The sequence below is a fragment of the Burkholderia sp. EMB26 genome (genome assembly GCF_024730645.1).
Classification (GTDB): Bacteria; Pseudomonadota; Gammaproteobacteria; order Burkholderiales; family Burkholderiaceae; genus Burkholderia; species Burkholderia cenocepacia.
This window is the reverse complement of the sequence record NZ_CP078071.1, coordinates 1,647,686-1,704,661: the sequence shown is the minus strand read 5'-3', so window position 1 is coordinate 1,704,661 and position 56,976 is coordinate 1,647,686. Positions and strand designations below refer to the sequence as shown.

45 protein-coding genes, 2 tRNA genes, 3 rRNA genes and 1 riboswitch (1 of these 51 running past the window's edge) are annotated in these 56,976 nt (G+C 65.8%); of the genes, 33 read left to right on the top strand and 17 right to left on the bottom strand.

Going from position 1 to position 56,976, the window contains the following annotated elements; translation table 11 throughout:
• Positions 1-168: 168 nt before the first annotated feature.
• Positions 169-1,122 (top strand): DUF2167 domain-containing protein, encoded by a 954-nt coding sequence (locus KU887_RS24390; RefSeq protein ID WP_006491337.1) that lies wholly within the window; start codon positions 169-171, stop codon positions 1,120-1,122.
• Positions 1,119-1,844, top strand: coding sequence for a site-2 protease family protein (locus tag KU887_RS24385; protein ID WP_006494258.1), 726 nt, complete (start codon positions 1,119-1,121; stop codon positions 1,842-1,844). Before KU887_RS24390 ends, KU887_RS24385 begins: the two co-directional genes overlap by 4 nt.
• A 66-nt stretch (positions 1,845-1,910) precedes the next feature.
• On the opposite strand, the gene KU887_RS24380 is transcribed toward KU887_RS24385, so the two are convergent.
• Entirely contained in the window at positions 1,911-3,287 is a 1,377-nt protein-coding gene (locus KU887_RS24380; RefSeq protein WP_124550464.1) for an MFS transporter, read from the bottom strand.
• A gap of 245 nt (positions 3,288-3,532) precedes the next feature.
• Here KU887_RS24380 and KU887_RS24375 point away from each other — a divergent pair, with 245 nt between their 5' ends.
• A complete protein-coding gene (locus KU887_RS24375; protein ID WP_060264034.1) occupies positions 3,533-5,110 on the top strand; it encodes an aldehyde dehydrogenase (NADP(+)) in 1,578 nt (525 codons plus the stop codon).
• 192 nt (positions 5,111-5,302) lie between these two features.
• Positions 5,303-5,857, top strand: coding sequence for a hypothetical protein (locus KU887_RS24370; protein ID WP_034203261.1), 555 nt, complete (start codon positions 5,303-5,305; stop codon positions 5,855-5,857).
• Positions 5,858-5,944: 87 nt separating this feature from the next.
• Here KU887_RS24370 and kdgD read toward each other — a convergent pair whose 3' ends face one another.
• Positions 5,945-6,859, bottom strand: coding sequence for a 5-dehydro-4-deoxyglucarate dehydratase (gene kdgD / locus KU887_RS24365; protein WP_006494262.1), 915 nt, complete (start codon positions 6,857-6,859; stop codon positions 5,945-5,947).
• Positions 6,860-7,088: 229 nt separating this feature from the next.
• Here kdgD and garD point away from each other — a divergent pair, with 229 nt between their 5' ends.
• The 4 genes from garD (at position 7,089) to KU887_RS24345 (ending at position 10,354) form a co-directional block, all read left to right on the top strand.
• A complete protein-coding gene (gene garD / locus KU887_RS24360) occupies positions 7,089-8,642 on the top strand; it encodes a galactarate dehydratase (RefSeq protein ID WP_200064253.1) in 1,554 nt (517 codons plus the stop codon).
• Positions 8,643-8,825: 183 nt separating this feature from the next.
• The gene (locus KU887_RS24355; RefSeq protein WP_258255673.1) at positions 8,826-9,218 is read left to right on the top strand and encodes a nuclear transport factor 2 family protein; all 393 of its coding nucleotides are present in this window, start codon (positions 8,826-8,828) and stop codon (positions 9,216-9,218) included.
• 79 nt (positions 9,219-9,297) lie between these two features.
• A complete protein-coding gene (locus KU887_RS24350) occupies positions 9,298-9,753 on the top strand; it encodes an RbsD/FucU family protein (RefSeq protein ID WP_006491332.1) in 456 nt (151 codons plus the stop codon).
• 163 nt (positions 9,754-9,916) lie between these two features.
• Positions 9,917-10,354, top strand: coding sequence for a DoxX family protein (locus KU887_RS24345; RefSeq protein WP_006491342.1), 438 nt, complete (start codon positions 9,917-9,919; stop codon positions 10,352-10,354).
• A 113-nt stretch (positions 10,355-10,467) separates the two neighbouring features.
• Here KU887_RS24345 and KU887_RS24340 read toward each other — a convergent pair whose 3' ends face one another.
• Positions 10,468-11,778, bottom strand: a complete 1,311-nt coding sequence (locus KU887_RS24340) for an MFS transporter (protein ID WP_006494264.1) — start codon at positions 11,776-11,778, stop codon at positions 10,468-10,470.
• Positions 11,779-12,090: 312 nt separating this feature from the next.
• Positions 12,091-13,269 carry a branched-chain amino acid ABC transporter substrate-binding protein gene (locus tag KU887_RS24335; RefSeq protein ID WP_006489492.1) on the bottom strand — a complete coding sequence of 393 codons (1,179 nt, stop codon included), beginning with the start codon at positions 13,267-13,269 and terminating at the stop codon, positions 12,091-12,093.
• Between the two features lie 585 nt (positions 13,270-13,854).
• Between KU887_RS24335 and KU887_RS24330 the strand changes: the two genes are divergently transcribed.
• Complete coding sequence (locus KU887_RS24330; protein ID WP_006489480.1) at positions 13,855-14,649, top strand: AraC family transcriptional regulator; 795 nt, start codon at positions 13,855-13,857, stop codon at positions 14,647-14,649.
• Between the two features lie 84 nt (positions 14,650-14,733).
• On the opposite strand, the gene KU887_RS24325 is transcribed toward KU887_RS24330, so the two are convergent.
• Both KU887_RS24325 and KU887_RS24320 read right to left on the bottom strand, forming a co-directional pair.
• Entirely contained in the window at positions 14,734-14,997 is a 264-nt protein-coding gene (locus KU887_RS24325) for a hypothetical protein (protein ID WP_006489463.1), read from the bottom strand.
• 287 nt (positions 14,998-15,284) lie between these two features.
• The gene (locus KU887_RS24320) at positions 15,285-17,177 is read right to left on the bottom strand and encodes a bifunctional sugar phosphate isomerase/epimerase/4-hydroxyphenylpyruvate dioxygenase family protein (protein WP_077021346.1); all 1,893 of its coding nucleotides are present in this window, start codon (positions 17,175-17,177) and stop codon (positions 15,285-15,287) included.
• 257 nt (positions 17,178-17,434) lie between these two features.
• Between KU887_RS24320 and aroQ the strand changes: the two genes are divergently transcribed.
• Genes aroQ through KU887_RS24305 form a run of 3 tightly spaced genes read left to right on the top strand, consistent with a single transcriptional unit; the run spans position 17,435 to position 20,123 of the window.
• Positions 17,435-17,890 carry a type II 3-dehydroquinate dehydratase gene (gene aroQ / locus KU887_RS24315; protein ID WP_006489476.1) on the top strand — a complete coding sequence of 152 codons (456 nt, stop codon included), beginning with the start codon at positions 17,435-17,437 and terminating at the stop codon, positions 17,888-17,890.
• On the top strand, positions 17,887-18,741 hold the full coding sequence (locus tag KU887_RS24310) for a shikimate dehydrogenase (protein ID WP_258255665.1): 855 nt from the start codon (positions 17,887-17,889) through the stop codon (positions 18,739-18,741). Before aroQ ends, KU887_RS24310 begins: the two co-directional genes overlap by 4 nt.
• A 38-nt stretch (positions 18,742-18,779) precedes the next feature.
• Complete coding sequence (locus tag KU887_RS24305; protein WP_006489486.1) at positions 18,780-20,123, top strand: MFS transporter; 1,344 nt, start codon at positions 18,780-18,782, stop codon at positions 20,121-20,123.
• A gap of 97 nt (positions 20,124-20,220) precedes the next feature.
• On the opposite strand, the gene KU887_RS24300 is transcribed toward KU887_RS24305, so the two are convergent.
• Positions 20,221-21,330 carry a 2-aminoethylphosphonate--pyruvate transaminase gene (locus tag KU887_RS24300; RefSeq protein ID WP_048985297.1) on the bottom strand — a complete coding sequence of 370 codons (1,110 nt, stop codon included), beginning with the start codon at positions 21,328-21,330 and terminating at the stop codon, positions 20,221-20,223.
• A 261-nt stretch (positions 21,331-21,591) separates the two neighbouring features.
• Here KU887_RS24300 and phnS point away from each other — a divergent pair, with 261 nt between their 5' ends.
• From phnS to KU887_RS24235, 13 genes are all read left to right on the top strand, one after another.
• Positions 21,592-22,683, top strand: a complete 1,092-nt coding sequence (gene phnS / locus KU887_RS24295; RefSeq protein WP_006489475.1) for a 2-aminoethylphosphonate ABC transporter substrate-binding protein — start codon at positions 21,592-21,594, stop codon at positions 22,681-22,683.
• Positions 22,684-22,717: 34 nt separating this feature from the next.
• Complete coding sequence (gene phnT / locus KU887_RS24290; RefSeq protein WP_006494272.1) at positions 22,718-23,821, top strand: 2-aminoethylphosphonate ABC transport system ATP-binding subunit PhnT; 1,104 nt, start codon at positions 22,718-22,720, stop codon at positions 23,819-23,821.
• Positions 23,799-24,719 carry a 2-aminoethylphosphonate ABC transporter permease subunit gene (phnU, locus tag KU887_RS24285; protein WP_006494273.1) on the top strand — a complete coding sequence of 307 codons (921 nt, stop codon included), beginning with the start codon at positions 23,799-23,801 and terminating at the stop codon, positions 24,717-24,719. Before phnT ends, phnU begins: the two co-directional genes overlap by 23 nt.
• A complete protein-coding gene (gene phnV, locus KU887_RS24280) occupies positions 24,709-25,569 on the top strand; it encodes a 2-aminoethylphosphonate ABC transport system, membrane component PhnV (RefSeq protein WP_006494274.1) in 861 nt (286 codons plus the stop codon). Before phnU ends, phnV begins: the two co-directional genes overlap by 11 nt.
• Positions 25,566-26,876, top strand: coding sequence for a phosphonoacetate hydrolase (gene phnA / locus KU887_RS24275; protein WP_048985294.1), 1,311 nt, complete (start codon positions 25,566-25,568; stop codon positions 26,874-26,876). The genes phnV and phnA overlap by 4 nt, the downstream gene beginning before the upstream one ends.
• Complete coding sequence (gene phnY / locus KU887_RS24270; protein ID WP_258255663.1) at positions 26,873-28,327, top strand: phosphonoacetaldehyde dehydrogenase; 1,455 nt, start codon at positions 26,873-26,875, stop codon at positions 28,325-28,327. The genes phnA and phnY overlap by 4 nt, the downstream gene beginning before the upstream one ends.
• A gap of 4 nt (positions 28,328-28,331) precedes the next feature.
• Complete coding sequence (locus KU887_RS24265) at positions 28,332-28,886, top strand: phosphonate degradation HD-domain oxygenase (protein WP_006489482.1); 555 nt, start codon at positions 28,332-28,334, stop codon at positions 28,884-28,886.
• A gap of 504 nt (positions 28,887-29,390) precedes the next feature.
• Positions 29,391-30,923 (top strand): 16S ribosomal RNA (locus KU887_RS24260).
• A gap of 64 nt (positions 30,924-30,987) precedes the next feature.
• Positions 30,988-31,064: transfer RNA gene (locus KU887_RS24255), tRNA-Ile, on the top strand.
• A 39-nt stretch (positions 31,065-31,103) separates the two neighbouring features.
• Positions 31,104-31,179: transfer RNA gene (locus KU887_RS24250), tRNA-Ala, on the top strand.
• Positions 31,180-31,468: 289 nt separating this feature from the next.
• A 23S ribosomal RNA gene (locus KU887_RS24245) occupies positions 31,469-34,350 on the top strand.
• A 154-nt stretch (positions 34,351-34,504) separates the two neighbouring features.
• A 5S ribosomal RNA gene (gene rrf, locus KU887_RS24240) occupies positions 34,505-34,617 on the top strand.
• Together the 16S, 23S and 5S rRNA genes with 2 tRNA genes alongside form the textbook arrangement of a ribosomal RNA operon.
• A 549-nt stretch (positions 34,618-35,166) precedes the next feature.
• Positions 35,167-36,591 carry a DHA2 family efflux MFS transporter permease subunit gene (locus KU887_RS24235; protein WP_012493569.1) on the top strand — a complete coding sequence of 475 codons (1,425 nt, stop codon included), beginning with the start codon at positions 35,167-35,169 and terminating at the stop codon, positions 36,589-36,591.
• 257 nt (positions 36,592-36,848) lie between these two features.
• Here KU887_RS24235 and KU887_RS24230 read toward each other — a convergent pair whose 3' ends face one another.
• The 3 genes from KU887_RS24230 to KU887_RS24220 all read right to left on the bottom strand — a co-directional run bounded on the left by KU887_RS24230 (position 36,849) and on the right by KU887_RS24220 (position 40,233).
• On the bottom strand, positions 36,849-37,610 hold the full coding sequence (locus tag KU887_RS24230) for a 2OG-Fe(II) oxygenase (protein WP_012493568.1): 762 nt from the start codon (positions 37,608-37,610) through the stop codon (positions 36,849-36,851).
• A 275-nt stretch (positions 37,611-37,885) separates the two neighbouring features.
• Entirely contained in the window at positions 37,886-39,478 is a 1,593-nt protein-coding gene (locus KU887_RS24225) for an inorganic phosphate transporter (RefSeq protein WP_258255659.1), read from the bottom strand.
• Between the two features lie 164 nt (positions 39,479-39,642).
• Positions 39,643-40,233 (bottom strand): histidine phosphatase family protein, encoded by a 591-nt coding sequence (locus tag KU887_RS24220; RefSeq protein ID WP_012493567.1) that lies wholly within the window; start codon positions 40,231-40,233, stop codon positions 39,643-39,645.
• A gap of 46 nt (positions 40,234-40,279) precedes the next feature.
• Positions 40,280-40,423: riboswitch (cobalamin riboswitch) on the top strand.
• Between the two features lie 32 nt (positions 40,424-40,455).
• On the opposite strand from KU887_RS24220, the gene KU887_RS24215 reads away from it, so the two are divergent.
• A complete protein-coding gene (locus tag KU887_RS24215) occupies positions 40,456-40,665 on the top strand; it encodes a CbtB-domain containing protein (RefSeq protein WP_006488502.1) in 210 nt (69 codons plus the stop codon).
• A gap of 13 nt (positions 40,666-40,678) precedes the next feature.
• The gene (locus KU887_RS24210) at positions 40,679-41,407 is read left to right on the top strand and encodes a CbtA family protein (RefSeq protein WP_043204817.1); all 729 of its coding nucleotides are present in this window, start codon (positions 40,679-40,681) and stop codon (positions 41,405-41,407) included.
• A gap of 22 nt (positions 41,408-41,429) precedes the next feature.
• Here KU887_RS24210 and KU887_RS24205 read toward each other — a convergent pair whose 3' ends face one another.
• Positions 41,430-42,338 (bottom strand): LysR family transcriptional regulator, encoded by a 909-nt coding sequence (locus KU887_RS24205; RefSeq protein ID WP_043204819.1) that lies wholly within the window; start codon positions 42,336-42,338, stop codon positions 41,430-41,432.
• A 127-nt stretch (positions 42,339-42,465) separates the two neighbouring features.
• Between KU887_RS24205 and metE the strand changes: the two genes are divergently transcribed.
• The gene (metE, locus tag KU887_RS24200; protein WP_034203271.1) at positions 42,466-44,760 is read left to right on the top strand and encodes a 5-methyltetrahydropteroyltriglutamate--homocysteine S-methyltransferase; all 2,295 of its coding nucleotides are present in this window, start codon (positions 42,466-42,468) and stop codon (positions 44,758-44,760) included.
• A gap of 121 nt (positions 44,761-44,881) precedes the next feature.
• A protein-coding gene (locus KU887_RS24195; protein ID WP_085964348.1) for an IS3-like element ISBcen10 family transposase occupies positions 44,882-46,245 on the top strand; the annotation gives its coding sequence in 2 pieces (ribosomal slippage) (positions 44,882-45,344 and positions 45,344-46,245; 1,365 coding nt in all).
• Positions 46,246-46,325: 80 nt separating this feature from the next.
• On the opposite strand, the gene KU887_RS24190 is transcribed toward KU887_RS24195, so the two are convergent.
• Both KU887_RS24190 and speB read right to left on the bottom strand, forming a co-directional pair.
• Positions 46,326-47,651: an MFS transporter gene (locus KU887_RS24190; RefSeq protein ID WP_006495119.1), complete on the bottom strand. Its 1,326-nt coding sequence runs from the start codon at positions 47,649-47,651 to the stop codon at positions 46,326-46,328.
• Between the two features lie 55 nt (positions 47,652-47,706).
• Positions 47,707-48,663 (bottom strand): agmatinase, encoded by a 957-nt coding sequence (speB, locus tag KU887_RS24185; protein ID WP_006495120.1) that lies wholly within the window; start codon positions 48,661-48,663, stop codon positions 47,707-47,709.
• 140 nt (positions 48,664-48,803) lie between these two features.
• On the opposite strand from speB, the gene KU887_RS24180 reads away from it, so the two are divergent.
• Complete coding sequence (locus tag KU887_RS24180; RefSeq protein ID WP_034203465.1) at positions 48,804-49,715, top strand: LysR family transcriptional regulator; 912 nt, start codon at positions 48,804-48,806, stop codon at positions 49,713-49,715.
• A gap of 64 nt (positions 49,716-49,779) precedes the next feature.
• Here KU887_RS24180 and KU887_RS24175 read toward each other — a convergent pair whose 3' ends face one another.
• The gene (locus tag KU887_RS24175; RefSeq protein WP_006488501.1) at positions 49,780-50,244 is read right to left on the bottom strand and encodes an Lrp/AsnC family transcriptional regulator; all 465 of its coding nucleotides are present in this window, start codon (positions 50,242-50,244) and stop codon (positions 49,780-49,782) included.
• 134 nt (positions 50,245-50,378) lie between these two features.
• Here KU887_RS24175 and KU887_RS24170 point away from each other — a divergent pair, with 134 nt between their 5' ends.
• The 3 genes from KU887_RS24170 to KU887_RS24160 all read left to right on the top strand — a co-directional run bounded on the left by KU887_RS24170 (position 50,379) and on the right by KU887_RS24160 (position 54,613).
• Complete coding sequence (locus tag KU887_RS24170; RefSeq protein WP_006488495.1) at positions 50,379-50,999, top strand: LysE family translocator; 621 nt, start codon at positions 50,379-50,381, stop codon at positions 50,997-50,999.
• A gap of 274 nt (positions 51,000-51,273) precedes the next feature.
• Positions 51,274-52,863 carry a protease pro-enzyme activation domain-containing protein gene (locus KU887_RS24165; RefSeq protein WP_048987877.1) on the top strand — a complete coding sequence of 530 codons (1,590 nt, stop codon included), beginning with the start codon at positions 51,274-51,276 and terminating at the stop codon, positions 52,861-52,863.
• A gap of 73 nt (positions 52,864-52,936) precedes the next feature.
• Positions 52,937-54,613 carry a S10 family peptidase gene (locus KU887_RS24160; RefSeq protein ID WP_006483848.1) on the top strand — a complete coding sequence of 559 codons (1,677 nt, stop codon included), beginning with the start codon at positions 52,937-52,939 and terminating at the stop codon, positions 54,611-54,613.
• 74 nt (positions 54,614-54,687) lie between these two features.
• On the opposite strand, the gene nadE is transcribed toward KU887_RS24160, so the two are convergent.
• The 3 genes from nadE to KU887_RS24145 all read right to left on the bottom strand — a co-directional run.
• Positions 54,688-55,536 carry an ammonia-dependent NAD(+) synthetase gene (gene nadE, locus KU887_RS24155; protein ID WP_006483847.1) on the bottom strand — a complete coding sequence of 283 codons (849 nt, stop codon included), beginning with the start codon at positions 55,534-55,536 and terminating at the stop codon, positions 54,688-54,690.
• Between the two features lie 191 nt (positions 55,537-55,727).
• Complete coding sequence (locus tag KU887_RS24150; protein ID WP_006491114.1) at positions 55,728-56,597, bottom strand: DMT family transporter; 870 nt, start codon at positions 56,595-56,597, stop codon at positions 55,728-55,730.
• A 200-nt stretch (positions 56,598-56,797) separates the two neighbouring features.
• A protein-coding gene (locus tag KU887_RS24145) for a hypothetical protein (protein ID WP_006480515.1) crosses the window boundary here: on the bottom strand, positions 56,798-56,976 show its 3' portion. It continues 7 nt past the right edge of the window; only the last 179 of its 186 coding nucleotides appear in the window; the start codon falls outside the window, past its right edge — the gene reads right to left on this strand; the stop codon is at positions 56,798-56,800.

The following is a 56,976-nucleotide window of genomic DNA, read 5'->3' as shown; positions in this document are numbered from 1 at the left end:
CTTCGGCATTACCTGCGAGGTAAGCGCCGCGTGCCGCCGCGGTCGCGCGCAGTCGCTGCGTTACCATAGCCCCCGTGCCACCTGAGAGGCGGCGCCGGACCCGCGACCACAACGCATGGGCCGGACGCCGCGCATATCGACAACAAGGCATTCCAGGGGAATCCAACAATGAAAAAACTTGCCGTCCGGCTCGCCTGCGTGGCGACGCTCGCACTCGCCGCGACCAGCGGCCACGCGCAGACCGAAGCCGCGCAGGTGGAAATGAGGGCCGCCGCCGCGGCCGCCAACGAAGCGGTCGTGAAAGGCCCGACCGACATCGACGTGAAACACGAAGCCGTGCTGAAGCTGAAGGCCGGCGAATCGTTCGTGCCGGCCGCCGAAGCCGGCCGCTACCTGCGCTCGATGGGCAACGCGATCGACGAAGCGAAACTGGTCGGCCTCGTGCTGCCCGACGATCCGGACGCCGACTGGATCTCGGTCGTGTCGTTCGAGCCGAGCGGCTACATCCGCGACGACGACGCGAAGGACTGGAAGCCCGACGAACTGCTGAAAAGCCTGCAGGCCGGCACCGAGGAAAACAACCCGGCGCGCAAGGCGCGCGGCCTGCCCGAAACCGAGGTGGTCGGCTGGGCGAAGGCGCCCGCGTACGACGCGGCCACGCACCGGCTCGTGTGGTCGGCGATCATCCGCGACAAGGGCGCGGCGCCGAATGCCGCGAACGACGGCGTGAACTACCGGACGCTCGTGCTCGGCCGCGACGGCTACCTGTCGCTGACGATGGCGTCGACGCTCGCCGACCTGCCGAAGTACAAGGCGTCGGCCGACGAACTGCTGTCGAACATCCGTTTCAACGACGGCAAGCGCTATGCCGACTTCAACCAGTCGACCGACCACGTCGCCGAGTACGGGCTCGCGGCGCTGATCGTCGGCGTCGGCGCGAAGAAGCTCGGCCTGCTCGCGCTGATCGGCGCATTCGCGGTGAAGTTCTTCAAGATCGGCGCGGTCGCGCTGCTGGCCGGCGGCGCGGCGCTCAAGCGTTTCTTCGGGCGCAAGCCGAAGGCGGCCGCGGCCCCGGCCATCGCGGATGCATCCGACGCCGCCGCCACGGAGCGCAACGAATGACGAAGCTGTTGCTGCTGATCTTCGGCGGCCTGAAGCTCGGCAAGGTGCTCGTATCGGCGGGCACGATGCTCGCGTCGATCGCGGTCTACGCGCTGTTCTACGGCTGGCGCTTCGCGGCCGGTTTCGTCGCGTTGCTGCTGGTGCACGAAGCCGGCCACTACGTCGCCGCGCAGCGGCGCGGGCTCGACGTCGGGCTGCCGACCTTCATCCCGTTCGTCGGCGCGTGGATCCAGTTGAAGGACATGCCGCACGACGCGGAAACGGAGGCCTACGTCGGCCTCGCCGGGCCGTTCGTCGGCACCCTCGGCGCGCTGGCCTGCTACGCGGCCGCGCGCCACACCGACAGCAACCTGCTGCTCGCGCTGTCGTACACGGGTTTCTTCCTCAATCTGTTCAACATGATTCCGCTGTCGCCGTTCGACGGCGGGCGGATCACCGCGGTGCTGTCGCCGCGCATCTGGTTCGCCGGCGTGCCGGTGCTGATCGCGCTGTTCGTGTATCGGCCGAGCCCGCTGCTGATCGTGATGGCGATCCTCGCGCTGCCGCAACTGAAGCGCGCGTGGCGCTACGATCCCGACGCGCCGGAGAACCGCATGTACTACGCGACGTCGATCGAGACGAAGACGACCTACGCGCTTTGCTACGTCGGTCTGCTCGCGTTCCTCGCGTTGATGACGTCCGGCGTGCACGACATGCTGCGCGCCGTGCACGCGTCGACCTGACGTCGCTCCGATGTAAAAAAACGGCGGCCGCGCATGAAGCGGCCGCCGTTTTTCAAAGGTCGAACCTCACGCGTCGCGATGACGCAGTTCGACGCGCTTGATCTCCTTCACGATCACGAGATAGCTGAACACGGTGACGAGCGCGTTCAGTCCGACGAACACGAGCGCGCCGTTGAACGAGCCGCTCGCGCCGACGAGGTAGCCGATCGCGATCGGCGCGACGATGCCCGCCGTGTTGCCGAACATGTTGAACAGGCTGCCCGACAGGCCGATCGCTTCCTTCGGCGCGGTATCCGCGACGACGGCCCAGCCGAGCGAGCCGATCCCCTTGCCGAAGAACGACACGGCCATCAGCATGATGACCAGCGCTTCGCTGTCGACGTAGTTGCAGCCGATGATGACCATCGACAGCAGCATCCCGCCGACGATCGGGATCTTGCGCGCGAGCGTCAGCGAAACGCCGCGGCGGATCAGCGCGTCCGACAGCATCCCGCCGAGCACGCCGCCGAGGAACCCGCAGATCGCCGGCAGCGACGTCATGAAGCCGGCCTTCAGCAGCGACATCCCGCGCGCCTGCACGAGGTAGATCGGAAACCACGTGAGGAAGAAGTACGTGAGCACGTTCACGCAGTACTGGCCGACGTACACGCCGATCAGCATCCGGTTCGACAGCAGCTGGCGCACGTAGTACCAGCCCGCCACGCGGCTGCCTTCGGACGCGCCGCCGCTACCGCGCGTGGTGGACCGCACGAGGCCGCCGCCCTGCTCGATATGGTCGAGCTCCGCCCGGTTCACGGCCGGATGGTCGGCCGGGTCCTTCACGACGCGCAGCCACAGGAATGCGAGCGCGATGCCGGCCAGGCCGAGCCACAGGTACACCTGGTGCCAGCCGTACGCATGCGTGAGCCAGGCCATCAGCGGCGAGAACACCACGGCCGCGAAGTACTGCGCGGCGTTGAAGATCGCCGATGCGGTGCCGCGCTCGGCCGTCGGGAACCAGCTCGCGACGACCTTCGCGTTCGCCGGAAACGCCGGCGCCTCCGCGATGCCGACCGCGAAGCGCATCGCGAACAGCGCGGCGACCGCGAACGCGGCGCTGCCGCCGAGGCCGATCGTGCTCTGCAGCAGCGTGAACGCCGACCACAGGAAGATGCTCGCCGCATACACGCGCCGCGCGCCGAAGCGGTCGAGCAGCCAGCCGCTCGGCAGTTGCGCGAGCACGTACGCCCAGCTGAACGCCGAGAAGATGTAGCCCATCGTCACCGGATCGATGCCGAACGCCTTGCGGATCGGCGTGCCGGTAATCGACAGCGTCGCGCGGTCCGCATAGTTGAGCGTCGTGACGACGAACAGCATCGCCAGGATCCAGTAGCGCACGGCGGTCCGGCGCGCGGTGCGCGCGAGGTCGAGCGGAAGATCGTGCGGGGAGGGTTGATTGCTCACTTTTAATGTACGTCGTCGTATGACATGAGCGAAAGTTTATTGAGAATGCTCGCATCCAGAAACCTCGGGTTTTCCCTTTAAGGAGCGGTTACAGTGTGGGAAAGTCGTGAGAAGCTGGCCGGGAAAGGCTTCCGCGTGTATCGTCGGCGCCTTTGCCTGCGGACAGGATACTGCGCGGATGTCGGCAGACATCGTATCTGTTGAGCTACAATAGGCAATCCATTCCCGAACCACGGAGCACACCCATGCAACTGACAGGAGAGATGCTGATCGGCGCCGAAGCGGTGGCCGGCTCGGCCGGAACCTTGCGCGCGTTCGACCCGACGAAGGGCGCGCCGATCGACGTCCCGGCGTTCGGCGTCGCGACGCAGGCCGACGTCGACCGCGCGTGCGAACTCGCACGCGACGCGTTCGATGCGTACCGCACGCAGCCGCTCGCGGCTCGTGCGGCGTTTCTCGAAGCGATCGCCGATGAAATCGTCGCGCTCGGCGACGTGCTGATCGAGCGCGCGCACGCCGAAACGGGCCTGCCCGTCGCGCGGCTGCAGGGCGAGCGCGGCCGTACCGTCGGCCAGCTCCGGCTGTTCGCGCGTGTCGTGCGCGACGGACGTTTCCTCGCCGCGTCGATCGATCCCGCGCAGCCGGCGCGCACGCCGCTGCCGCGTTCGGACCTGCGGCTGCAGAAAGTCGCGCTCGGGCCCGTCGTCGTGTTCGGCGCGAGCAATTTCCCGCTCGCGTTCTCGGTGGCGGGCGGCGATACCGCGTCGGCGCTCGCGGCCGGCTGCCCGGTGATCGTGAAGGCGCATGAAGCGCATCTCGGCACGTCCGAGCTGGTCGGCCGCGCGATCCGCGCCGCCGTCGCGAAAACCGGCATGCCGGCCGGCGTGTTCTCGCTGCTGGTCGGCCCCGGCCGCGTGATCGGGGCGGCGCTGGTCAGTCATCCGGCGATCCAGGCCGTCGGCTTCACCGGCTCGCGGCAGGGCGGGATGGCGCTCGTGCAGCTCGCGAACGCGCGTCCGCAGCCGATTCCCGTCTATGCGGAAATGAGCAGCATCAACCCGGTCGTGCTGTTCCCGGCTGCGCTGGCCGCGCGCGGCGACGCGATCGCCGCGGGCTTCGTCGATTCGCTGACGCTCGGCGTCGGCCAGTTCTGTACCAATCCGGGCCTCGTGCTCGCGATCGACGGCCCCGATCTCGACCGCTTCGAGACGGTCGCCGCGCAGGCGCTCGCGAAGAAGCCGGCCGGCGTGATGCTCACGCGCGGCATCGCCGATGCGTACCGTCACGGTCGCGGCAAGCTGGCCGAACTGTCGGGCGTGCGCGAAATCGGCGCGGGCGAGGCGGCGCAGACCGACTGCCAGGCGGGCGGCGCGCTGTACGAAGTGGGCGCGCAGGCGTTCCTGGCCGAGCCGGCGTTCAGCCACGAAGTGTTCGGGCCGGCGTCGCTGATCGTGCGCTGTCGCGATCTCGACGAAGTCGCACGCGTGCTCGACGCGCTCGAAGGCCAGTTGACGGCCACGCTGCAGATGGATGCCGACGACAAGCCGCTCGCGCGCCGGCTGCTGCCGATCCTCGAGCGCAAGGCCGGGCGCCTGCTGGTCAACGGCTACCCGACCGGCGTCGAGGTGTGTGACGCGATGGTGCACGGCGGGCCGTTCCCCGCGACGTCGAACCCGGCCGTCACGTCGGTCGGTGCGACGGCGATCGAGCGTTTCCTGCGGCCGGTGTGCTATCAGGACTTCCCGGACGACCTGCTGCCCGAAGGGTTGCAGGAAGGCAACCCGCTCGCGATTCCGCGGCTGCGGGACGGCAAGGCGGAGTGACGGGCGGCGGCCCGGCGGCGAACGCCGGGCCGCTCGCCGGATGGGTAAAAACGGAGGCGGCCGGTGGCCGTCTCCGTTTTTTTTCAGCGCGGCTTTCCTGTTGGCACCGTTTCTCCTACAGTAGCGAAGCCTCGGACCGTCAGGTCCGCGGGCGAGCCTGAGAGACGCACAAGACCAACAAGGAACCATCCAATGAATATCAGCAAGCGTGGCGACCACCTGTTCGCGGCCGGATTGTGGAAAGCGATCGGCGACGTCGCGAAATCGGTCCGTACCCAGATCGGCGAAACCAGCGAAGGGCGCGTGCTGGCCGACGCGCTGTTCGCGCTGCAGCGCGAGCTGGGCGGCAGCGAATTCGACGTGACGATCAACCAGGGGCGGCCCGTCGTGGGCCCCGATCCGCATTCGGTGATCTTCGGCAGGGCCGTCGAGCGCTTCAAGCAAGACATGGAGGCGGTGGTGTTCGCGCTGAAGCACCGCCGCAGCATCGACGGGCCGAACGGCGCGCAGCGCGCCGACGCGCTCACGCAGGCCAACACGCATCTCGCGACGGCGAAGCAGTACGCGATGTTTACCGTCGGGCGCTTCTTCGATGCAGTCGTCGATCGCGACGTGCTGGAACAGATCGTGGGCGCCGAGTCGCCGGCGCGCGGCCGGCCGCTCGCGGCGCGCAAGGGGATCGACGAGACGCAGCGCACGCTCACCGGTGTGCGTCAGCGGATCATCGGCGCGATCGCGCAGATGTAATGCAATGGCCGCGCCGGCTCGTCGAGCCGCGCGGCCATTGCGTGAGACGGAGGCGGAGCGGGACGCCCGCGCCGCCGGCGAACCCGCTTACTGCGGGCCCATCTTCCTGATCAGCACGTCGAGTTCGGCCGCTTCGGCTTCGGTGAGATCGACGAGCGGTGCGCGCACCGGGCCCGCATCGTGGCCGACGAGCTTCGCGCCCGCCTTCACGATGCTGACCGCGTAGCCCGCGCGGCGATTGCGGATCTTCAGGTACGGCAGGAAGAACTCGTCGATCAGGCGGCCGACCGTCGCGTGGTCGTCCTTCGCGATCGCTTCGTAGAACGCCATCGCCGTCTTCGGGATGAAGTTGAACACGGCCGACGAATACACCGGCACGCCGAGCGCCTTGTACGCGGCGGCATAGACTTCGGCCGTCGGCAGGCCGCCGAGGTACGCAAAGCGATCGCCGAGGCGGCGGCGGATCGTGACCATGCTCTCGATTTCACCGACGCCGTCCTTGAAGCCGATCAGGTTCGGGCAACGGTCGGCGAGGCGCTCGAGCATGTCCGCATTCAGCTTCGAATTCGCGCGGTTGTACACCACGACGCCGATCTTCAGCGCGCGGCACACCTGCTCGACGTGGTCGGCGATCCCTTCCTGGCTCGCTTCGGTCAGGTAGTGCGGCATCAGCAGCACGCCGCTCGCGCCGAGGCGCTCGGCCTCCTGCGCATATTCGATTGCGACGCGCGTCGCGCCGCCCGCGCCGGCGAGGATCGGCACCTTGCCCTTGCAGGTTTCCGTCGCGACGCGGATCACGTCCGAATACTCGCGCTGCGTGAGCGAGAAGAATTCGCCGGTGCCGCCGGCCGCGAACAGCGCGCTCGCGCCGTACGGCGCCAGCCATTCCAGGCGCTCGGCATAGGTGCTCGGACGGAAGCTGCCGTCGACGTCGAAATCCGTCAGCGGAAACGACAGCAGGCCGTGGGAGATGATCTGTTTGAGTTCTTGCGGTGAAGTCATGGTTGGGGTCGTCCGTCTAGCGCGAGTGCTGGTTCGTCGGGAACGGCATACGAGCCGAATTGGCGATGTCGTTGTATGTCATCGTACAACGCAAGAAAGAGCGACGCAAGCGGTTTGCTGGCGGGTCAAGGGTAGGGTCTTTCCGGATAAGGGTTTACGCAGCATCGTCGAGTGAGGTTGAATGTCGTATGATGACTAACGATATCGCAGAATGCTTCCAGGAATTCCGATGACTGCTTCCCCGCTCTACATCCGCGTGCATCCGGACGACAACGTCGCGATCGTCGTCAACGACGGCGGTTTGCCCGAAGGCGCGACGTTCGCCGACGGGCTGACGCTGTGCGAAGGCGTGCCGCAAGGACACAAGGTCGCGCTCGTCGACCTCGCGGCCGGCGCCCCGGTCGTGCGCTACAACGTGGTGATCGGCTATGCGCTGACCGACCTGCGCCGCGGCAGCTGGGTCAACGAGCGCACGATGCGCATGCCTGAGCCGCCGGGCCTCGACGACCTGCCGCTCGCGACGCGTGCCGCGCCGCCGCTCGAGCCGCTCGAAGGCTATACGTTCGAGGGTTTCCGCAACGCCGACGGTTCGGTCGGCACGCGCAACATCCTCGCGATCACGACGACCGTGCAATGCGTGTCGGGCGTCGTCGAACATGCGGTGAAGCGGATCAAGGACGAACTGCTGCCGCGCTACCCGAACGTCGACGACGTGGTCGGGCTCGAACATACGTATGGCTGCGGCGTCGCGATCGATGCGCCGGACGCCGACATCCCGATCCGCACGCTGCGCAACATCAGCCTGAATCCGAATTTCGGCGGCGAAGTGATGACCGTGAGCCTCGGCTGCGAGAAGCTGCAGCCCGAGCGTCTGCTGCCGCCGGGCGCGATCCCGGTGACCGCCGACGGCGCGACCGGCAACGGCGGCGTCGTGTGCCTGCAGGATGCCGCGCACGTCGGCTTCAATTCGATGATCGACTCGATCATGAAGATGGCCGAATCGCATCTCGAGCGGCTCAACCGCCGCCGTCGCGAGACGTGTCCCGCGTCGGATCTCGTCGTCGGCGTGCAGTGCGGCGGCAGCGACGCGTTCTCGGGGCTCACCGCGAACCCGGCGGTCGGCTTCGCGGCCGACCTGCTGGTGCGTGCGGGTGCAACGATCATGTTCTCGGAAGTGACCGAAGTGCGCGACGGCGTCGCGCAGCTCACGTCGCGCGCGGCGAACGAGGACGTCGCCCGCGAGATCATTCGCGAGATGGACTGGTACGACCGCTACCTGCAGCGCGGCCGCGTCGACCGCAGCGCAAACACGACGCCGGGCAACAAGAAGGGCGGGCTGTCGAACATCGTCGAGAAAGCGATGGGGTCGATCGTGAAGTCGGGCAGCGCGCCGATCGCCGGCGTCGTGCGTCCCGGCGATCGGGCGCGGCAGAAGGGGCTGCTGTACGCGGCGACGCCCGCGAGCGATTTCATCTGCGGCACGCTGCAGCTCGCGGCGGGGATGAACCTGCACATTTTCACGACCGGCCGCGGCACGCCGTACGGCCTCGCGCAGGTGCCGGTGATCAAGGTCGCGACGCGCAGCGATCTCGCGCGCCGCTGGCACGACCTGATGGATCTCGACGCCGGGCAGATCGCGACCGGCGCGGCGACGATCGAGGACACGGGCTGGGAATTGTTCCGGCTGATGCTCGACGTCGCCAGCGGCAAGCGCCGCACGTGGGCCGAGCAATGGAAGCTCGCGAATGCGCTGACGCTGTTCAATCCGGCGCCGGTGACCTGATACGTGCGGGTGGTAGCGGCAAGACGATGCGGGCGCCTTCGGGCGCCCGTTTTCTTTTGGGGCGGCGCACGCGCGATTTCCTTACCTCGCACGTAATCGACCGTCCGCGCGCGCCCGGCGACGATAGCGGCACGCGGACCCGAAACGTCCGCGACATCGTCCACCGACACAAGGAGCCTCGCCATGAACACCGCTCAATCCGCTTCGTCCGTCCACGCCGACCTGGTCGACCGCTACTTCGACGCGTGGAACGAACCCGACGTCGCGCGCCGCCGCGCGCTGATCGACGCGACCTACGCGAGCGACGCGGCCTATCGCGATCCGCTGATGGCCGGCGACGGCCACGCGGGCATCGATACGATGATCGCCGCCGTGCAGCAACGTTTCCCCGCGCATCGCTTCCGCCGCACGACCGACGTCGACGCGTTCGGCCAGCATCTGCGGTTCTCGTGGGCGCTCGTGTCGCCCGACGGCGCGGCGATCGTGAAGGGCTCGGACTTCGGCACCGTCGACGCATCGGGCCGCCTCGCATCGGTCACGGGTTTCATCGACGAAATGCCGGCCGCGGCGTCGTGACGCGAACGGCACATGCGCAGCGGCCGCCGGGATCGGGTAACGTTATGCGATTCGTTCCTGATCCCGGAGACTAGCCGACATGCTGAAGAATCTCGACCCGCTGCTGCACGCCGACATCCTGCACACGCTGCGCGCGATGGGCCACGGTGACGAAATCGCGATCTGCGATGCGAATTTCCCGGCGGAATCCGTCGCGGAGCACACGGTGGTCGGCCGCGCGCTGCGGATCGACGGCGCCGATTCGGCGCGCGTCGTGCGCGCGGTGCTGTCCGTGCTGCCGCTCGATACGTTCGTCGACACGCCCGCATGGCGGATGGAAGTCGTCGGCGACGCGGCCGCGGTGCCGCCCGTGCAGCGAGAAGTGCAGGCCGAGATCGACCGCGCGGAAGGGCGCGCGGTGCCGCTCGCCGGCATCGACCGTTTCGCGTTCTACGAGCGCGCGCAGCAGGCGTATGCGGTGATCGTCACCGGCGAAACGCGCGGCTACGGCTGCTTCATCTTCAAGAAGGGCGTGCTGTTGAGCGACGCGGGCTAAACGCGTTTTTTCCACGCGTCGGGCCGCGGGCGTCGCCGCCGCAGTGTAAAGATTTGCTACAACCTTTTTCTTGGACACCGCGGAAAGACCCTCTATGCTGGCCCATTTGCCGCGCGCCCTGCCGGGCCGCGCGGCCGGCCGAATTGCATACGAGGAGAGAGGCATGACGCGTACCGTCGATTCCGGCGTCATTTTTTTCGCACGCCTGGCGCTGGCGGCGTTGTTCTTGTGGGGCGGCATCATGAAGCTGCTCGGCTACAGCGACTTCGTCGCGTATCTGCACGGGATGAACGTGCCCTATCAGCAGGTCGTCGCGCCGATCGTCGTCGCGATCGAGGGGCTCGGCGGCCTGCTGCTGATCGTCGGCTACAAGGTACGGCCGCTCGCGTTGCTGATGGCGGTCTACACGATCGCGACCGCGATGGTCGGGCACAATTTCTGGGACGCGACGAACGCGGCCGTCCAGCACGACATGGTGATTCACTTCTGGAAGAACGTCGCGATCGCCGGCGGGTTCCTGCTGCTGTTCGTCACGGGCGCAGGCGGCGCGAGCATCGACGCGCTGCGCCGGCCGAGTTCGTCGTACGGCGTGCTGCGCTGAACCGGGCAGATTCACGCAGCCGCCGCCAGGCCGACGCAAGACAAAAGGGCCGAATCCCGCACGCCGCGGGATTCGGCCCTTCGTTCATCCGGCCCGCGCGTGCGCGCCGACGTTCAGCGTGCGTCCTTCACATCCTTCGCATCCTTCGAGAACTGCACGGCGATCGCGCCCAGCACGCAGATTGCCGCGACGTACACGACCGGCGCGAGCGGATTCGACTTCATCATCAGCGACACGATCACCGGCGTGAGGCCGCCGAAGATCGCATACGCGACGTTGTACGAGAACGAGATGCCCGAGAAGCGCACGACGGCCGGGAAGCTCTTGACCATCACGAACGGCACCGCGCCGATCGTGCCGACCATGAAGCCCGCGATCCCGTAGTAGAGCGGCAGCGTCGACGCATCGGCCGCGACCTGCGCGAACAGCAGGTAGTAGCACGCGGCCAGCCCGAGCCCGCCGATGCCGAGCACGCGCTTCGCGCCGATCCAGCCCGCGAGCGAACCCGCGGTGATGCAGCCGGCCGTCAGGCACAGCGTCGCGACGCTGTTCGCGAACAGCGTCGTCGCCGGCGTCAGGTGGAACTGCTTTTGCAGCAGCGCGGGCGTCATCAGGATCACGACGACGATCGCGGCCGACAGCATCCACGTGAGCAGCATCGACACGATCACCGCGCGGCCGTGGTCGCGCAGCACCGCCTTCAGCGGAATCTCGGCCGCGAGCGCCTTCTTCGCCTTCATCTCGGCGAACACCGGCGTTTCATGCAGCCAGCGGCGCAGGTACACGGAGAACAGCCCGAACACGCCGCCGAGCAGGAACGGGATGCGCCATGCGAACGCGCCGACTTCGGCCGTCGAGTAGCGGCTGTTGATGCCGGCCGCGACGAGCGAGCCGAGCAGGATGCCGGCCGTGAGACCCGCGGTCAGCGTGCCGCATGCGTAGCCGATATGGCGCGACGGCACGTGCTCGGACACGAACACCCACGCGCCCGGCACTTCGCCGCCGACCGCCGCGCCCTGCAGCACGCGGAACAGCAGCAGCAACACCGGCGCGAGGATGCCGATCGTGTCGTAGGTCGGCAGCAGGCCCATCAGCAGCGTCGGCACCGACATCATCAGCACGCTCAGCGTGAACATCCGCTTGCGGCCGAACAGGTCGCCGAAGTGCGCCATGATCACGCCGCCGAGCGGGCGCGCGAGGTAGCCGGCCGCGAAGATGCCGAACGTCTGCAACTGGCGCAGCCAGTCGGGAATGTCGTGCGGGAAGAACAGCTGCCCTATCGCCGGCGCGAAGAACACGAAGATGATGAAGTCGTAGAACTCGAGGGCGCCGCCGAGTGCGGCAAGGCCAAGGGTCTTGTAGTCGCTGCGCGTGAGCGCGCGTTCGGCGGCGCGAGGCACGCCGCTCAATTCGGAAGCTTGCATGGTCAGGACGATCGGTATTCGAATGTTGTTGTCGGTGCTGCGTCTCCAGGGCCCGCTTTTCGGCATGGACTGACAAGGCGCGGCTTGCGTCGTCGAAGCGTGCGGCGTGCCGGGTGGGGCGCGCAACACGCGCCGCCGCACCGGGATGGGGCACGGCGGAGACGAAGCGTCAAAGCGGGTGGGGGGATTCTACAGGAGCGCGAAATGCCTGCGCGCGGGCGCGCGCCGAGGACGGCTTCGGACCAGGCGGCCGAAGCGCGCGGCGCGGGCGGCCGGTGAGCCGCTGGCGCGCCGCGCGGGAAGGGGTGCGTATCAGTTGCCGGCGATCGTATCGACCGGCTTGAACGCGCCGCGCTCGACCTTGTAGATCGTCACCGGCGCATCCTTCAGGTCGCCCTTCGCGTCGTACGCGATGCTCGGGGCCGACACACCCTTGATCGACACCTTGCCGAGATACGGCGTGTACACCTTCGGGTCGGTCGAGTTCGCGTCCTTCATCGCGGTGAGCAGCGCGATCGTGCCGTCGTACGAATACGGCGAGTAGGTGATCACGTCTTCGTTGAAGCGCGCCTTGTAGCGGGCCGCGTAGCCGGAGAAGCCCGGCATCTTTTCCTTCGGCAGGCCGCCCATGTAGACGATCGCGCCTTCGGCCGCGTCGCCGCCGACCTTCAGGAACGTCGGCGAGCGCGACATTTCGCCCGTCACGAAGGCCGACTTCATCCCGAGCTGGCGCATCTTGCGGATCATCGGTGACGATTGCGCATCGCCGCCGCCGTAGAAGATCGCGTCCGGATTCATGCCCTTCAGGTTGGTCAGGATCGCGGAGAAATCGAGCGCCTTGTCGTTCGTGAAGTCGCGCTTGACGATCGTGCCGCCGGCCGCTTCCACGGCCTTCGCGAATTCGTCCGCGATGCCCTGGCCGTAGGCCGTGCGGTCGTCGATGATCGCGATGCGCTTGAAGCGCAGCGTCTTCACCGCGTACGTGCCGACGATGCGGCCCGCCTGCGCGTCGCTCGTCAGCAGCCGGTAGGTCGTCTTGTAGCCGCGCGCCGTGTATTGCGGCGACGTCGCCATCGAGATCTGCGGCAGCCCCGCGCGATCGTACAGGTCGGACGCCGGAATGCTGGTGCCCGAGTTGAAGTGTCCGATGATCCCGCGGACGTTGTCGTCGATCAGCCGCTGCGCGACGGTGGTGCCGGTGCGCGGGTCGGCCTGGTCGTCCTGCGAGTCGAGCTGGAACGTGACGGGCTTGCCGCCGATCGTCGGATGCGTCGCGTTGAAATCGGCGATCGCGAGCTGCACGCCCTTCTGCATGTCCGTGCCGTAATTCGACTGCGGGCCGGTCAGCGGTGCGGCGAAACCGATCTTGACGACGTCGGCGGCGATGGCGTGCGCGCCCGACAGTGCGCAGGCGGCGGCCAGCGCGACGTGCGATACCTTCAGCTTCACTTTCACTTCCCCTTGATGGCGTGGTTGGGCCGCCGCCGGCATGCGGGCCGGCGCCGGTAAACCGGGCGAGACGTATCGATCCGCAGGCCGGTGCGCAGCGGCGATGCGTGCTCGCCGCGTGCTGCGTGTGCTATGCCGGAATCGGCGTGCGCGACGGCGGATGCGACGGGTCGTGCGTGCCGATTGCGGCAGCGGCGGGATGTCGTCTCGTGACCGTGAAGCGAAGTCTAGATAGCGAAAATGCGTGCGTCTTGCGCGTTCGATGCGTGGCCGGCGACGATATCGGCATATCGTCGATTACCCTGATATATGCTGAAATCGTCATGGCGGATGCGCAAACCCGCCAAGACGCGGGTCGCCGGCATTTTTAGGATGGCGGATTCGGGGATGTGCTGGCAGTGTGTCGACGTGCTGCGCCGGCCGCGGCGAAAGCGGAACCTTCGCCGGCGCCGCATGCGTTTCGCAGTAGTTGTGTGCGCAACCTGTGCGGCTGACCGATGCGGCCGATCGCGACGCACGATGCAACCGGCCGCCGCCTTGCCCGCCCCGCCCCGCGCCCGGCGCGACGCGAACGAAGGGGCGCTCCTATAATCGACGCCATCTGCCACTCGCTTCGCGGTTGCCGGGATGACGACCTTGCTTGCCGTACCGCCCATGAGCCTGTCCGACACGTTGCGCTACCAGCCCGACAACGCCGATCTCGGCGCGATGCTCGTGCATTTCCGCCTGCTCGAACCGGTGTTCGATGCGCTGCCGGACGTCGCGTTCTTCGTGAAGGATGCGAGCGGCCGCTACGCGATCGTCAATCGCACGCTGGCGATGCGCTGCGGCTACAAGGACAAGCGCGACCTGCTCGGCAAGACGGCCGACGAGGTGTTTCCGCGTCGCTTCGGCCGCAGCTATTTCGAGCAGGACATGGCGACGATCAACGCCGGCCAGCAATTGATGGACCAGCTCGAGCTGCACCTGTATCCGGGCCGCCAGCCGGGCTGGTGCCTGACCTGCAAGGAGCCGCTGCGCGACGCCGCGGGCCGGGTGGTCGGCCTCGCGGGCATCTCGCGCGACCTGAAGGCGCACGAGGGATCGCACCCGGCCTACAGCCGGCTCGCCGACGTGGTCCAGCACATCCAGGATCATTACGTGCAGCCGCTGAACCTGAAGCAACTCGCGCAGATGGCCGGGATGTCGGTCGCGCAGCTCGAACGCTACTTCCACAAGGTGTTCCACCTGACACCGCGGCAGGTGCTGCTGAAGACGCGGCTCGACGCGGCCACCGCGCTGCTCGTCACGCACGACAAGGTGACCGACGTCGCCGCGCTGTGCGGCTACACGGATCACAGCGCGTTCACGCGTCAGTTCAAGGCGACGGTCGGCGTGACGCCGACGGAATACCGGTTGATGCTGCAGGAGCGGGCGGGGTGACGCAACTCGCCGGCGTGGCCGGCGCGTCGCGGGGATCGGGGTAAGGCGGGGAAGCGGGAAGGGTGAAGCGGTGAAAGCGGCGGCTCAGCGGTAGCCGAGCCCTTTCAGGACGGCCGTGCCGTCTTCGGTCAGCCGGAAGCTCGGGGCCGTATCGGGGTCGAGCTTGACCATTTCGACGAGGCCGGCTTCCTGCAGCGCGGGCAATTCGGGTTTGGCGTTCGCGCCGATCGGTGCATGCAGCAGCACGAGCAGCGTCGCGATTTCGTGATGACTGAGCAGGCGGCGCAGCATCGTCTTCTTTGCAGGGGGCGCGGCCGGGCGGCCCGCGGGTGCTTCTACGGCGCTCATCGCTTTCCTCCTTTTCGAGATGACCATCGGGTACTGGTTGCGGATGGTGCCGTCGAAGACTTAAGCGATTCTTAAAACCGTGGCGGACGGCGCAATGCTGCGCTGCGGTACGGGTTACGGGATGTAACGCCAGACGCCGCGTAGCTTCCCCGCTGATCGAGGCCGGCCGTGCGGGCGGGCCTTCGGCGGTGCGATTCACCACGATGGTGCGGGTGAAAGGTGGGCCGCCCGAATGGTCGCCGAATCGCTTGCGTGGTCCGGCCCCAACTCCGCTTCGCGTCCTTTCCTTATTTCCTGCGCTGCGCCTGCGCGGCGAGCCGCACGGCCGCATTCGCCGCGCCATAGCCGTCGTATCCGCCGCGCCGCTCGACGATCTCCAGCGAGAAGCGGTTGTCGACCAGCTCCGTGTACGCATGCAGGAATTCGCCGCCGTGCTCGTCGCGGTCGTACAGCAGGTGATGCGCGCTCAGCGTGTCGATCAGTTCGTCCGGCAGCGCGTAGCGCGCGGCGAGATCGTCGTAGTAGTTGGCCGGAATCCGCAGGAACGGCACGCCGTCGGCCGCGAACGCGGCGACCGTCTTCACGATGTCGTCGGTGCGGAACGCGACGTGGTTCAGCCCGGTGCCGTGGTAGCGGTCGAGCGATTCGGCGACGGCCGTATGGCGGTCGACCGACGCGTTCAGCGCGATCCGCACCGAGCCGTCGGCGCTGCGCACCGCGCGGCTGCGCATCAGCCCGTACGGGTCGGGCACGAGCCAGCTGCGCTCGGCCTCGAAGCCGAACGCCGTCTTGAAGAACAGGATCCAGGTGTCGAGCGCGTCGGCCGGCAGCGCGAGGCACACGTGATCGATGCCCGTCAGCGGGCCGACTTCGCTCGGGCCGTCGATGTCGGTCAGCACGAAGTCCGATTCATATAGCGTGGGCGTATCCGGCGCCTCGTCGACGAAATATTCGAGGCTGCCGTCCGGCGCCTTCACGCTCGGCAGCACACGCTCGTTCGGCCCGACCCGGCCGGAGAACGGCGCGTAGCCGAAGCCGGCCGCGCGTTCGAACGCCACTTTGGCATCGTCGACGCGGAATGCCGACGCGCACAGCGACAGCCCGTGCTGCTGGAAGAACGCATCGGCGAACGAGTCGCGCTCGGCGTTCAGCACGATCGACGCGGCGCCGTGCTGGAACAGCGTCACGTCCTTCGAGCGATGCCGGCCGGCGAGCCGGAAGCGCATCCGGCCCAGCCATTCGCCGACGGTCGCCGCCGCCGGTGCGTCGACCGCGAATTCGATGAACTGGAACCCGACGTGCGCGGGCGGGGCCGGCGGCGCGAACAGCGGTTGGCTGGCGGCCGGCGTGCGACCGTCCTGCGCGAGCCGCGCGCGCGTCAGGTCTTCCAGATAGAGCAGCGAGCGATGGCCGTCGGCGGCCGTGAGCGCGGTCGGCGCCGCGCGGAAGCCGTCGTTGAAGATCTCGAGCGACAGCGGCCCCGTATAGCCCGACTCGATCACGCGCGCGGTGAAGCGCGCCAGGTCGAAGTCGCCCTGGCCCGGGAACGAGCGGTAGTGGCGGCTCCATTCGAGCACGTCCATCACGAGCTTCGGCGCGTCGGCGATCTGCACGAACGCGATCCGGTCGCCGGGGATGTCGGCGATCGCGTCCGGCGAATCGTCGAGCGACAGCGTGTGGAAACTGTCGAGCGCCAGGCCGAGGTGCGGGCTGTTCACCGCGTTCACGAGCTTCCACGCGTGGCCGTACCGCTTCACGACGCGGCCCCACGCGAGCGCTTCGTACGCGGCCACCACGCCGGCCTGCCGCGCGGCTTCGGCGAGCACGCCGAGCTGGTCGACGAGCAGCCCGTCGTCCGCGATCGTGTCGGCCGCCACACTGCTGCAGACGAGGATGCGGTCGGTGCCGAGCGCATGCATCACGTCGAACTTGCGCTTGATCCGGTCGAGATTGCGCGCAAGCTGGGCCGCGCTCACGCCCTCGAAGTCGCGAAACGGCTGGAACAGCACGATGTCGAGGCCGAGGTCGGCGGCCATGCGCCGGACGTCGGCCGGCGATCCGTCGAAGTAGACGAGATCGTTTTCGAAGATTTCGACGCCGTCGAAGCCCGCGGCCTGGACGGCGGCGAGCTTCTCGGCGAGCGTGCCGGACAGTGACACGGTGGCGATCGAGCGCTGCATGGGCGTTTCCTGCGGATGAACAGGGCATGGCGCCGGTCGAACCGGCCCTGAATGAACCAGTCGTTGAGTTCCGTACGCGCGCCATATCCCGAATTTACTGGGTTAGTGATGCGTATTGTACAAACTAACTAGGTGGTACAAATTAGCGAAAACCCGAAAAGACAGCCCGCGTGCACGGGCGCACACTAGCGCCAAATTCCGATGTCTTCGGGGCGGCGCCGATCCTGGTCTGCCCCTGTTTCAGGAGCAGAAACACGATGAGCAAGCACAAGGTGCTGGTGCTGAACGGCCCGAACCTCAATCTGCTGGGCACCCGCGAGCCCCATATCTACGGCGCGGAAACGCTCGCCGATCTCGAGCAGCGCTGCCGCACGGCGGCGGAAGGGCTCGGGCTGGAAATCGAGTTTCGCCAGTCGAACGCCGAGCACCAGCTGATCGACTGGCTGCATGCCGCGCGTCACGACACGCACGGCATCGTGATCAACCCGGCCGCCTATACGCACACGTCGGTCGCGCTGGCCGACGCGCTTTCCGCGATCGCGAAGCCGGTGATCGAGGTGCATATCTCGAACGTCCATCGCCGCGAGGCGTTTCGCCACCATTCGTATATCTCGGCGATCGCCGAAGCCGTGATCTGCGGCTGCGGCACCGAAGGCTACGTGTTCGCGCTGCAGCGCCTGGCGACGCTGTTCGCGCAGGGGGCTGCCCGATGAGCCGCCCGTCGTTTCTGATCGGCCTGATCGGCCAGGGCATCGGCGGTTCGCTGTCGCCCGCGATGCACGAGGAAGAGGGCTTCCGCCAGGGCTTCGGCTACGTGTACCGGCGCATCGATCTCGATGCGCTCGGCGTGACCGTCGACGCACTGCCGCAACTGCTCGAGGCCGCGCAGCGGATGGGCTACAACGGACTGAACATCACGCATCCGTGCAAGCAGCGCGTGATCGAGCACCTCGACGCGCTGTCGGACGACGCGCGTGCGCTCGGCGCGGTGAACACCGTGCTGTTCAAGGACGGCAAGCGGATCGGCCACAACACCGACTGGTCGGGCTTTGCGAAATCGTTCCGCCGCGGGCTGCCGGACGCGAAGCTCGACCGCGTCGTCCAGCTCGGCGCGGGCGGCGCGGGCGCGGCCGTCGCGCACGCCGCGCTGCAGATGGGCGCGGCCGAACTGACGATTTTCGACGTCGACGGCACGCGCGTCACCGCGCTGGCGGGCGAATTGCAGCAGCGCTTCCCCGCCGCCCGGGTCACGCCGGGCAGCGATCTCGCGGCCGCGATGCGCGCAGCGACCGGCCTGATCCACTGCACGCCGACCGGCATGGCCAAGCATCCGGGCCTGCCGCTGCCGGCCGAGCTGCTCCACGCAGGCATGTGGGTGGCCGACATCGTGTATTTCCCGCTCGAAACCGAACTGATCCACGCCGCGCGCGCGGCCGGCTGCGCGACGCTGCCGGGCGGCGGGATGGCCGTGTACCAGGCCGTCGACGCGTTCGAGCTCTTCACCGGGCGCACGCCCGACGCCGAGCGGATGTTCGATCACTTTCAGTCGCTCGTCGCGCGCTGACCCCCTTGCAGACACAGAAAGAGAGACAGGAGACGACCATGCAACACACCACCCACACGAGCGCCGCGCCGGCGCAGGCGGCCGGCACGGTCCGGCGCACGTCGGCGCGCTACAAGATCCTCGCGCTGCTCGCGATCGGCACGATGATCAACTATCTCGACCGCACTGTGCTGGGCGTGGCGGCGCCGCAGCTCACCAAGGAGCTCGGCATCAACGCGGCCGTGATGGGCGTCATGTTCTCCGCGTTTTCGTGGACGTACGTGGCGATGCAGGTGCCCGGCGGCTTGTTCCTCGACCGCTTCGGCAGCAAGATCACCTACTACTGGTCGATGACGCTGTGGTCGCTGTGCACGTTCCTGCAAGGCTTCGTGCCGGGCGTCGCGACGTTGCTCGCGTGCCGGCTCGGTCTCGGCGTGACGGAAGCGCCGTGCTTCCCGACCAACAGCCGCGTCGTCGCGACGTGGTTCCCGCAGAACGAACGCGCGATGGCGACCGGCACCTACACCGTCGGCGAGTACATCGGCCTCGCGTTCTTCAGCCCGGTGCTGTTCGCGTTGATGGGCGCGTTCGGCTGGCGCTCGCTGTTCTGGGTGGTCGGTGCGGTCGGCATCGTGTTCGGCCTGGTCTGGTGGAAGTTCTACCACGAGCCGCGCAACCACCCGGGCGCGAATTCGGCGGAACTGGCCTATATCGAAGCGGGCGGCGGTCTCGTGCACGGTGCGCGCAAGGACGGCGACAAGAGCGGCAAGCCGGCGCAGGCCAAGTTCAGCTGGTCGATGGTCGGCCAACTGGTGAAGAAGCGCCAGCTCGCGGGCATCTGCCTCGGCCAGTTCGCCGGCAACTCGACGCTCGTATTCTTCCTGACCTGGTTCCCGACCTATCTGGCAACCGAGCGCCACATGGGCTGGCTGAAGATCGGCTTCTTCGCGGTGATGCCGTTCATCGCCGCGTCGGTCGGCGTGATGTTCGGCGGGATCTTCTCCGACTGGCTGCTGCGCCGCGGCAAGTCCGCGAACCTCGCGCGCAAGCTGCCGATCATCGCGGGCCTGCTGCTCGCGTCGACGATCATTCTCGCGAACTACGTGCAGAGCAACGAGGCGGTGATCGCGATCATGTCGGTCGCGTTCTTCGCGCAGGGGATGGCCGCGCTCGGCTGGACGCTCGTGTCGGACATCGCGCCGGACGGCCTGCTCGGCGTGACGGGCGGCATCTTCAACTTCGCGGCGAACCTGGCGGGCATCGTCACGCCGCTCGTGGTCGGCTTCATCGTCGCGTCGACCGGCTCGTTCGTCGGCGCGCTCGTGTTCATCGGCGTGATCGCGCTGGTCGGTGCGCTGTCGTACATCTTCGTCGTCGGCGACATCAAGCGGATCGAGCTGTAAGCACCGGCTCCACGCACACTCGGTGCGTTCGCCCGGCGGCCGGTTGGCCGCCGGGTTTTTTGTTTGCGCGTGCCGACCGGTCGGCACATACCTCGCTTCATGCGGGCTGCATGGCGATGCCGAGCGATTCGATTGCCTGCGCGATCGCGGCGACCGCCCGCCGGATATCGCCCGCATCGATCGCGCCGATGCAGCCGACGCGGAACGTCTCGAGCCGCGTCAGTTTGCCCGGATACAGGATGAAGCCCGCGTCGCGCACCGCGTCGTAGAAACGGCGGAAATCGTAGGCTGGATGGTCGGGCGCGTGAAACGTGACGATCACCGGCGCCTGCACGCTCGCGTCGAGGAACGGCACGAAACCGAGCGCGCGCATCGATTCGACCAGCGTCCGGCAGTTGTCCGCATAGCGCGCGCCGCGCGCCGGCTGGCCGCCTTCGGCGAGATACTGGTCGAGCGCGGCGCGCAGCGCGGCAATCACGTGCGTCGGCGGCGTGAAGCGCCATTGCCCCGTCCTGCGCAGGTACGCGTACTGGTCGTGGAGATCGAGCGCGAGCGAGGGCGAGTTGCCTTCGCTCGCGTCGAGCGCGTCGCGCCGCACGATCGCGAATCCCATTCCCGGCACGCCTTCGAGACATTTGCCGCTGGCCGAGATCAGCGCGTCGATGCCGCTGTCCGCCAGCGCGATCGGCAGCGCGCCGAACGAACTCATCGCATCGACGATCAGCCGCTTGCCGTGCCGCCGGCACGCGGCCGCGATCGCGTCGAGCGGATTCAGGATCCCGGCGCTCGTTTCCAGGTGCACGAGCGCGACGTGCGTGATGCGCGGCTCGCGCGCGAACGCAGCCTCAATGGCCGCCGCGTCGACGGCCGCGTCTTCGCCGAACGGCAGCGCGATCGCGTCGATACCGAGCCGGCCGAGAATTTTCAGGATGCGCGCGCAATACGCGCCGTTCTCGGGCACCAGCACGACGCCGTCGCGCGGCACCAGCGTGCCGAGCGCGGCTTCGACCGAGAACGTGCCGCTACCCTGCATCGGCACGCATACGTACTCGTCTCCGCCATGCGCGATGGCGACGAGATCCGCGCAGACGCTGGCCGTCAGCTGGTTGAAAGCGGCATCCCACGACCCCCAGTCATGTTGCATTGCGTGGCGTGTTGTGGCGGACGTGGTGAGCGGGCCGGGCGTGAGCAGGATCGGGTCGGGCATGGCTTTTGTCTCCAGCAAAGGGCGAACGAAACACCGGACGGCATTTCCGAATGACTTGCATGATAGTGGCAAAATGTGTCATTTTTTGGAAATTGTGGCATTCGTCACGGCTTTGTCATCGAACGCTGTGATCCTTCGGTTGCCGCGCGACACCCAGCCTGAGCGCGGTAGCGAGGCGGGCCGCCAGGCGGCTCGCCCGAAGACAACAGGAGAGCCGGATCGTGCCCCGGCCGTTTGGTGTTCCGCCTACGGAGAAGTGAGATGACACTGCAGAAACCCTCGCGCGCCGCCGCCGGCGCGTTCCGCAAACTCGCGCTGGCCGCCTGCGCCGCCGGTCTGCTGCAAGGCGCCGCGATGCCGGCGCATGCGGCAAACGCGGTCGTGCTGTACACGGCGGACGGCCTCGAGAACCTCTATCGCGACGTGCTGCCGGCTTTCGAGAAGAAGGAAGGCGTGAAGGTCAACATCGTGACGGCGGGCAGCGGCGAGGTGGTGAACCGCGCGAACATCGAGAAGAATTCCCCGAAGGCCGACGTGATCGTCACGCTGCCGCCGTTCATCCAGCAAGCCGGCCAGATGGGCCTGCTGCAGCCGTACCAGAGCGTGAACTACAAGAACGTGCCGGCCATCGCGAAGGCCGAGGACGGCACCTGGGCGACGTTCGTGAACAACTACTTCTCGTTCGCGATCAACCCGGACGTCGTGAAGAACCAGCCGAAGACGTTCGCCGACCTGCTCGCGCCGGCCTACGCCGGCAAGGTCGCGTACTCGAACCCGGCCACGGCCGGCGACGGGATGGCCGTGCTGATCCTGACGACGTCGCTGATGGGCGAGGACAAGGCGTTCGACTATCTCGCGAAGCTGTCGCAGAGCGTGAAGTTCCACACGAAGGGCACGGGTTACCTGAACGTGCTGCTGTCGCGTAACGAGATCAGCGTCGCGAACGGCGACCTGCAGATGGACCTCGACGACGCCGAACACGGCGCGCTGTCCATCAAGCCGATCTTCCTGGCCGCGAAGGACGGCGACCAGCCGACCACGTTCCAGCTCCCGTACGGCATCGGCCTGATCAAGAGCGGCCCGAACCAGGACGCCGGCCGGAAGCTGATCGACTACCTGATGTCGACGGAAGTGCAGTCGAAGGTGCCGGACATGTACGGCATCCCGGGCCGCACCGACGTGCCGCTGGCCGGCAAGAACGGCGAAGCGGTCAAGAAGGCGATCGCGGGTGTGAAGCTGATTCCGGTCGACTGGACCCAGGTGATGGCGAAGAAGCCGGTGTGGATCGAGCGCTGGAAGAAGGACGTGATCGGCAGCTCGGGCAAGCAGCTCGACGTCGTCAAGCCGAAGTGATCGGCGCACGCCGCCTGTATTCGCGAGCAAGAGGATGAACCCGGTGGAAACCACCCTGACCCATCCCGGCGCATTCGGCGCCGCCGAACCGCACGCGACGCTGCGGTCCGGCGCGCCGGGCGGCGTGCAGATCGAGCATCTGAGCGTGCGCTACGGCGCGCGCACGGTGCTGGAGGATCTGTCGCTGTCGATCGGCGCCGGTGAATTTCTGACCGTGCTCGGCAAGAGCGGTTGCGGCAAGACCACGCTGCTGCGCTTCATCGCCGGGTTCGTGAAGGCCGACGGCCTGACCGGCACGCTGACCGTTGCCGGACGCGACCTGACCTATGCGCCGCCGCACAAGCGCAACCTCGGTCTGCTGTTCCAGAATTACGCGTTGTTCCCGCACCTGTCGGTGTTCGAGAACGTCGCATTCGGGCTGCGCGCGCGTGGCATGGCGTCGTCGGAAGTGACGCGCCGCGTCGCCGATGCGCTGAAGCTCGTGCAGCTCGGCGACGCGGGTCACCATCTGCCCGCGCAACTGTCGGGCGGGATGCAGCAGCGCGTCGCGCTGGCCCGCGCGCTGGTGATCGAGCCCGACGTGCTGCTCCTCGACGAGCCGCTGTCGGCGCTCGACGCCAACCTGCGCGCGTCGGTGCGCAGCGAACTGAAGGCGCTGCACGAGCGCCTGCCGAACCTGACCGTCGTCTGCGTGACGCACGACCGCGACGATGCGCTCGTGCTGTCCGACCGCGCGCTGCTGATGCGCGATGGTCACATCGCGCAGCTCGGCACGCCGCAGCAGTTGTACGACGCGCCGCGCGACGGCTACGTCGCGCGCTATCTCGGCCCGGCGAACCTGCTGCCGCCGCATGTGATCTTCCCGCTCGGCGATCCGCGCCACGAGGTGCGCGGCAAGGTCGCGTGCGTGCGTCCCGAGCGGCTGACCGTGATGCCGCCCGCAGCGGGCGGCCTGCACGGCACGGTGTCGTCGGTCGAATGGCAGGGCGCGGACCTGTCGATCGCCGTCGTGATCGACGCGGCGCCCGACGAGCCCGTGCGCGTCACGATGCAACGCGGCCGCGGCGCGGCTCCCGAGCGCGGTGCGCGCGTGTCCCTGCATTGCGAGGCAGACGATGTCGTCCTTATCGAGCCCTGAAGCCGGCCTGCCGCCGCACGTGCGCGCGTCGGCCGCCGCACACGCCGCGGCCGCGCGGCGCCGCAGGCGCATGGGCGATTTGCACCTCGCCGCGCTGGCGATCGTCGTGCTCGGCCCGCTCGTCGTCTATCCGCTGGTGCGGCTCGTGCTGCTGAGCGTGTCGGGCGATCACGGGCTGAGTTTCGCCGCGTACCGCACCTTCTTCGGCAATCCCGACACGCGCAACGTGCTGCTGACGACGCTCGGCGTGCTGTTCGCGAGCGCCGGCACCGCATCGGTGTTCGGCGTGCTGCTGGCCGCGCTGCTGTTCTTCAAGCCGTTCCCGGGTGCATCGCTCGTCACGCGCTTCCTGGAGCTGTACGTCGCGTTTCCGTCGTTCCTCGTCGCGTTCACGCTGATCTTCCTGTACGGCTCGCAGGGCTCGATCAGCATCGCGCTGCAGCACCTGTTCCATCTCGAGCATCCGCCGCTCGATTTCCTGTTCGGCATCGGCGGCGTGATTCTCGCGCAGACCGTGTTCTACACGCCGTTCGTCGTGCGGCCGACGCTCGCGTCGTTCGCGACGCTGGACCTGCGGCTGATCGAAGCCGCGCGCAGCCTCGGCGCGCCCGGCTGGATGCTCGCGCGCCGCGTCGTGCTGCCGATCGCGTGGCCGGGCATCGCCGCCGGCACCGTGCTGTGCTTCCTGCTGACGCTGAACGAGTTCGGCATCCTGCTCGTGCTCGGCAGCGCGCGGCTCGTCACGTTGCCGGTCGCGATCTACAGCAGCGCGACCGTCGATCTCGACCTGCCGACCGCGTCGGCCGGCGCGGTCGTGATGTTGACGCTGTCGCTGGCGTTGTATGCGGTTTATCGCCGGGTGAACCGGCGTGCGACGGGAGGGAACGATGTCCGCTGAATTCCGTATCGGGCAGGCCGTGCCGCGGCACCAGATCGGCTGGACCGACGCGTTGCTCAAGCATGCGTCGCGCGCCGCGCTCGCATTGGCCGCGTTCGCGTGCTTCTGGCTGTTCGTGCTGCCGGTGATCGTCGTCGCGCTGTCGAGCGTGTCGACGCAGTGGTCGGGCACGATCTTGCCGGCCGGCTACAGCCTGCGCTGGTTCGAGCGGCTCGGCTCGCCGGAATACGACGCGCTGGTGACGAGCCTCGAAATCGGCTTCGGCGTATCGGCGCTCGGCACGATCCTCGGGCTGTGGCTGGCGCTCGCGCTCGAAGGGCGCGACCGGCGCGGCCTCGGGGCGGTCGTCGACGCGCTTGTGATGGTGCCGAACGGCGTACCGAGCGTCGTGCTCGGGCTCGCGGTGCTGATCGCGTATCACCGGAAGCCGCTCGACCTGTCCAGCTCGGCGGCGATCGTCGTGCTGGTGCAGCTCGCGCTGATTCTGCCGTTCTGCTATCGCTGCGCGGCCGCCGCGCTGCGCCCGGAATTGACCGTGCTGCGCGAAGCTGCCGCGAGCCTCGGTGCGCCGCCCGCGATGGTGCTGCGCCGCGTGCTGCTGCCGCAGCTCGTGCCGGCGCTGCGCGCGAGCCTCGCGCTCGGCTTCGCGCTGTCGCTCGGTGAGCTCGGCGCGACGCTGACGGTATATCCGCCCGGCTTCGCGACCGTGCCGATCGTCGTGATCGGGCAGGTGGAGCGCGGCTACTACCTGCCGGCGTCGGCGCTGTCGCTGCTGATGCTCGGCGCGTCGCTCGCGGCGTTGCTGCTGATCGCCGCGCGCGTGCCGCGCGGCAAGCGGGCGGCATCATGAACGCCGCGTTCGCGTTGCGGCTCCCCGGCGAGCAACCGGCCGCCGGCAAGGGTGCGCCGGATCTCGCGGGACGCTCGATCGACGTCAACGGCCGGCGCTACCGGCTGCCGGTCGAGCCGACCGTCGTCATCTGTGTCGACGGCTGCGAGTACGACTATCTCGAACGGGCGGTGGCAGCGGGCGTCGCGCCGTTCATCGGCCGGATGATCGAGCAAGGCACCGCGTGGCGCGCCGATTGCGTCGTGCCGACCTTCACCAACCCGAACAACCTGTCGATCGTCTGCGGCGTGCCGCCGTCGGTTCACGGCATCTGCGGCAACTACTTCTGGGATCCGGCCGCCGACGGCGGGCGCGGCGCCGAAGTCATGATGAACGACCCGGCCTACCTGCGGGCCGGCACGCTGCTCGCCGCGGCGTCCGACGCCGGTGCGCGGGTGGCCGTCGTGACCGCGAAGGACAAGCTGCGCCGGCTGCTCGGCTGGCAGCTGAACGGCATCTGCTTTTCGGCCGAGAAGGCCGCGCAGGCCAATCTCGCGGAAAACGGGATCGTCGACGTGCTCGACTGGGTCGGCCTGCCGTCGCCGGATGTGTACAGCGCGGCATTGTCCGAATTCGTGTTCGCGGCCGGCGTACGCCTCGCGCAGACGCGGCAGGTCGACCTGATGTACCTGTCGACCACCGACTACGTGCAGCACAAATGCGAGCCGGGCAGTGCCGGCGCGAACGCGTTCTACGCGATGATGGACGGCTACCTCGCGCAGCTCGACGCGCTCGGCTGGGCGATCGGGCTCACGGCCGATCACGGGATGAACGCGAAGCACGATCCGGCGACGGGCCGGCCGAACGTGATCTATCTGCAGGACGCCTTCGACGGCTGGTACGGCACGCAGGCGGCGCGCGTGATCCTGCCGATTACCGATCCGTACGTCGTGCATCACGGCGCGCTCGGTTCGTTCGCGACGATCTACCTGGCGCCGGGCGTCGATCGGCCCGAAGCGATGTGGCGCATCGGTGGCCTCGATGGCGTCGAGCTCGTGCTCGACAACGCGGAAGCCGCCGCTCGTTTCGAACTGCCGGCCGACCGGATCGGCGATCTCGTCGTGATCGGCCGCCGCGACATGACGCTCGGTACGCGTGAACGCGACCACGATCTGTCGGGCCTCACGGTGCCGCTGCGTTCGCATGGCGGCGTGTCGGAGCAGGAGGTGCCGCTGCTGTTCAATCGCCGTATCGAGCGGGACGATCCCGCACGTCGCCCGCGTAACTTCGACGTGTTCGATTTCGTGTTGAACCGGATCGCGACATGATGGCTCATCCGCGGCAAGATCATCCGTCGTTTCGTGCCGAAGCGTTGCGTTGGTGCGGCACGCGCGCGATGCGCGAGCGCACGCTCGACGTCACGGACCCGTACACGGGCACGCGCGTCGGCACCGCGCCGCTCGCCAGCGTCGACGACGTGCGCGCGGCGTTCGATTACGCGATGGCTTACCGGCCGACGCTGACGCGCTACGAACGCTCGCAGATCCTCGAACGTGCGGCCGCGCTGCTGCGCGAGCGCACCGAGGAGGCGTCCGACCTGATCACGCTCGAGTCGGGATTGTCGAAACAGGATTCGCGCTACGAGATCGGCCGGGTGGCCGACGTGCTGAAGTTCGCGGCGGTCGAGGCGCTGCGTGACGACGCGCAGAGTTTCTCTTGCGACCTGACGCCCCACGGCAAGGCGCGGCGCGTGTTCTCGCAGCGCCAGCCGCTCGACGGCGTGATCGTCGCGATTACGCCGTTCAATCATCCGATGAACCAGGTCGCGCACAAGATCGCGCCGGCGATCGCGACCAACAACCGCGTGATCGTGAAGCCGTCGGAGAAGGTACCGCTGTCGGCGTTCTATCTGGCCGACCTGCTGTATGAAGCCGGGCTGCCGGAACCGATGCTGCAGGTGCTGACCGGCGACCCGGCCGAGATCGCGGACGAGCTCGTCACGCATCCGCATGCGTCGCTGATCACGTTCACGGGCGGCGTCGCGATCGGCAAGGCGATTGCGGCGCGGGCCGGCTACCGGCGCATCGTGCTGGAGCTGGGCGGCAACGACCCGCTGATCGTCCTCGCCGATGCCGATCTCGACCGCGCGGCGTCGCTCGCGGTGTTGGGCTCGTACCGGAATTCGGGCCAGCGCTGCACGGCCGTCAAGCGGATGCTGGTGCAGCGCTCCATCGTGCCGGCGTTCACCGAATTGCTCGTCGAGAAGACGCGCGCCTGGAAATACGGCGATCCATTCGATCCCTCGAACGAAATGGGCACGGTGATCGACGAAGCCGCGGCGCGACTGTTCGAGGCACGCGTGAACGAGGCGGTCGCGCAGGGCGCGCGCCTGCTGACCGGCAATGTGCGGCGCGGCGCGTTGTACGCGCCGACCGTGCTCGACAACGTCGATCCGTCGATGACGCTGGTGCGCGAGGAGACCTTCGGGCCCGTGTCGCCCGTCATCGCATTCGATACGATCGACGACGCGATCCGGCTCAGCAACGGCACGGCGTTCGGGCTGTCGTCGGGTGTCTGTACGGACAGCACGGCCGCCGTCGTACGGTTCGTGAACGAGTTGAACGTCGGCACGGTGAACGTATGGGAAGTGCCCGGATACCGGATCGAACTGTCGCCGTTCGGCGGGATCAAGGATTCGGGGCTCGGTTACAAGGAAGGCGTCCAGGAGGCGATGAAGAGTTTCACGAACCTGAAGACGTTTTCGCTGCCTTGGGAGTAAACGAATGGCGCTGACGGTGGAAGAGATCCACGGCCTGTATCGCGAGCATGGCCATGTGGCCTATAGCGGCGAACCCGTCACGCAGCTCGAGCATGCATTGCAGAGCGGGTTGCTGGCGGAAGCGTCCGGGGCGGACGAAGCGCTGGTCGCGGCGGCGTTCCTGCACGACCTCGGCCATTTGCTGAATCGCCAGGGCGACACGCCGAGCGCGCGCGGGATCGACGATCTGCATCAGTATTACGTGCTGCCGTTCCTGCGGCCGCTGTTTTCCGACGCGGTGCTGGAGCCGATCCGGTTGCACGTCGACGCGAAGCGCTGTCTGTGCCGCACGGACGCCGGCTATTTCGAGAGCCTGTCGCCGGACTCGGTGCGCAGCCTGGCGTTGCAGGGCGGTATCTTCAGTGACGAGGAAGCGGCGGCGTTCCTGCAGCGCCCGTTCGCGGAGGACGCGCTGCACCTGCGCCGCTGGGACGATACGGCGAAGGAGCCAGGCAAGGCGACGCCGGATCTGGATCACTATATGGCGATCGTCGCACGCCAGGCGCGCGTGGCTTCCTGACGGTTCGGTTGCTTCTATATAAGGCGCCGCACGCGGCAGCGTGCGGCGCCTTATATTTTTTGCGAAACCCCTTGCGCGATCGCCGTGAGCTGCATAGAATCACGCCTCTTTCGCGCTAACGGAAACGCGGCGCGGAAGGAAGGGAAGCAGTGCTGTTGGAGTTCGGAAGTAGCGAGCCTCGGCGGTACGGAAGTTGAGCCCCGCAGTCGCAACGAAGTCGTTCAGAAAGTTGTTGACGAGCTGCGAAACACGGTTCATAATCTCGCTTCTCTGCTGCTGAAAACGCAGCGCTGCTGAGGGGTTCAGATCCCTCGCAGACATGCTCTTTAAAAATTAACAGCCGATAAGTGTGGGCGCTTGATGGCAGCGAGCTGATCCTCGGATCAGATGGCAAAAGTATCAAGAGTCTCACACTAAAGTAAGTCAGGTTTATGAAGTGATTCATATTCCTGTCAGCTTTGAGTGAGCGACCGGTTCGAAAGAACCGAAAACAGTAACAGGTTTGAACTGAAGAGTTTGATCCTGGCTCAGATTGAACGCTGGCGGCATGCCTTACACATGCAAGTCGAACGGCAGCACGGGTGCTTGCACCTGGTGGCGAGTGGCGAACGGGTGAGTAATACATCGGAACATGTCCTGTAGTGGGGGATAGCCCGGCGAAAGCCGGATTAATACCGCATACGATCCACGGATGAAAGCGGGGGACCTTCGGGCCTCGCGCTATAGGGTTGGCCGATGGCTGATTAGCTAGTTGGTGGGGTAAAGGCCTACCAAGGCGACGATCAGTAGCTGGTCTGAGAGGACGACCAGCCACACTGGGACTGAGACACGGCCCAGACTCCTACGGGAGGCAGCAGTGGGGAATTTTGGACAATGGGCGAAAGCCTGATCCAGCAATGCCGCGTGTGTGAAGAAGGCCTTCGGGTTGTAAAGCACTTTTGTCCGGAAAGAAATCCTTGGCTCTAATACAGTCGGGGGATGACGGTACCGGAAGAATAAGCACCGGCTAACTACGTGCCAGCAGCCGCGGTAATACGTAGGGTGCAAGCGTTAATCGGAATTACTGGGCGTAAAGCGTGCGCAGGCGGTTTGCTAAGACCGATGTGAAATCCCCGGGCTCAACCTGGGAACTGCATTGGTGACTGGCAGGCTAGAGTATGGCAGAGGGGGGTAGAATTCCACGTGTAGCAGTGAAATGCGTAGAGATGTGGAGGAATACCGATGGCGAAGGCAGCCCCCTGGGCCAATACTGACGCTCATGCACGAAAGCGTGGGGAGCAAACAGGATTAGATACCCTGGTAGTCCACGCCCTAAACGATGTCAACTAGTTGTTGGGGATTCATTTCCTTAGTAACGTAGCTAACGCGTGAAGTTGACCGCCTGGGGAGTACGGTCGCAAGATTAAAACTCAAAGGAATTGACGGGGACCCGCACAAGCGGTGGATGATGTGGATTAATTCGATGCAACGCGAAAAACCTTACCTACCCTTGACATGGTCGGAATCCTGCCGAGAGGCGGGAGTGCTCGAAAGAGAACCGGCGCACAGGTGCTGCATGGCTGTCGTCAGCTCGTGTCGTGAGATGTTGGGTTAAGTCCCGCAACGAGCGCAACCCTTGTCCTTAGTTGCTACGCAAGAGCACTCTAAGGAGACTGCCGGTGACAAACCGGAGGAAGGTGGGGATGACGTCAAGTCCTCATGGCCCTTATGGGTAGGGCTTCACACGTCATACAATGGTCGGAACAGAGGGTTGCCAACCCGCGAGGGGGAGCTAATCCCAGAAAACCGATCGTAGTCCGGATTGCACTCTGCAACTCGAGTGCATGAAGCTGGAATCGCTAGTAATCGCGGATCAGCATGCCGCGGTGAATACGTTCCCGGGTCTTGTACACACCGCCCGTCACACCATGGGAGTGGGTTTTACCAGAAGTGGCTAGTCTAACCGCAAGGAGGACGGTCACCACGGTAGGATTCATGACTGGGGTGAAGTCGTAACAAGGTAGCCGTATCGGAAGGTGCGGCTGGATCACCTCCTTTCCAGAGCTATCTCGCACAAGTTGAGCGCTCACGCTTATCGGCTGTAAATTAAAGACAGACTCAGGGGTCTGTAGCTCAGTCGGTTAGAGCACCGTCTTGATAAGGCGGGGGTCGTTGGTTCGAATCCAACCAGACCCACCATTGTCTGGCGGTAGGTACACCTGAGGCAAATCTGTACATGGGGGCATAGCTCAGCTGGGAGAGCACCTGCTTTGCAAGCAGGGGGTCGTCGGTTCGATCCCGTCTGCCTCCACCAATCACCAACGCTAAGGGCTTGGTTCAGACACTGAACCGAGAATTTTGCATTGGCGATTGAGCCAGTCAGAGGATATCAACAGATATCGGCTGTCGTTCTTTAACAATCTGGAAGAAGTAAGTAATTTGGATAGCGGAAGCGTCTTTGAGATGGACGTGAAAACTATCCGGGTTGTGATTGTATCGATGTATCTCAAGATGATTCGAACTCTAAGTTTGACTCAATTGGAATACGGCACAACGCGAGAACTCAACCTGTAGCGACTGTCGATGAGACAGACTCGTTATAGGGTCAAGCGAACAAGTGCATGTGGTGGATGCCTTGGCGATCACAGGCGATGAAGGACGCGGTAGCCTGCGAAAAGCTACGGGGAGCTGGCAAACAAGCTTTGATCCGTAGATGTCCGAATGGGGAAACCCACTCCTTTTGGAGTATCCATGGCTGAATACATAGGCCATGTGAAGCGAACGCGGTGAACTGAAACATCTAAGTAACCGCAGGAAAAGAAATCAACCGAGATTCCCAAAGTAGTGGCGAGCGAAATGGGATGAGCCTTGCACTCTTTATTTGTATTGTTAGCCGAACGCTCTGGAAAGTGCGGCCATAGCAGGTGATAGCCCTGTAGGCGAAAACAGTATGAAAGAACTAGGTGTGCGACAAGTAGGGCGGGACACGTGAAATCCTGTCTGAAGATGGGGGGACCATCCTCCAAGGCTAAATACTCGTGATCGACCGATAGTGAACCAGTACCGTGAGGGAAAGGCGAAAAGAACCCCGGGAGGGGAGTGAAATAGATCCTGAAACCGCATGCATACAAACAGTCGGAGCCTCGCAAGGGGTGACGGCGTACCTTTTGTATAATGGGTCAGCGACTTACGTTCAGTAGCAAGCTTAACCGTATAGGGCAGGCGTAGCGAAAGCGAGTCCGAATAGGGCGTTCAGTTGCTGGGCGTAGACCCGAAACCAGGTGATCTATCCATGGCCAGGATGAAGGTGCGGTAACACGTACTGGAGGTCCGAACCCACTAACGTTGAAAAGTTAGGGGATGAGCTGTGGATAGGGGTGAAAGGCTAAACAAACCTGGAAATAGCTGGTTCTCTCCGAAAACTATTTAGGTAGTGCCTCGTGTCTCACCTTCGGGGGTAGAGCACTGTCATGGTTGGGGGGTCTATTGCAGATTACCCCGCCATAGCAAACTCCGAATACCGAAGAGTGCAATCACGGGAGACAGACATCGGGTGCTAACGTCCGGTGTCAAGAGGGAAACAACCCAGACCGCCAGCTAAGGTCCCCAAATATAGCTAAGTGGGAAACGAAGTGGGAAGGCTAAAACAGTCAGGAGGTTGGCTTAGAAGCAGCCACCCTTTAAAGAAAGCGTAATAGCTCACTGATCGAGTCGTCCTGCGCGGAAGATGTAACGGGGCTAAGCTATATACCGAAGCTGCGGATGCGTGCTTAGCACGCATGGTAGGAGAGCGTTCCGTAAGCCTGCGAAGGTGCCTTGTAAAGGGTGCTGGAGGTATCGGAAGTGCGAATGCTGACATGAGTAGCGATAAAGGGGGTGAAAGGCCCCCTCGCCGTAAGCCCAAGGTTTCCTACGCAACGTTCATCGGCGTAGGGTGAGTCGGCCCCTAAGGCGAGGCAGAAATGCGTAGCTGATGGGAAGCAGGTCAATATTCCTGCACCATTGTTAGATGCGATGGGGGGACGGATCGCGGAAGGTTGTCCGGGTGTTGGAAGTCCCGGTCGCTGCATTGGAGAAGGCGCTTAGGCAAATCCGGGCGCAGGATTCAAGGGTGTGGCGCGAGCTCCTTAGGGAGCGAAGCAATTGGAAGTGGTTCCAAGAAAAGCCTCTAAGCTTCAGTCTAACGATGACCGTACCGCAAACCGACACAGGTGGGCGAGATGAGTATTCTAAGGCGCTTGAGAGAACTCGGGAGAAGGAACTCGGCAAATTGGTACCGTAACTTCGGGATAAGGTACGCCCTTGTAGCTTGACTGGCCTGCGCCAGGAGGGTGAAGGGGTTGCAATAAACTGGTGGCTGCGACTGTTTAATAAAAACACAGCACTCTGCAAACACGAAAGTGGACGTATAGGGTGTGACGCCTGCCCGGTGCCGGAAGATTAAATGATGGGGTGCAAGCTCTTGATTGAAGTCCCGGTAAACGGCGGCCGTAACTATAACGGTCCTAAGGTAGCGAAATTCCTTGTCGGGTAAGTTCCGACCTGCACGAATGGCGTAACGATGGCCACACTGTCTCCTCCCGAGACTCAGCGAAGTTGAAGTGTTTGTGATGATGCAATCTACCCGCGGCTAGACGGAAAGACCCCATGAACCTTTACTGTAGCTTTGCATTGGACTTTGAACCGATCTGTGTAGGATAGGTGGGAGGCTATGAAACCGGAACGCTAGTTTCGGTGGAGCCGTCCTTGAAATACCACCCTGGTTTGTTTGAGGTTCTAACCTTGGCCCGTGATCCGGGTCGGGGACAGTGCATGGTAGGCAGTTTGACTGGGGCGGTCTCCTCCCAAAGCGTAACGGAGGAGTACGAAGGTACGCTAGGTACGGTCGGAAATCGTGCTGATAGTGCAATGGCATAAGCGTGCTTAACTGCGAGACCGACAAGTCGAGCAGGTGCGAAAGCAGGTCATAGTGATCCGGTGGTTCTGTATGGAAGGGCCATCGCTCAACGGATAAAAGGTACTCTGGGGATAACAGGCTGATACCGCCCAAGAGTTCATATCGACGGCGGTGTTTGGCACCTCGATGTCGGCTCATCTCATCCTGGGGCTGTAGCCGGTCCCAAGGGTATGGCTGTTCGCCATTTAAAGAGGTACGTGAGCTGGGTTTAAAACGTCGTGAGACAGTTTGGTCCCTATCTGCCGTGGGCGTTGGATATTTGAAGGGGGCTGCTCCTAGTACGAGAGGACCGGAGTGGACGAACCTCTGGTGTACCGGTTGTCACGCCAGTGGCATCGCCGGGTAGCTATGTTCGGAAGAGATAACCGCTGAAAGCATCTAAGCGGGAAACTCGCCTTAAGATGAGATATCCCTGGGGACTAGATCCCCTTGAAGGGTCGTTCGAGACCAGGACGTTGATAGGTCAGGTGTGTAAGCGCAGTAATGCGTTCAGCTAACTGATACTAATTGCCCGTAAGGCTTGATCCTATAACAAGTCTGCCTTGTAGATCGGCGCCGTGCGCAAGCACTGGCCGCGATCCAGAGCGACAAGTTGGATTCTCGTGTGTGATACACACAACCTAAATTACTGCTTCTTCCCAGATTGGTTCTGTTGGCCACGCCAGCAGAACAACCCCCTTTGCCTGATGACCATAGCGAGTCGGTCCCACCCCTTCCCATCCCGAACAGGACCGTGAAACGACTCTACGCCGATGATAGTGCGGATTCCCGTGTGAAAGTAGGTAATCGTCAGGCTCCCCTCAAGCCAGAAACCCCCGCCCGAAAGGCGGGGGTTTTTGCATTGGTGCGCCAAAAAAAGCGTGCGGCGCAACGGTGCCAAGGCTACGTCCACTGGCTCCCCGCTGACGCAATCAATCGGAGCGCCGAGCCCGCCAGTTCCACACTCGCTGTTCGTGCCGTCCGGCATCTCCCGCCACTTCCTTTTGCCAATCGGACCTATCCCTCTTCGGGCCGGTTCCAGCTAATGCTGCACATCCAGCGCCGATAGCTGTGATGGCCGGTGATGAGCGATGTTGATCGACGATGATTGATAAATGCCGCTTCCTGACGAAAGCCCTCGCTTCATCTCCCGACGCTTCGGTGTGCCACATCAAGTGCTCACTCCGCGAGCACAGCGCGAAATCGTCATAAAAAATCTATGCGCATAAAGTTCATTCGCCCGGCATGCTCGACAGAGCGGAGAGCAAGCCCTTCGGGGTAATATCGCCGTTCGTCCCGATTCGCAGGTGCGTGTCTGCATCCCCGGCGATCGGCGTCTTTGGCCTTCCGTCTCCTGCATCGTTCATGACTGACAGCCCCGCCCAAAGTGGTCGGACGACCGACTTCTTGCCGTATCTCGTCGCCGCGACGTTCTTCATGGAGTACCTCGACACGACCGTGATCGCGACTGCGCTGCCGCAAATGGCCAGCTCGTTCGGCGTCGGACCGAATGCGCTGAGTCTCGGGATGACGGCGTACATGCTGGCGCTGGCGGTGTTCATTCCGATCAGCGGCTGGATCGCGGACCGCTATGGTTCGCGTACCGTCTTCGCGAGTGCGATCGTCGTCTTTACCGGCGCGTCGGTGCTGTGCGGGCTGTCCGAAGGGGTGATGTCGTTCACGGCTGCGCGGCTGCTGCAGGGTGTCGGCGGGGCAATGATGGTGCCGGTCGGCCGGATGATCGTCGTGCGCAGTACCGAGAAGGCGAGACTGATGCGCGCGATCGCGACGATCACGTGGCCGGGCATCGTCGCGCCCGTCGTCGGGCCGCCGATCGGCGGCTTCATCACGACCTACGCGTCATGGCGATGGATCTTCCTGTTGAACGTCCCGTTCGGTCTTGCCGCACTCGTTTGTACCTGGCTGATCGTCCGGAATACGCGGGCCGACGAGCAACGGCCGCTCGACTGGGTCGGCTTCGTACTGGCCGGCGGCGCATTGACGTGCCTGCTGATCGGCACGGAAGCGGCCGGACAGCAGGATGTCGACTTCACGCGCGCGGGTGTCCTCGTGGGCGCAAGCGTGCTGTTCGGCATCGCCGCGTGGCTGCATGCGCGACACAGCGCGCATCCGCTGCTCGATTTCACGACGCTGAAGGTGCCGACGTTCTCGGTGACGGTGATCACCGGTTCGATTACGCGGATGGCGATCAACGCCGTCCCGTACCTGCTGCCGCTGCTGTTCCAGATCGGCTTCGGGCTGTCGCCGTTTCAGTCAGGCCTGCTGCTGCTCGCGAGCGCGCTCGGCAATCTCGGGATGAAGGCGGGGACATCGTGGATCCTCGACCGTTACGGCTTTCGGCGTGTCGCGCTCGTCGACGTGACGATCGTCGGCATCTTCACGATCGCATGCGGCTGGCTCACCGCGTCGACGCCGTTGGCGATCACGCTGTTCGTCGTATTCGTCTACGGGCTCACGCGGTCGATGCAGTTCACGACGCTCGCGACGCTGGCTTATGCGGATATCCCGTCTCACCAGACGAGCGCGGCCAGCACGCTGTGGAGCGCCGCGCAGCAGATGACGATCGGGATGGGGATCGCATTTGGCGCATTGTCGCTGCGGCTAGCGGCATTGGTGCGCGGCGATGCGGCCGGCATGCACTACGTGCTTGACGATTTCCGCTGGGCGTTCGTCGCGGCGGGCGTGCTCGCGCTGCTGACGTTGCCGGGCTATGCACGGCTGGCTTCCAATGCTGGCGACCGGCTGCGGGCCAACATAGCGCGAGGATAGGCCCGAGTGCAAATCGAATTGGCGGTGCAACCAGTGAGTGCGCTTGTTTTTCGGCGCTTACCCGAGGTGCCGATTCGTCCCGGTGGCGATCGCTTGACGATCAGCGTAACCGGTTTGCCGTCACCGCGGGCGAATGGGCCTTCCGGGCAACCATGCTGGACCGTCGCGCTCTCCGGACAATGACGTGCGGTGCCGGAACGAGCATCAAGGCCGAATGCGATATGCGGACGACAGTAACGCCGTCGTCCCGATTCCCGCTACTGCGCATCATGGAAGATGATGCCGATCGTGTGGCGATGGCCGCTTCGAATCCGGCTGACGCCGTGGCGCAAGTTGACGCGATAGACGCCGCGGGTTCCCTGCACCGGCCGGCCGTGCACCGCGAAGATCACGGCGTCGCCTTGTGTCAGCGGCACCACTTCCGCACGCGACTGCATGCGGGGTCGCTGTTCCGTCAACACGAACTCCCCACCACTGAAATCGCGGCCCGGCGCCGACAGCAGGATCGCGACCTGCAGCGGAAACACGTGCTCGCCGTACAGGTCCTGATGGAGGCAGTTGTAGTCGTCGGCGCCGTATTGGAGGATCAGCGGCGTCGGTCGCGTCTGTCCCGCCGCATGGCAGCGATCGAGGAACGTCGCATGCTCCTTCGGATAACGAACGTCGACTCCGAGTGCCTGGTTCCAGCGATTAGCGATCGGCGCGAGATGCGGGTAGAGCGTCGCGCGCAGCTCGGCGATGACCGCAGGCAACGGATACGCGAAATACTTGTATTCGCCGCGGCCGAAGCCGTGCCGGGCCATCACGACACGTGAACGATAGAGTGCATCGTACGGATAGAGCGACGCGAGTGCATCGCACTCGCTTGCCGACACCAGGCCCGGTACGCGCGCGCATCCGTAGCGATCGAGTTCGCCCTCGACCGTCGGCCAGTCGAGGGCGTCGACGCGTTGCGCGATGTCCAGCGATTCGACGGCAGGTTGCAGATCGGCAATGTTCACGGGCGTACCTCTGGGCATCGGCGGTGTGGGGCCGTGCAGTCGCGCACGGTCGAGTCCACTGGAAGTTGATGAACCCAGTCTAGCGGCGTCCATGCGCCGGTACGCTCCAGATCTTGCGCTTTAATTCGGATGATGAAACAGCGAAAAGCGGGCTGCGGCATCGGCACACTGAATGTGGTGAGGTACCAGAGAGGTGGCGGAGGAGAAGGAGAAGCGGAGAGGTAGCGAAACGCCAGATCCAGCCTATCGCGGCGGATGGCCGGCTCCCGCCCGCCACCCGCCGCGTCCACAAATCAGGCCAGCGACCGGAACAACCAGTAAAGCCCCGCCGCGAGCGCGATCGACGCCGGCAGCGTCAGCACCCACGCGAGAACGAGGCTGCGCACCGTGCTCCATTGCAACCCGGAACCGTTCGCCGCCATCGTGCCCGCGACGCCCGACGACAGCACGTGAGTCGTCGACACGGGCAGCCCGTACATGTCGGCGGCGCCGATCGTCAGCATCGCGACGAGTTCGGCCGATGCGCCTTGTCCGTAGGTCAGATGCTGCTTGCCGATTTTTTCGCCGACGGTCACGACGATGCGCTTCCAGCCGACCATCGTGCCGAGGCCCAGCGCGATCGCGACGGCGACCTTCACCCACGTCGGAATGAACTTGGTCGCGTGGTCGAGCTGCTTGCGGTAGTTGTCGATCGCGAGCTTGTCGGCGGCGGCGAACGCGGGTTGCCCCGACTTCTCGATCAGGCGAATGGCCTCGGACACGAGGTACATCGTGTTGCGCACGTTGTCGACGTCGCGTTGGGGCACGGCCGCCATCGAGCCCGACGCGCCGACGGCGGTCGCGAGCGACGTGGACAGTTGCGCGACGGCCGGCAGCACGGCGGGTGTCAGTTCACGGTGCTGCGCGTAATGTTCGACATCGGCACGCGGGTTCGCGGACGGCGCGATGCCGTTCGTGTACTTCCCGAACGTCGCAGCCGCCTGGTTCGCGACCGCCACGAAGGTCTGCGATTCGGCGGGCGTGACGGCCTTGTTCAGCGCATACGCGGTCGGCACCGTGCCGATCAGGATCAGCATGATGAGCCCCATCCCTTTCTGCCCGTCGTTCGACCCGTGGGCGAACGACACGCCGGTGCAGGTGAGGATCAGCAGGCAGCGAATCCAGAACGGCGGCGGCTGATCCTTCGGCGGCTCCTTGTACAGCTCCGGAATCCGCACGAGCGCCTTCAGCACGAGCAGCAGCAGCGACGCGCACAGGAAGCCGACGATCGGCGAGAGCAGCAGCGACTTGCCGACCCCGAGCGCCTGGCCCCAGTCGACGCCGCTCGTGCCGGACGGCCCATGCATCAGCTGGTTCATCAGCCCGACGCCGATGATCGACCCGATCAGCGTATGCGAGCTCGACGACGGCAGCCCGAAATACCAGGTCGCGAGGTTCCACACGATCGCGGCGATCAGCAGCGCGAACACCATCGCGAAGCCCGAGCCGCTGCCGACCTGCAGGATCAGCTCGACCGGCAGCAACTGCAGGATGCCGAACGCGACGGCGCCGCTCGAGACCATCACGCCGAGGAAGTTCCACATGCCCGACCAGATCACCGCGACGTTCGGCGTCAGCGAGTGCGTATAGATCACGGTCGCGACCGCGTTCGCGGTGTCGTGGAAGCCGTTGACGAATTCGAAGCCCAGCGCGATCAGCAGGGCGGCGCCGAGCAGCAGGTACGGGAACAGCGTCCCTTCGCGGACCGGCGCCAGATCGGCGACCAGGTGGGTGGCGATATAGACGGCGCCGAGCACGAGCACCAGCAGGAAGGCGGCATAGCCGACCTGCCGGGTGCGCGCGACGGAGCCCGGATTGTTCGGGGCGGACGAAGCAGGTTGATTCATGACGGCATCTCGTAGGGAACCGCGTCCGATCCTAGCTGCGGCTAGCAGTCAGTTTGATGACAGTCGGGACGACGAACGGTGTGTCTTACGGGGATGTAAGGCGAGTGGCGGCATGCGAGGCAGCGAGTCGCGTCGATCACTCACATAGTGAACACGACAGCGGCTTACGCGCCGGTATCGCGCTGCTCATCATCCGTCGCCGCCAACGTCCAGCCGGCCGGCGACGCGACGAACGTCGTGCACGACAGCGGCGCAACGTCGAGACGCGCGGCCGCGGCGTGGTCCATCCGCAGCACATGCGCGATGGCCGCGCGGACGATCGGCGCATGCGTGATCGCGATGACGTCGCGCTCGCGCGGCAACCCGTCGAACCACGTGCCGACCCGACGTGCGGCGGCGTCGAACGATTCGCCGCGATGCGGCGACGCGGACGGCGTGCCGATCCACGTGGCAAGTTCGTCAGGCAGATCGCGTGCGAGATCGTGCAGCCGCTTGCCTCGCCAGTCGCCGTAGTCGATGTCGCGCAGCGCGTCGTCGATGTCGGCGTGCAGCCCGAGTGCGTCGGCGGTCTGCGTTGCGCAGCGTGCCGGGCTGCACAGCACGAGCGAGCCGGCGATGGCCGTCCACCGGCCGTGCAGCGCGGCGGCTTCGGCAAGCCCGCGCGCGTCGAGCGGATCGTCGTCGGGAAACGTGCCGGTGCGCATCGCGCGGGTCGAGGCGTGCGCGATCAGGCGCAGCGAGGCATGCAGGTTCATGTCGGTGGTCGGATGATCCGGAGCGGGGCGCGCTTGCCCATCTGTCGTCGCTTCAATACGCGAACGTTCGCGCGTACAATTCGCCCGATACGAAGCGCGGAAGCCGGTGCAATTCCGGCGCGGTCGCGCCACTGTAACCGGGGAATCGATGATCCCGGAAGCCAGACCTGCCTTCGTACCCATCCATCATTTGTCGGGGCGCGATTCCCCTGAGGTGCATCCATGAGCGAAGCAGTGCTGAAGCCGGCGGTCGTGCCGGCACCCATCCCCGTCCGTGAGCTGTTGCCGTGGGCCGTGTTCGTCGGCCTGATCCTGCTGCTCGCACTCTATTTCGTCGGTGCGGAACAGGGCGCGACGTCGCTCGTGCCGGGCATGTATGTCCACGAATTCGTCCACGACGGCCGCCATCTGCTCGGCTTTCCCTGCCACTGACGCGGAGTAAAAGATGGTCGGAAAGCTGCTCATGCGCGGGATGCTCGCAGGCATCGCCGCGGGCCTCCTCACGTTCGGTTTCGCGAAAGTCGTCGGCGAACCGCAAGTCGATCAGGCGATCGCCCTCGAAGAGAAAACCGCCGCCGCCCAAGGCGAGGCACCGGAGCCGGAACTGGTCAGCCGCCACACGCAGGCCGGCCTCGGGCTACTGACGGGCGTCGTGACCTACGGCGCGGCATTCGGCGGGCTGTTCTCGCTGGTCTTCGCGTATGCGTACGGACGCGGCAGCCGCCTGCCGGCACGGCCGCTGGCCGCCTGGCTCGCGCTGGCGGCGTTCGTCGCGCTCGTGATCGTGCCGAACCTCAAGTACCCGGCCAATCCGCCGTCGGTCGGCGACCCCGATACGATCGGGTATCGCACGGGTCTGTTCTTCCTGATGATCGCGATCTCGGTCGCAACGATGGTGTTCTCGGTCAGCGTGCGCCGCCATCTGGTGGCGAAGCTCGGGCAGTGGAACGCGTCGATCGTCGCCGGGCTCGTGTTTGTCGCGATCATCGCGGCCGTGCAGATCGGGCTGCCGTCGGTCAGCGAGTTGCCGGCCGATTTCCCGGCGGCCTTGCTGTGGAAGTTCCGCGTGGCGGCCATCGGCATGCAGGTGATCATGTGGACGACGATCGGCCTGCTGTTCGGTGCGTGGGTCGAACGCGGCGAACGCACCGGCACCGGCGTTCGCGCCGCCTGACGCGCGGGCCGGGCGGGCGCGCCTAGCGCAGCATGCGCGGCGCGCTCCACGTCGATTCGCGCGCCAGCGCGACGAACGCGGCCAGATAGTCGATCGCGGCATCCGCTTCGCGGATGCCGAGGAAGATCTGCTTCGCGATGCCGTTCTTGCCGAGCTTGACCGGCACGACCGGCATCCGGTCCGCATACTCGTCGGCGAGCCACCGCGGCAGCGCGGCCACGCCGCGTCCGCTCGCGACCATCTGCAGCATGATGTCGGTCGTCTCGATCGACTTGTGCCGCCTCGGCACGATGCCGGCCGGCGTCAGGAACTGGTTGTAGATGTCGAGCCGGTCGGTTTCGACCGGGTACGTGATCAGGATCTCGTCGGTCAGTTGCTCGGGCGTCACGTAGTCGGCATTCGCGAACCGGTGCGCTTCCGCGACCACCAGCACCTGTTCGTAGTCGAACACGGGATCGAAGCGCAGCCCCGGCTTGTTCAGCGGATCGGGCGTCACGAGCACGTCGATGTCGTAACCGAACAGCGCGCCGATGCCGCCGAACTGGAAGCGCTGCTTCACGTCCACGTCGACGTCGGGCCAGCGCGACAGGTACGGCGACACGACCTTTAGCAGCCACTGGTAGCACGGATGGCACTCCATCCCGATACGCAGTGTGCCGCGCTCGCCCTTCGCGTACTGCTTCATCCGTTCCTCGGCGAGCTCGAACTGCGGCAGCAGCCGGTTCGCCAGCTTCAGCAGATACTGCCCGCCCTGCGTGAGCCGCAGGCCGCGGCCTTCGCGGTCCCAGATCGGCGTGCCGAGCTGCTGCTCGATTTTCCTGACGGTATGACTGAGGGCCGACTGCGTGAGGTGCAGCGCATGGGCCGCCGCGGTCAGCGAGCCCTGGCGCTCGACTTCACGAATGACGACGAGATGGAATCGTTCCAGCATGGCTTGCGCACACCCGACGAATACATGAAGAATGTTAATGGATGAATGAAATAATGCCATTTTATTTCATGGTTTGAAATCCCTATGATGGCTGCCGGATCTTCATTTTTCTCTGGACGGCAGCTTCATGGTCACGACACACAACCTCGGTTTTCCGCGCATCGGCGCGAAGCGCGAACTCAAGTTCGGTCTCGAACGCTACTGGAAGGGCGAATCGTCGCGCGACGAACTGAAGGCGCTCGGCGCCGAACTGCGCCGGCGCCACTGGCACGACCAGCGCGACCTCGATCTCGCGCCGATCGGCGATTTCGCGTTCTATGACCAGGTGCTCGACATGAGCTTCACGCTCGGCAACCTGCCGAAGCGCGTGCAGGATTTCCACGGCGATGCGCTCGACAACGCTTTCCGCGTCGCGCGCGGCCGGTCGGCGCAGTCGGCGGAGGCGCATGCCGCGTGCTGCGGCGGGGTCGCGGCCGGCGAAATGACGAAGTGGTTCGACACGAACTATCACTACATCGTGCCGGAGTTCCATGCGGACACGAACTTCTCGCTCGATCCGTCGCGTCTGCTGCAGCAACTGGCCGAAGCGAACGCGCAGGGCGTGAATGCGAAGCCGGTGATTCTGGGCCCCGTCACGTACCTGTGGCTCGGCAAGGCGAAGGACGATTCCGATCGCCTCGCGCTGCTGCCGAAGCTGCTGCCCGTGTACGGCGCGCTGCTCGACACGCTGACCGCGCAGGGCGTCGAATGGGTGCAGATCGACGAGCCGATTCTCGTCACCGAGCTCGATGCCGAATGGCGCCACGCGTTCCGCACCGCGTACGCGGCACTGGAAACGCGCCGTATCAAGCTGCTGCTCGCCACGTATTTCGGCCAGCTTCAGGACAACCTGACGCTCGCGGCGTCGCTGCCGGTCGACGGCCTGCATATCGACGCGATCAACGCACGCGACGAAGTCGACGCGCTGGTGCGTGAGCTGCCGCCCGAACGCGTGCTGTCGATCGGCGCGATCAACGGCCGCAACATCTGGAAGACGGACCTGAACGCGACGCTCGACTGGCTCGAGCCGCTCGCGAAGCAACTGGGCGACCGGCTGTGGCTTGCGCCGTCGTGCTCGCTGCTGCACGTACCGGTCGATCTCGCGAACGAGGCGAAGCTCGACGCGGAAATCCGCTCATGGCTCGCGTTCGCGCTGCAGAAGCTCGACGAGCTGAAGGTACTCGCGACCGCCCTGAACGAAGGCCGCGACACGGTGGCCGACGCGCTCGCCGCGAATGCCGCCGCGATCGAGTCGCGCCGCCGCTCGCCGCGCGTGAACAATCCGGCGGTGAAGGCCGCGATCGCCCGCATCGACGCGCGGCTCGGCAACCGCGCGAGCCCGTATGCGCAGCGTGCGTCGAAGCAGTCGGCGCGCCTGAACCTGCCGGCGTTCCCGACGACGACGATCGGCTCGTTCCCGCAGACCGCCGAAATCCGCCAGGCGCGCAGCCGGTTCAAGGCCGGCACGCTGGACGAAGCCGGCTATCGCACGGCGATGCAGGCCGAGATCGAACGCAGCGTCCGCGAACAGGAATCGCTCGAACTCGACGTGCTCGTGCACGGCGAAGCCGAGCGCAACGACATGGTCGAATACTTTGGCGAACAACTCGACGGCTACGCGTTCAGCCAGTTCGGCTGGGTGCAGTCGTACGGTTCGCGCTGCGTGAAGCCGCCGATCCTGTTCGGCGACATCAGCCGCCCGAAGGCGATGACGGTCGAGTGGATCACCTATGCGCAGTCGCTGACGAACAAGCCGATGAAGGGGATGCTGACCGGCCCCGTGACGATCCTGAACTGGTCGTTCGTGCGCGACGACCAGCCGCGCTCGGTGTCGTGCTACCAGCTTGCGCTGGCGATCCGCGACGAAGTGCTCGATCTCGAGCAGGCCGGCGTGCGCGTGATCCAGATCGACGAAGCGGCGCTGCGCGAAGGGTTGCCGCTGCGCCGCGCGCAGTGGAGCGAATACCTGAAGTGGGCGGTCGAGTCGTTCCGCATAACCGCGAATGGCGTGCAGGACGATACGCAGATCCACACGCACATGTGCTATTCGGAGTTCAACGACATCATCGCGTCGATCGCCGACATGGACGCGGACGTGATCACGATCGAGACGTCGCGCTCGGACATGGAGCTGCTCGATGCATTTGACGACTTCAAGTATCCGAACGAAATCGGGCCGGGCGTGTACGACATCCATTCGCCGAACATCCCGACGCAGGATCACATCGTCGGCCTGATGAGGAAGGCGGCTGAACGGATTCCGGCGGAACGCCTGTGGGTGAACCCGGATTGCGGGCTGAAGACGCGTCAGTGGGGGGAAGTGATTCCGGCGCTGACGAACATGGTCGCGGCTGCGAAGACGCTGCGCAATCAGGTGCGGTAGCCACGCGGCAAGCACCGTGCGGCACCGTCGCGATCAACGATCGCGACGGCAAAAAAAGCGGCCCGCAGAAGTGAGCTGCACCCCAAAAGTTGGACTAGATCCAACCTTTGGGGTGTTTTTCATGACGAAGTACGACGAACGTTTTCGGCGTCGAGTGGTTCAGGCGTACCTGGCTGGAGAGGCCGGCACCAAGACACTTGCTCACCGTTACGGAGTGGGCAGGACAATGGTGCGACGTTGGGTGGCGAGCTATCGCGAGCATGGTGAACAGGGGCTGCGCAAGAAGCACAGCCACTACGACGCGCGATTCAAGTTGTCAGTCCTTCAGCGGATGCGGCGCGATGAACTGTCGTATGCACAGGTGGCAGCGCTGTTCGGCATCCGCAATGAACGAAGCATCCCGATCTGGGAGCGTCTGTATCATGAGGGCGGTATAGATGCGTTGGCGCCTCGTCGCCGAGGGCGCCCTCCGAAAATGATCACCTCACCACCACCGAAATCCCCCGACGATACCGTGCAGAAAGAGCCGAGCCGCGAGGAACTGCTCAAGGAAATCGTGTATTTGCGCGCGGAGGTGGCATACCTAAAAAAGCTCGATGCGCTGCTGCAATCCAAGAAGCAGGCAGCGCCCAGGAAAAAGCGCAAATAGTGCGTGAGCTCAGGCAGTGTCATCCGGTAGCTGCGCTCCTGAAGGCGGCAGGCCTGGCGCGCAGCACGTTCTATTACCAGCTCAAGGCATTGGCTGCCGGCGATCGGTATGCGAATCTCAAAGCGAAGATCCAGACCGTATACGACCACCACAAGGGCCGTTACGGCTATCGGCGAATCACGGCGGCGATCCGGCAGACCGGAGATGCGATCAACCACAAGACCGTGCAACGGTTGATGGGACAGCTGCAATTGAAATCTCTGGTGCGCCCAAAGAGATATCGTTCCTGGCGAGGCGAAGTCGGCCGCGTTGCCCCGAATCTACTGCGGCGTCAGTTTGATGCTGAACGCCCGAATCAGAAGTGGGTGACCGACGTGACCGAATTCAATGTAGAGGGCCAAAAGCTCTATCTATCGCCGGTGATGGACTTGTACAACGGGGAGATCGTCGCTTACCAAATGGATGAGCGCCCGAGCTTCGAGTTGGTCAGCTGCATGTTGAAGAAGGCGTTGGCCAAGCTCGATGATGAAGGACGGCCGTTACTGCATTCGGATCAAGGCTGGCAGTATCAGATGCCCGCCTACCGTCGGCTGTTGAAGCAGCATGCGCTCACCCAGAGCATGTCGCGCAGAGGCAACTGCCTTGATAACGCAGCCATGGAGAGCTTCTTCGGCACGCTGAAATCCGAGTGCTATCGGCTGACGCGCTTTGCGAGCGTGGAGCAGTTGCGAGATGCGTTGAGCCGTTACATCCACTACTACAACCACGAACGCATCAAGCTGAAATTAAATGGGCTGAGTCCCGTGCAATACAGGACTCAGCCCTTGGCCGCTTAGCTTTTAACCGTCCAACTTCGTGGGGTCAGTTCAAAGCGGGCCGCTTTCGTCATGCGTGCATTTGCGCGATGCGCCGGGCGTTACGCGGTGCGCGTGCCGCGCGGCAGCACCTCGTCCGTCTTGCCGGGTGCACCCGCATCGTCGATGCTGACCCGGCGCGAGATCAGCCACACGCACAGCGACGACAGCACGGCGGCACTCGCGTACTGGATCGCGAGCGGCCACCAGTGCGGCGTGGTGTTCTGCGCGATGACGGTCGCCACCAGCGGCGTGAGGCCGCCGGCGAGCGCGCCGCACACCTGGTACGCGATCGAGATCGCCGTATAGCGGATCCGCGCGACGAAGATGCCGCTGACGAAGCCCGCGACCACCGAGTAGTAGCCCGATTCCGCGAGCGTCGCGAGGCCGACGCCGACCGTGATCGACACCGGCGTGCCGAGGTGCACGAGCGGCAGCATCACGAACGGGACGATCATCGCCCAGGCGCCGGTGATCAGCAGCACGCGCGTGGTGCCGAAGCGTTGCGCGAGGAACGCGGCCGCGAGCTGCACGACGAACTGCAGCACCGCGACGATCGTCATGCAATGCAGCACCATCGACCGGTCGAGCGACAGGAACTGCGTCGCATAACTGATCATGAAGATATTGCTGAAATACACGCCGGCGATCCCGTACACGTTCGCGCCGATCGCGAGCAGCAGCAGCGGCCAGTATTTGAGCGCTTCGCGCACCGGGTTCCGCGCTGTGTTGCCGCTCTTCCTGACTTCCTCGAACTCGGGCGACTCGGACACGCTCGCGCGGATCACGAAGCCGACGACCAGCAGCACGGCGCTCGCGAGGAACGGCACGCGCCAGCCCCAGCTCATCATGTCGTCCTTCGACAGCGTGCTGATCGCGCCGAACGCGAGCATCGACAGGATCAGGCCGCTCGCGCTGCCGAGCTGCGCGAACGACGCGAAGAACGTACGCTTGCCTTCCGGCGCGTGCTCGCCGGCCAGCAGGACCGCGCCGCCCCATTCGCCGCCGACCGCGATGCCTTGCAGCACGCGCATCAGCACGAGCAGGATCGGTGCGACCACGCCGGCTTGCGCGTGGGTCGGCAGCAGGCCGATCGCGACCGTCGACACGGCCATCAGCATCAGCGTCGCGAGCAGCGACCGCTTGCGGCCGAAGCGGTCGCCGAGATAGCCGAACAGCACGCCGCCGAGCGGCCGCGCGAAGAAGCCGACCGCGAACGAGCCGAACGACGCGAGCAGGCTGATGAAGCGGTTTTCGCCGGGAAAGAACAGCGGCCCGAATACGATGGCGGCGGCGGTCGCGTAACTATAGAAGTCGTACCACTCGATCGTGGTGCCGACGAACGAAGCGAGCGCTGCCCGCTTCGGTTGCTTGACGGAAGTCCCCATCTTTGTGTGTGCTCCTCTGGAATCCTCTGATTTGGAATAGATGGCGGTGCGGGAATCAGTCGCGGTACGCGACGCCCGGCAGCACGCACAGCAGCTCGTACGCGAGGTTCGCGCCGAGCAGCGCCGTGGTGCCGAACGGGTCGTACGGCGGCGCGACTTCGACGAGATCGCAGCCGACGATGTTCAGCCCCTTCGCGCCGCGGATGATCTCGAGCGCCTGCGGCACCGTGAGGCCCGCGATTTCCGGCGTGCCGGTGCCCGGCGCGTAGGCGGGGTCGATGCCGTCGATGTCGAAGCTGATGTAGACGGGCGTGTCGCCGATGCGCGCGCGCACTTCTTCCATCAGCGGCGCGAGCGACTTGTTCCAGCATTCCTCGGCCTGGACGACGCGGAAGCCCTGCTCGCGGCACCAGTCGAAATCCTCGGCCGCGTAGCCGGTGCCGCGCAGGCCGATCTGCGTGACCTTGTCGCCGTGCAGCAGGCCTTCCTCGACCGCGCGACGGAACGGCGTGCCGTGCGCGATCTTTTCACCCATCATCGTATCGTTCACGTCGGCGTGTGCATCGACGTGAATCAATGCAACCTTGCCGTGCTTGCGGTGGATCGCGCGCAGGATCGGCAGCGCGATCGTATGGTCGCCGCCGAGCGTGATCGGCTTGCAGTCGTGCTCGAGAATCGCGTCGTACGCGGCCTCGATGCGGGCGATCGAATCGTGCAGGTTGTACGGATTGATCGCGACGTCGCCGATGTCGGCGATCTGCAGCGAATCGAAGGGTGCTGCGCGGGTGGCCATGTTGTACGGGCGCAGCAGCACGGATTCGGTGCGGATCTGGCGCGGGCCGAAGCGCGCGCCGGTGCGGTTGGACGTGCCGAGGTCGAACGGCACGCCGACGAAACAGGCGTCGAGGCCTTCGGCGCTCGCCACGTGCGGCAGGCGCATCATCGTCGCGATGCCGCCGCAGCGCGGCATTTCATTGCCGCCGAGCGGCTGGAAATGGGTGTGGTCGTTCATGGGGGCGTCTCTTCCAGTGTGGGGTTGCCGTATCATGCGACGCGGCTTGGCGCACAGTTTTACGCGCTCCGCCGGGAAAGAAGAATGCGAAGATATCGACGTAAACATCGATTTTCATCGATGTATGGAAGGGGATGAACGTGCTGGGGAATCTGTCGACCCTCGATCTGCGGTTGATCCGCGTGTTTCTCGCGGTCACGGACGCGGGCGGCGTGTCGGCCGCGCAGGCGGTGCTGAACGTCGGCCAGTCGACGATCAGCGCGCAACTGTCGTCGCTCGAGACGCGGCTCGGCTACCGGCTCTGCGAACGCGGCCGCAGCGGCTTCCGGCTCACGCCGAAGGGCGAGCGGTTCCACGCGATGAGCCGCAAGCTGCTCGCGGCGCTCGACGAATTCGGGATGGCGGCTCGGCACATGGACCGCCAGCTGGTCGGCACGCTGAACATCGGCCTGATCGGCCATACGCCGGTGAGCCAGAATGCGCGGATCGCCGAGGCGATCGCCGCGTTCCGCACGCGCGACGAGGCCGTGCGCTTCTCGATTTCGGTGCGCGCGCCGGGCGATCTCGAGGAGAAGCTGCTGAGCGACGAGATCCAGATCGCGGTCGGCTATTTCTGGCACCGCGTGCCGTCGCTGCATTACACGCCGCTGTTCATCGAGCGTCAGGTCGCGTATTGCGGCCGCGGCCATCCGCTGTTCGACGGCGCGGGCACGCTGACGCCGGCCGACGTCGCGGGCTTCGAATGGGCGTGGCGCTCGTATCCGCTGCCCGAGGCGCAACTGTCGACGACGCCCGACCGCGTGACCGCGACCGCCGACAACATGGAGGCCGTCGCGCTGCTGATCCTGTCCGGCCACCATCTCGGCTACCTGCCGCAGCATTTCGCGGCGCCGTACGTCGCGCAGGGGCTGCTCGCGCCGCTCAATCCGGAGCAACTGCGCTACGACGTGACGTTCCACATGGTCGTCGCGCGCAACGGGCGCGGGAATCCGCTCGTCGAGGCGTTCCTCGAGGATCTCGAGCGCGCGCATCAAGCGCCGGACGTCGCATGACACCGGCGCAGCCGGCAATGTGAACGAGCGTTGCGGCCGGCCGGGCTGGCCGGCCCGGCGCGCATCACGGCACCGGCAAACCCGCGTCGTGCTTCACCTCGCGCAGCGACAGCGCGGATTCGATCGACGTCACGCCCGGCAGCATCCGCAGCGAATCGCGCAGGAACGTGCCGTAGTCGTCGAGGTCGCGCGCGACCACCTGCAGCAGGTAATCGGCCGTGCCCGCGACGTTGTGGCACGCGAGAATCCGCTCGATACCGAGCACTTCCCGTTCGAACCGGTCGGCGACCTTGCGGTCGTGCGTCGCGAACCGCACGAGCACGAACGCGACCACGCCGAAGCCGAGCGCCTGGCGTGACAGCTGCGCACGATAGCGCTCGATGTAGCCGTCGTTTTCGAGACGTTTGAGGCGCCGGGCGCAAGGCGTCTCGGACAGGCCCACGGATTCGGCGAGCCGTGCGATCGGCAGCCGGCCGTCGCGTTGCACCGCAGCGAGGATCGCGCGGTCGGTTTTGTCGAGGTCGATCATGTTGGCGGAATCCTTGTTCTGACCGAGGGATTGTGGCGGATTCCCCCACGAATCGCCAAGCCTCGGCCAAAGATGGCCAATAATCCCTCCTCCTTCAGCGGCAACATATCGTCATTGGAGGACGGGGGCGGACCATGATTTCCACGCATTTGCTGTTGATTTATCTCGCCGCGCTGGCGGCCATTTATGCGGTGCCGGGGCCCGACATGGCGCTCGTGCTGCAGACCAGCATCGGCCGCGGCGTGCGGCCGGGGATGGCGGCGGCAGCCGGCCTGTCGCTCGCGCGCACCGCGCACGTGACGCTGTCGGCATGCGGCGTCGCGGCGCTGATCCGTAGCGCGCCGTGGCTGTACGAAGTGATCCGCTACGGCGGCGCGCTCTATCTCGCGTATGTCGCGATCCAGGTGTTCCGCTCGCCGGTGTTCGCGCTCGGCGACGGCGACGCGGCGGCGGGCGAGTTGCGGCAGTCGTTCGTGAAGGGGCTGCTGACCAACCTGCTGAACCCGAAGGCGCTGCTGTTCTGCTCGGTGCTGCTGCCGCAGTTCGTGCGGCCCGAGGCCGGGCCGGTCGTCTGGCAGATGTTCGAGCTCGGCGCGCTACTGGTGGCGGCCGGCGTGTGCTTCGACCTCGCGTGCGTGTTCGGCGCGTCGCGCATCGCGGCGTGGATGCGTGCGCATCCGCTCGCGCAGACGGTGCAGCGCTGGACCTTTTCCGCGGCGCTGATCGGGTTCGCGCTGCGGCTGTCGATGGACTGAGCGTCGTCGCGGCATGGTCGCCGCGCGGGCCGATCGGCCCTGCGGCGCGCCATGAGGGATCGATGCAGGCCGCGCGCAATGCCGGCCTTCGCGCGCATGCCTTGCCGCAGCAGCGGCGTGCGCGCAAATCGTCTGACTGTTCTAAACTTCCTTTAACTTCGCGCGGTCGCACACGCGCCGCCGCGAACCGACTGACCGAACGGAACCGTCTTCCGCAGGCTATGTCCGATTTCCTGGCTGTTCCGTGCAACGCGGTACCAAGGAGGGTCTGAACATGGCAAGGCATCTTCAAGCCGACCGTGAGCCCCGCATCGTGGCCGAGTCCAAGTGCCTCGGCCAGTGCGATCCGGCAGAACGCATTCACGTCACGATCATGTTGCGGCGGCAGGAAGAAGGGCAACTCGATGCATTGGTTCACCAGCTCGCCACCGGCGACGCCCGCGCAAAACCGGTGTCGCGCGACGCTTTCGCGCAGCGTTTCTCCGCCAATCCCGACGACATTCGCAAGACCGAGGCGTTCGCGCGACGTCACCAGTTGACGGTCGATCGCGTCGATCCGGTCGAAAGCGTCGTCGTGCTGTCCGGCACGATCCGGCAGTTCGAAACCGCGTTCAGCGTGAAGCTCGAGCGTTTCGAGCATCGTTCGATCGGCCAGTACCGCGGCCGCTCGGGCCCGATCGCGCTGCCCGACGAGCTCGGCGATGCGGTGACGGCCGTGCTCGGCCTCGACAGTCGCCCGCAGGCGCGGCCGCACTTCCGCTTCCGTCCGCCGTTCAAGCCGGCGCGCGGCGCGGCGGCCGTCACGTTCACGCCGATCCAGCTTGCGTCGCTGTACGACTTTCCGGCCGGCGACGGCGCGGGGCAATGCATCGCGATCATCGAGCTCGGCGGCGGCTATCGCGCGGCCGACATCCAGCAGTATTTCCGCGGGCTCGGCATCACGACACCGCCCAAGCTCGTCGACGTGAACGTCGGCACCGGCCGCAATGCGCCGACCGGCGAGCCGAACGGCCCGGACGGCGAAGTCGCGCTCGACATCGAAATCGCCGGCGCGATCGCACCGGCCGCGAAGATCGCCGTCTACTTCGCGCCGAACAGCGACGCAGGCTTCATCCAGGCCGTCAACGCGGCCGTGACCGACAAGACGAACCAGCCGTCCGTGATCTCGATCAGCTGGGGCGGCCCGGAAGCGATCTGGCAGGCGCAGTCCGCACACGCGTTCAACCGCGTGCTGCAGGCGGCCGCCGCGCAGGGCATCACCGTCTGCGCGGCGTCCGGCGACAGCGGCTCGGGCGACGGGCTGCAGGATGGCGCCGATCACGTCGACTTCCCCGCGTCGAGCCCGTACGTGCTCGGCTGCGGCGGCACGCAGCTCGACGCGCTGCCCGGGCAGGGCATTCGCAGCGAGGTCACGTGGAACGACGAGGCGTCGGGCGGCGGCGCGGGTGGCGGCGGCGTCAGTGCGCTGTTCGACCTGCCGGCGTGGCAGCAGGGGCTGAAGGTCGCGCGCGCCGACGGCAGCAGCACGCCGCTCGCGAAGCGCGGCGTGCCGGACGTGGCCGGCGACGCGTCGCCGCAGACGGGCTACGAAGTGTCGGTGGCCGGCACGCCCGCGGTGATGGGCGGCACGAGCGCGGTCGCGCCGCTGTGGGCCGCGCTGATCGCGCGGATCAATGCGGCGGCCGGCGCGTCGGCCGGCTGGATCAATCCGGTGCTGTACAAGCATCCGGGCGCGCTGCGCGACATCACGAAAGGATCGAACGGCACCTATGCGGCCGCGTCGGGCTGGGACGCGTGCACGGGCCTCGGCAGCCCGAACGGTGCGCAGCTCGCCACGATCCTCGCGCGCAAGCCGTCGAGCTGACGCGCCGGCGCACGCCTTTCCGTTCGACGCGGGTGGTCTGCCCGCGTCTTTTTTCACCTCCAGGAGCAGCACGATGGGCATCGATTCCGCATCTTCCGGCGGCGTGTATCCGCTGCATCACGGCGACCACAATTCGCATGGCGTGCCGCCGACCATCAACCCGGTCGCGCTGAGCCACGGCCGCGACCAGCCGTTCTTCGACCCGGTCGCGTACGGCAACGGCCCGGACGATTCGGTGACCGACACGACCGAGGCGGCCGCGATCACGCACCACACGATCCTGATCGACGGGAAACGCATCGCGTACACGGCGACGGTCGGCCATCTCGTGACCGTCGATCCGAGCAGTTCGCAGCCGGCCGCGAAGATTTTCTACGTCGCGTTCACGGCCGACGGCGCGAAGGAGGAAACGCGGCCCGTGACGTTCTTCTACAACGGCGGGCCCGGTTCGTCGTCGGTGTTCGTACTGCTCGGCTCGTTCGCGCCGAAGCGCATCAAGACGTCGATGCCGGGTTTCACGCCGCCCGCGCCGTACCAGATCGAAGACAACCCGGACAGCATGATCGACCACAGCGACCTGGTGTTCATCAACCCGGTCGGCACCGGCTATTCGGCGGCCGTCGCGCCGAACAAGAACCGCGACTTCTGGGGCGTCGACCAGGATGCGAATTCGCTGAAGCAGTTCATCAAGCGCTACCTGACGAAGAACAACCGCTGGAATTCGCCGAAATACCTGTTCGGCGAATCGTACGGCACCGCGCGCAGCTGCGTGCTCGCGTACAAGCTGCACGAGGACGGCGTCGACCTGAACGGCGTCACGCTGCAATCGTCGATCCTCGATTACCGGCAGGCCGGCAACCCGGTCGGCACGCTGCCGACCGCCGCGGCCGATGCGTGGTATCACAAGAAACTCGGCATCAAGCCGCCGCCGAGCGATCTCGGCGCGTTCGTCGAGGAGGTCGCGCAGTTCGCGCGCACCGACTACCTGAGCGCGCTGCGCGCGGTGCCGCATGCGAACCCGGCCACCGTGCAGAAACTGTCGCAATACACGGGCATCGATACGGCGACGCTGCAGTCGTGGGGGCTGAATATCGCCGGCTACGACGCGCGCGGCAATTCGCTGTTCCTGACGACGCTGCTGCATGCGCAGGGGCTCGCGCTCGGTTCGTACGACGGTCGCGTGACCGGGATCTCGTCGGGTATCGCCGGCAAGATCGACCCGAATTCGGGCGGCAACGATCCGACGATGACGGCCGTGACGGGCGTCTATACGGCGATGTGGAACAGCTACCTGAACGAGCAGCTGAAGTTCACGTCGAACTCCGCGTTCACGGACCTGAACGACCAGGCGTTCCAGAACTGGGATTTCAGCCACATCGACCCGACCGGCGCGCAGCAGGGCATCGATGCGCAGGGGAACGTGATCCTCTACACGGCCGGCGACCTCGCCGCGGTGATGGCGTTGAACGTCGACCTGAAGGTACTGTCGGCGAACGGCTTCTACGATTTCGTCACGCCGTTCTACCAGACCGTGATCGATCTGCAGCAGATGCCGCTGGAGGACCAGAAGGTGCGGCAGAACCTGTCCGCGCGGTTCTATCCGTCGGGGCACATGGTGTATCTCGACGGTGGCTCGCGCACCGCGCTCAAGCGCGATCTCGCGACGATGTACGACGCGACGGTCAGCGATACGGGCGCGCGGATGCGGATTCGTGCACTGCAGGCGAAGAAGACGGGCGGGCACGCGTAGCGTTGCCCGTCCCGAGCGTGCCGCGCGCGGCCGTGACGGTGCGCGCGGCGGTATGTCGGTAGCCGGGGGCCGGCTTACGCGGCCGGCCAGTCGAACATCGTGTACGGCAGCGCGCGCTTGTGGCGCGAGCCGTCGTAGAAGCGCAGCACCGTTTCGTAGACGCGGTCGGCGACCGGCTTGCCTTCGAGGAAATCGTCGATCTCGTCGTAGGTCACGCCATACGCGTGCTCGTCCGGGCGCAGCGGGCGCAGTTCCTCGAGGTCGGCCGTCGGCACCTTCATCACGATCAGCTCCTCGCCGCCGAGCGCGCGCGCCACCCCGCGCACGCGGCGCTTGTTCAGGCCCGCGAGCGGCAGGATGTCCGCGCCGCCGTCGCCGAACTTCGTGAAGAAACCCATCAGCGATTCGGCCGCGTGATCGGTGCCGATCACGATGCCGCGCCGTGCGCCGGCCACCGCGTACTGCGCGATCATGCGCTCGCGCGCCTTGATGTTGCCGTGCACGAAATCCTGTTGCGCCGGGGTGTCGAATGCGTGGCCGGAGGCGACCAGCGAACGGAGCATCGCATCGGCGGCCGGCTTCACGTCGACCGTCAATACCTCGTCCGCGCGCACGAACGCCAGCGCACGCTGTGCATCCTCTTCGTCGTTCTGCACGCCGTTCGGCAAGCGCATCGCGATGAAGCGCGCATCGTAGCCGTCGGCGCGCAGGCGCTCGACCGACAGTTGCGCGAGCCGGCCGGCCGTCGACGAATCGACGCCGCCGCTGATGCCGAGCACGTAGGTCCGCAGGCCGGTCGAACGAAGGTACTGCGCGAGGAAATCGATGCGGCGGTCGATTTCGGCTTCGGCGTCGAAGTGCGGGGCGACGTTCAGTTCGGCAATGATCGCGCGTTGGCGGCTGGCGTAATCGGCGGATGTCATGAAGGAAGTTCCGGAACGAAATGCAAGGCGCCCATCATAAGCGCAATCGCGGCGTGCCGCCGCGCCGGGCCGGCGATCCGGCGGTTTTGCGTTGCATCGACGAGACGCGGCACATCGCCGTGGTGCACGGTGCGCCGGGCGGGGGCAGGATGCCGCGCGAAGGGCGGCCGGGCAGGCGCCCGGGGGCGGCGTCAGCGCCGCGCGAGCACGACGCCCACCAGCGCGAGCGCGAAGCCGGCGAGCTGGATCGCGGCGAGCGTTTCGCCGAACAGCCCGTAACCCTGCAGCGCGGCCAGCGGTGGCGCGAGAAACAGCAGCGACGTCGCGCGCGCCGCATTGCCGCGCCGCAGCATCCACATCAGCATCGTGACCGCGCCGCCGGACAGGAACACGACGCCCCACACGAGCGACACCCACAGCGCCGGCGCGTCGATCCAGCGGGTTTCATGGAGCAGCAGGACGAACACGGCCGCGACGATCGCCGCGCCGAAATTCTGCACGGCGACCGCGGTGCGCAGGTCGCTCTGCGCGAGCTTGCCTTTCTGATACAGCGAGCCGGCGGTGATCGACCCGACCGCGAGGACCGACACGGCGACGACGAGCCACGCCGGCGCGGCGCCCGGCGGCGGTGCGACGCCGCCCGTGACCTTCGGCGCGAGCACGAGCGCGACGCCGGCCAGCCCGAGCGCCATGCCGAGCCAGCCGCGCGCGGGCAGGCGTTCGTTGAACAGCGGGACCGCGAGCACGGCGGTGGCGAGCGGCTGCAGCGCGCCAAGCAGCGCCATCACGCCCGCATTCAACCCTTGCGCGACGGCCCAGTAGCTCGCGCCGAGATAGACGCCTTGCAGCAGCGCGCCGGCGATCAGGTGGCGCGGCCATTCGCGGCGGGCCGGCCACGGCGCGCGCGCGACGAGCGCGACCACGCCGAACAACGCGGCCGTGCCCGCGAAGCGCGCGAGCAGGAACAGGTTCGGGTCGGCGTAAGGCTTGATTGCCCGGGCAACGATGAAGCCGGTGGACCAGAGCGCGACGAAGGCGGCGGCGACGATCGAGGTAAGCATGCGTGACGGGCCGCGAGGCGGCCGGACAGAACCGGAAAGTCGGCCAGTATCGGACGAAGCGGTGCCGGCGTCTTGTCGAATCCTGCACTCGTGCCACGCGATGCGTGATCGTGCCGGCGGTCAGCGCGCGCCGGATGTTTGGTGCCGCGGGGATGCGTGCCCCGCACGCCGCTGCGCGGAGGGGCGCGCAGCGGCGACGATCAGTCGATCGAGAATGTGTCGAGCGGCTGGTTGGCGCGCGCGTCGGTCGCGAAGCGCGCGGCGAGCTGTTCGTAGAGCCGGCGCGCTTCGTCGAGCGTCAGGTCGATCCAGTACGGATCACCCGCCGCGTCGTTGAGGCGTTCCGGCGGAAACTGGATTTCGATCACACTGCCTTTGC

What these genes read in the sequence shown, in the direction of transcription:
- KU887_RS24310 (WP_258255665.1), top strand. Translation starts at nt 17,887, where the DNA reads ATGAGCCGCCCGTCGTTTCTGATCGGCCTGATCGGCCAGGGCATCGGC.
- KU887_RS24215 (WP_006488502.1), top strand. Translation starts at nt 40,456, where the DNA reads ATGAGCGAAGCAGTGCTGAAGCCGGCGGTCGTGCCGGCACCCATCCCC.
- KU887_RS24190 (WP_006495119.1), bottom strand. Translation starts at nt 47,651, where the DNA reads ATGGGGACTTCCGTCAAGCAACCGAAGCGGGCAGCGCTCGCTTCGTTC.
- KU887_RS24165 (WP_048987877.1), top strand. Translation starts at nt 51,274, where the DNA reads ATGGCAAGGCATCTTCAAGCCGACCGTGAGCCCCGCATCGTGGCCGAG.
- KU887_RS24390 (WP_006491337.1), top strand. Translation starts at nt 169, where the DNA reads ATGAAAAAACTTGCCGTCCGGCTCGCCTGCGTGGCGACGCTCGCACTC.
- KU887_RS24325 (WP_006489463.1), bottom strand. Translation starts at nt 14,997, where the DNA reads ATGAGCGCCGTAGAAGCACCCGCGGGCCGCCCGGCCGCGCCCCCTGCA.
- KU887_RS24355 (WP_258255673.1), top strand. Translation starts at nt 8,826, where the DNA reads ATGAACACCGCTCAATCCGCTTCGTCCGTCCACGCCGACCTGGTCGAC.
- speB (WP_006495120.1), bottom strand. Translation starts at nt 48,663, where the DNA reads ATGAACGACCACACCCATTTCCAGCCGCTCGGCGGCAATGAAATGCCG.
- KU887_RS24220 (WP_012493567.1), bottom strand. Translation starts at nt 40,233, where the DNA reads ATGAACCTGCATGCCTCGCTGCGCCTGATCGCGCACGCCTCGACCCGC.
- KU887_RS24385 (WP_006494258.1), top strand. Translation starts at nt 1,119, where the DNA reads ATGACGAAGCTGTTGCTGCTGATCTTCGGCGGCCTGAAGCTCGGCAAG.
- kdgD (WP_006494262.1), bottom strand. Translation starts at nt 6,859, where the DNA reads ATGACTTCACCGCAAGAACTCAAACAGATCATCTCCCACGGCCTGCTG.
- KU887_RS24170 (WP_006488495.1), top strand. Translation starts at nt 50,379, where the DNA reads ATGATTTCCACGCATTTGCTGTTGATTTATCTCGCCGCGCTGGCGGCC.
- KU887_RS24230 (WP_012493568.1), bottom strand. Translation starts at nt 37,610, where the DNA reads ATGCCCAGAGGTACGCCCGTGAACATTGCCGATCTGCAACCTGCCGTC.
- KU887_RS24175 (WP_006488501.1), bottom strand. Translation starts at nt 50,244, where the DNA reads ATGATCGACCTCGACAAAACCGACCGCGCGATCCTCGCTGCGGTGCAA.
- metE (WP_034203271.1), top strand. Translation starts at nt 42,466, where the DNA reads ATGGTCACGACACACAACCTCGGTTTTCCGCGCATCGGCGCGAAGCGC.
- KU887_RS24320 (WP_077021346.1), bottom strand. Translation starts at nt 17,177, where the DNA reads ATGCAGCGCTCGATCGCCACCGTGTCACTGTCCGGCACGCTCGCCGAG.
- aroQ (WP_006489476.1), top strand. Translation starts at nt 17,435, where the DNA reads ATGAGCAAGCACAAGGTGCTGGTGCTGAACGGCCCGAACCTCAATCTG.
- phnY (WP_258255663.1), top strand. Translation starts at nt 26,873, where the DNA reads ATGATGGCTCATCCGCGGCAAGATCATCCGTCGTTTCGTGCCGAAGCG.
- KU887_RS24345 (WP_006491342.1), top strand. Translation starts at nt 9,917, where the DNA reads ATGACGCGTACCGTCGATTCCGGCGTCATTTTTTTCGCACGCCTGGCG.
- KU887_RS24210 (WP_043204817.1), top strand. Translation starts at nt 40,679, where the DNA reads ATGGTCGGAAAGCTGCTCATGCGCGGGATGCTCGCAGGCATCGCCGCG.
- KU887_RS24235 (WP_012493569.1), top strand. Translation starts at nt 35,167, where the DNA reads ATGACTGACAGCCCCGCCCAAAGTGGTCGGACGACCGACTTCTTGCCG.
- phnA (WP_048985294.1), top strand. Translation starts at nt 25,566, where the DNA reads ATGAACGCCGCGTTCGCGTTGCGGCTCCCCGGCGAGCAACCGGCCGCC.
- garD (WP_200064253.1), top strand. Translation starts at nt 7,089, where the DNA reads ATGACTGCTTCCCCGCTCTACATCCGCGTGCATCCGGACGACAACGTC.
- KU887_RS24150 (WP_006491114.1), bottom strand. Translation starts at nt 56,597, where the DNA reads ATGCTTACCTCGATCGTCGCCGCCGCCTTCGTCGCGCTCTGGTCCACC.
- KU887_RS24160 (WP_006483848.1), top strand. Translation starts at nt 52,937, where the DNA reads ATGGGCATCGATTCCGCATCTTCCGGCGGCGTGTATCCGCTGCATCAC.
- KU887_RS24205 (WP_043204819.1), bottom strand. Translation starts at nt 42,338, where the DNA reads ATGCTGGAACGATTCCATCTCGTCGTCATTCGTGAAGTCGAGCGCCAG.
- KU887_RS24225 (WP_258255659.1), bottom strand. Translation starts at nt 39,478, where the DNA reads ATGAATCAACCTGCTTCGTCCGCCCCGAACAATCCGGGCTCCGTCGCG.
- phnV (WP_006494274.1), top strand. Translation starts at nt 24,709, where the DNA reads ATGTCCGCTGAATTCCGTATCGGGCAGGCCGTGCCGCGGCACCAGATC.
- KU887_RS24375 (WP_060264034.1), top strand. Translation starts at nt 3,533, where the DNA reads ATGCAACTGACAGGAGAGATGCTGATCGGCGCCGAAGCGGTGGCCGGC.
- KU887_RS24330 (WP_006489480.1), top strand. Translation starts at nt 13,855, where the DNA reads ATGACGACCTTGCTTGCCGTACCGCCCATGAGCCTGTCCGACACGTTG.
- KU887_RS24370 (WP_034203261.1), top strand. Translation starts at nt 5,303, where the DNA reads ATGAATATCAGCAAGCGTGGCGACCACCTGTTCGCGGCCGGATTGTGG.
- phnU (WP_006494273.1), top strand. Translation starts at nt 23,799, where the DNA reads ATGTCGTCCTTATCGAGCCCTGAAGCCGGCCTGCCGCCGCACGTGCGC.
- KU887_RS24265 (WP_006489482.1), top strand. Translation starts at nt 28,332, where the DNA reads ATGGCGCTGACGGTGGAAGAGATCCACGGCCTGTATCGCGAGCATGGC.
- KU887_RS24335 (WP_006489492.1), bottom strand. Translation starts at nt 13,269, where the DNA reads ATGCCGGCGGCGGCCCAACCACGCCATCAAGGGGAAGTGAAAGTGAAG.
- phnS (WP_006489475.1), top strand. Translation starts at nt 21,592, where the DNA reads ATGACACTGCAGAAACCCTCGCGCGCCGCCGCCGGCGCGTTCCGCAAA.
- nadE (WP_006483847.1), bottom strand. Translation starts at nt 55,536, where the DNA reads ATGACATCCGCCGATTACGCCAGCCGCCAACGCGCGATCATTGCCGAA.
- KU887_RS24350 (WP_006491332.1), top strand. Translation starts at nt 9,298, where the DNA reads ATGCTGAAGAATCTCGACCCGCTGCTGCACGCCGACATCCTGCACACG.
- KU887_RS24305 (WP_006489486.1), top strand. Translation starts at nt 18,780, where the DNA reads ATGCAACACACCACCCACACGAGCGCCGCGCCGGCGCAGGCGGCCGGC.
- KU887_RS24340 (WP_006494264.1), bottom strand. Translation starts at nt 11,778, where the DNA reads ATGCAAGCTTCCGAATTGAGCGGCGTGCCTCGCGCCGCCGAACGCGCG.
- phnT (WP_006494272.1), top strand. Translation starts at nt 22,718, where the DNA reads ATGAACCCGGTGGAAACCACCCTGACCCATCCCGGCGCATTCGGCGCC.
- KU887_RS24300 (WP_048985297.1), bottom strand. Translation starts at nt 21,330, where the DNA reads ATGCCCGACCCGATCCTGCTCACGCCCGGCCCGCTCACCACGTCCGCC.